The following is a 57,041-nucleotide window of genomic DNA, read 5'->3' as shown; positions in this document are numbered from 1 at the left end:
GTGCATCTTTCCTAGCACGCGCAACGACAGATCGCTGCGCGGATAGACCCGGCACGCGAGGACTCGGCCGCTCTCCTGATCATCCGCGCTGACGTGATCGCGGCTCATCGCCCGCGTCTCGAACTCGCCGGCGATGATCTCCACCTTACATACGCCGCAACCGCCACCGCAACAGCCCGCGGGAATGCCGCGCCTGCCCAGGCGTACCATGCCCGCGAGCACAGATTCGTCCGGCGCGCAGTCGTAGCGCTCCGACGTATCCTCTATCGTGACGATGAATTTCATCGTGGGTTTTCCGCAGTCCGTACAGCGTTTTGCGAGCGCAACGCCTGCTGCCCGATGGTCCGCCGATCCGCCGACTCTCCGCGATCCGGCGGCAGGAGGCCCGTGCGCACAGGCGCGCGCTCGAACCTCGAGTCGCCGAAGTCGCTCATTGGCGCCGTCTCAGGCCACCTGCTTCAGCAGCCCGCGTTCCTTCGCCATCGTCATTGCGGTGTCCTGGATCATGTCTTCCTGGCCGCCGATCATCTTCTTGCGGCCGAGCTCGACGAGGATGTCGCGCGCCGGCACGCCGAACCGCTCGGCAGCGCGCTTCGAGTGCAGCAGGAAGGTCGAATAGACGCCCGCGAAACCCAGCGTCAGCGATTCGCGATCGACGCGGACGATGTGGTCCATCATCGGCACGATGACGTCCTCGGCGACATCCATGATCTTGAAGAGGTCGACGCCGGTCTCGATGCCCATGCGCTCGCATACGGCAGCGAAGACCTCGAGCGGCGTGTTGCCCGCGCCTGCGCCCAGGCCCGCCACCGAGCCGTCGATACGTGAGGCGCCCGCCTCGATCGCGGCGATCGAATTCGCGACGCCCATGCCCAGGTTATGGTGGCCGTGGAAGCCGATCTCCGTCTCGGGCTTCAGCACTTCGCGCAGCGCGGCGACGCGTGCCTTCACGTCCTCGGGCAGCATATAGCCGGCCGAATCGGTGACGTAGATTGTGTGCGCGCCGTAGGACTCCATCAGCTTGCCCTGCTGCGCAATGCCGGCGGCGTCGTTGAGGTGCGACATCATCAGGAAGCCGGTCGTGTCCATGCCCAGCTTGCGTGCGAAGGCGATGTGCTGCGGTGAGGTGTCGGCTTCGGTGCAGTGGGTCGCGACGTGCACACTGCGTGCGCCGGCGTCGTACGCAGCCTGCAGTTCCTTCATCGTGCCCAGGCCCGGGATCAGCAGCACCGAAACCTTGGCCTGCTTCATCTTCGAGGCCACCGCCGAGATGTATTCCTCGTTCGGCGCCATCGCGAAGCCGTGCTGGAGCGAGTTGCCGCCGAGGCCTGCGCCGTGCGTAACCTGAATGTACGGGATGCCGGCATCGTCGAGCGCGGTGGCGACCTTGACCATCTGCTCGACGCTGATCTGCTCGCGCTTCGCATGCATACCGTCGCGCAGGCACATGTCGTGCAGGATGACCTTGCGGCCCTTGAGGCTGGAAGAAGTTTGGCTCATCACACGGTCTCCACGGCTTTCAACTGGATCTTTCCGGCGAGGATTTCCTCGGCGAACATCTCGGCGGTGCGCGTCGCGGCCGCGGTCATGATGTCGAGGTTGCCGGCGTACTTGGGCAGGTAGTCGCCGAGACCGGCGACTTCGAGGAAGACGGACACCTTGTTGCCGTCGTAGATCGGTCCGTTCACGAGGCGGTAGCCCGGAACGTATTTCTGCACTTCGCCAATCATCTGCAGGATCGATTCGGTGATGCGCACGTGATCCGGCTCGTCGTCCGTCAGGCAGTAGATCGTGTTGCGCATGATCATCGGCGGCTCCGCCGGGTTGATGATGCACAGCGCCTTGCCGCGGCGGGCGCCACCGACCTTGCAGATCGCGTTCGACGTCGTGTAGGTGAACTCGTCGAGGTTGGCGCGGGTGCCGGGGCCGACCGACTTCGACGCGAGGCTGGCGACGATTTCCGCGTATTCGACGCCCTGGATGCGCGACACGGCATGCACGACTGGGATCGTTGCCTGGCCGGCGCACGAGATCATGTTCACGTTCATCTCGAGCTTGTCGGCGTGCTGGCGCAGGTTCACCGGCGGCACGCACAGCGGGCCGATCGCGGCGGGCGTCAGGTCGATCATCATCACGCCGAGCTCGTTGAGCTTGCGGCTGTTCTCAGCATGCACGTAGGCGCTGGTCGCGTCGAAGGCGATCTGGATTTCATCCGCCTCGACGTGCGGCAGCAGGCCGTCGACACCGTCCGCGGTGGTCTTCAGCCCCATCTCCCGGGCACGGGCGAGGCCTTCGGATTCGGGGTCGATGCCGACCATCCACACGGGCTCCAGCACCGGGCTGCGCTTGATCTTGTAGATCAGGTCCGTGCCGATGTTGCCAGACCCGATCAGGGCGCATTTGATCTTCTTCATTGGCCTTGCTCCACGAGTGCGGCGACGCGCTGCCGTTCGGCCCGCTCCGCCAGGGTTTCGCCGGCAACGTAGAACTCTTCGTTGCCGTGTTCGGTGATCAGTACGCGCACGGCTTCACGCTTCACGCCGAGCGCCTGGATGACGGCGTCGGTGACGGCGTTCGCGACCCGGCGCTTCTGCTCCGGCGTGCGTCCCTCCGCGAGATGCATTTCGATGATGGGCATGGTTCTCTCTGTATTTGTTGGGGTCAGGGGTCAGACGAAGCGCAAGGACACGCTGCCCAGCTCCTGGAAGCGCGCGACGATGCTGTCGCCCGGCTTCACGGGAATCGCTTCTGTAATGCCGCCGCTCATGACGAAGCTGCCGGCGGGCAAGCCTTCGTCGAGGTCGGCGAGGATGTTCACAAGCATCGCGACGGCGTCTGCCGGGTGGCCGAGCACCGCCGCCGACGCGCCCATCGTCACGATCTCGCCGTTCTTCTCCATCACGACGCCGAGCGTGCGCAGGTCGAGGTCCTCGACGTAACGAGCGCGGCCACCGCCGACGAAGCGCGCGGACGAACCGTTGTCAGCAATCACGCTGGCGAGGTCGAACTTGAAGCCCGAAAAGCGCGAGTCGATGATCTCGACGGCCGGCAGCACGTAGTCGGTCGCGTCGAGCACATCCTGCCGCGTACAGCCGGGGCCGCGCAGGCCCTTCTTCATCACGAATGCGACTTCGCACTCGACGCGCGGATGGACGAGGTCGGCCGTCGCGATCGCGCTGTTTTCGGGGCGTGCCATGCGGTCGGTCAGGAAGCCGATCGAGGGCACGTCCACGCCCATCTGCTGCATCTTCGCCTTCGACGTGAGGCCAGCCTTCCAGCCGACCAACCGATGGCCCTGCGCGATGTAGCGACGGCGCAATTCGCTCTGGACCGCGTAGCCATCGGCGATCGTCATCGACGAGTATTCGTCGGTGAGCTTGGGGATCGCGTACGCGCCGCGCTGGGCGCCTTCGACGCGTTCGCACAGACGCACGACGTCCTCGCGCGACAGCGTCAGTTCATGCTTCTGGCTCATACCGCGCTCCTTCCGGCAAATTTCACGCGGCAGCTACCCAAGCCGCCGACCGTGCAGACGAGCTCGTCGCCATCGACGACGGGCACCAGGGGGGACTGCGATCCGGAGAGGATCACTTCGCCGGCCTTGAACGGGATGCCCAGTTCGCCGAGCGTGTTCGCGAGCCACGCGACCGCGTTGGCGGGCGAGCCCTGCACTGCGGCGCCGACGCCCGTCGAGTGCAGCTCGCCGTTCTTCTCCAGCACCATCCCGGCGAGCGTGATGTCGAGCTTCCGCGGGTCACCCTTGGTCTTGCCGAGGACATAGACGCCGCAGGACGCGTTGTCGGCGACGGTGTCCTGGATGCGGATCTTCCAGTCGGTGATGCGCGAATCGACGATCTCGAAGCACGGCACGACGTAGTCGGTCGCGCGGATCACGTCCATTGCGGTCACGCCCGGGCCTTGCAGGTCATGCTTGAGCACGAAGGCAAGTTCGGCTTCGGCCTTCGGCTGGATCAGCGTGCCGAGGTCGATGACGTCGCCTTCCTGGTACACCATGCCGGACGTAAGCTGGCCGAAATCCGGCTGGAACACGCCGAGGAAGTCCTGCACCGGCTTGCTGGTGACGCCGATCTTCTTGCCGACGATCTTTTCGCCGGCCTGCACGCGGCGCTCGATGTAGCGCAGCTGGATGCGGTAGGCGTCGTCGAGCGTGATGTCCGGCTCGCGTTCGACGAGCGGCTGCAGCGTGCGGCGCTCGTGCCAGGCGTCGAAGAGCTCGTCGCCGTATTGCCTGATCTTTTCTTCGTTCATATTTGCCTCAGAGCTTCACGCAGATGTTTCGCGTTTCCGTGTAGAACTCGAGCGAATGCACGCCGCCCTCGCGGCCGATGCCGGATTGCTTCGATCCGCCGAAGGCCGTGCGCAGGTCGCGCAGGAACCAGCTGTTCACCCAGGTAATACCAACCTCGACGCGCGCCGCGACGCGGTGCGCGCGGGCAAGGTCGGTAGTCCAGATCGTCGTCGAGAGGCCGTATTCGGTGTCGTTGGCCAGCGCGACGACTTCGTTCTCGCTATCGAACGGACGAATATGGCAGCAGGGCCCGAAGATCTCCTCGCGCACGACCGCCGCGTCGTCGGGCAGCCCCGTCCAGATCGTCGGCTCGACCCACGCGCCTTCGGCCAGCTCGCCCGGCATTTGAGGCACGCCACCACCGGTCACGACAGTCGCGCCCTCCTCCACCGCCTTGCGGTAGTACGAGAGCACCTTCTGGCGATGCTCCTGGCTGATCAGCGGGCCGTAGTTCGCGTCGTGGTCGTCCGGACGGCCGAACTTCACGCCTTCCGCCTTCTCCTTCAACGCCTGCACGAAGCGCTCGAAGATCGGGCGCTCCACATACACGCGCTCGGTGCCCAGGCAGACCTGACCGGAGTTCAGGAAGGCCGAGCGGAAGATGCCGTCGACCGCCGCATCGAAATCCGCGTCCGCGAAAACAATGCCTGCGTTCTTGCCACCGAGCTCGAAGGACACGTCGCGCATCCCTTCCGCGGCGACCTTCATGATTGCGGTACCGGTGCGCGTCTCGCCGGTGAAGGTGATCGCGTCGACGCCATGGTTCTGCGTCAGGAATTCGCCCGCCGAATTCGGCCCGAAGCCATGGACGACGTTGTACACACCCTTGGGCACGCCGACCGCATTCATCACTTCGCCCAACAGCGTCGCCGTGTGCGGCGATTCCTCGGACGGCTTGACCACGACCGTGTTGCCGCATGCCAGCGCCGGACCGACCTTCCAAGTCATCAGCATGAAGGGCGCGTTCCACGGGCAGATCACGCCGATCACGCCCTTGGGCACGCGGATGCCGTAGTTCAACGCGCCGCGTCCGTCCGGGGTCGCCATCTGGAAGGATTCGTTCGGCACGTTCTTCACCACGTCCGCGAACACCTTGAAGTTGGCTGCGCCGCGCGGAATGAAGACGTTCGACATCACATGGCGCGGCTGGCCGGTGTCGGCCATCTCGGCTTCGACGAAGTCCTCGAAACGCCGCGTGATCTCGTTGGCCACGCCGTACAGCAGCTCGACGCGCTGCTCGGTCGTCAGCCCGCCCCACTCGCCGTGCAAGGCCGCACGGGCGGCACTCACCGCGGCGTCGACCTCGGCACGCCCTGCTTCGGTGATCGACGCGATCACCCGGTTATCGAGGGGCGAGCGCTTGTCGAAGCGCTTCCCACTCGCGGCGGCCACGAACTCACCGCCGATGAAATTCTGAATCTGACGCATGGTCATCCTCGCTCCTTGTCCCTGTTATTCCGCTCGCGTCGTGCCCGCTGCATTCCGCGCTTGAGGATCAGTCTATGAACGGCGTGTTATACCGTCCAATACTTTTATTTCTGACGTTCAATACCTTTTAGGTATCTGTTTGGCCGCCCGTGAACCTGCCCGATAGGCATAAAGCACGCTATCCCCGCACAGACTGCCCGGCGTCCCTTACCGACCGCCCCACATTAGCGGCACGACGCAGCCCCCGGCGGGCGGTACTCCGTGCCGACGCCTCCGCCACGCGTTGAAGGAGGCGCGGAGTACCGCCCGCCGGGGGCGGTTCGCTCGCACGCCGCGGATCTTAAGCCGCTCCTATCAAATCGCCTTGAACAGCGGACTCCGCACCTGCTGCGCATCCGCCGCAGAAATGAACTTCTCGGTATAGATGTCGCGCTCGAAGAGCCGGCCTCGCATCAAGGTGCCGATGCACGCCTCGATCATCAGCGGCGGGCCGCACAAATAGGCCTTGTGTCCGCGGAAGTCGTTGTCGAAATGGTTCTTCGCCGCGTCGTGCACGAAGCCCCTGAAACCCTGCCAGTCCGATCCGTCCGGTTCGTGCGACAGCGCCGGTACGTAATGGAAGTTCTTGTGCCGCTCCGCCAGTGCGAGGAATTCGTCGTGGTAGTACAGCTCCTCTCGCGTCCGTTGGCCGTAGACCAGCGTCATCGAGCGCTCGAAGCCTTCCGCCAGCAGATCGAGGATCATCGAACGCGGGCTCGACAAGCCGGAACCGCCGGCCATGAAGATCACCGGAACATCGGCCGACTTCTTCACGAAGAAGCGTCCGTAGGGGCCCGAAATCTTCGTCCGATCCCCAACGCGCATCGTTTCGTGCACATAACGTGTGCCCTGCCCACCCGGCACGATGCGGATATTGAGCTCGATCTCGCCCGAGTCCGACGGCGCGCTGGCCACCGAGAAGGCGCGACTTCCGATGCCGTCCGGCAGTTCGAGGTTGATGTACTGCCCGGCCTGGAAGCGCATCCCTTCCGCGTCGTCGAGCTTGATCCAGATGCCCTTGATCGTGGGCGTCAGCGTCTCGATTCGGCTCACGGTGCCGACAAAGTCGCGCACAGGGAGGTTCTCGGCGTCCGGGTCCTCCTCGATCTCGGCCTCGATCACGATGTCGCCCTGCGCCGTCGCGCAACACGCCAGCGTCTTCTGTTCGTCGCGCTCGAAGTCCATCAGCGCGAAGCTCGATGCCTCGCCGTGATCGACCTCGCCGTCGACGATCTGTACCTTGCAGGTCGCGCACAAGCCATGACAGCACGCATGCGGCAGATACACCCCGGCCCGCAGCGCCGCATCGAGGATGGTCTGCCCCTCCTCGATGGGGATCGTCTGGCCGAGCGGCTCGATGGTCAGCTCGTAGCTCATCGCCCTGTCCTCACGCAGCGGCCAGCGAGGTCAGACCCGGCGTGCGGAAGCGGATCTGATCCTTGTGCCCCACGCCGTTGTCGGCGAGGCTGCGGTCGAAGTCGGGCGTCCAGGGCTGGTTCGACTTCAGCCACTCGACCTGCGCCCAGTCAATCGAGGCGCCATCCGGGTCCGGCTGCACGAGCGCCGTGAGCGGCCCCTCGACCAGCTCGCGGAAGCTCATTTGCGGCGCCGCATAGAGCAGGAAGGGCGCCGCAAACAGCAGGTGGTGATCCCAGCTCGCGTACACCAGCTGCTTGCCGTTGAAGTTCTCGACACGGTCGCGTGCGACGCCGACATATTCCTTGATTGCTGCTACGGTCATGATTGTCTCCTTGTGATCGGATTGCGGCGCACACGGGGCGCGCCGCGTCCTCTTTTGTGCAGGTTCAGCTGTTCGATGTGGCGAGCCCGCGCCACTGCTCGAAATTGCGCTGGTCGATCGAACCCACGTAGTCGCCGTTGTCCTGTCCGTCGCGCAGGCTCACCCAGTCCATCCACTTGCCGATGTCGCCGTCGAGTTCCGCGAACAGCGCGGGCATCGGCAGCCAAGCCTGGATGTACTTCTCGGGCTCGTTCTCGAACACGTGCTGGCAGCCGTCGGAGCAGAAGTGATACTTCTCGCCCTTGTAGGTCGTCTCGCGGTGGCAGGAGATCGTTGGATCATCCGGCTCGGTGAAGACGACCGGCAGCTGGCAGGTCTGGCACAGCTTCGCGAGGCCAAAGTTCTTGAACTGTTTTCCCTCGGCGGCGAGCTTGCGGATGTGATCCCAGCGCGGCCGGTAGTACTTGTCGAAAGTGGTGGGGTACTTGGCCGAGAGCCAGTCCATGTCCTCGTCGGACGGAATCCACGAATGGAGCGAGGTTCCGAAGCTCCACTGGTACAGGCCCAGCATGAACTGGTGCGACATGTGGTCGATCGACTTCTCGGCGTCGTCCCAACCCTTGGGCGGACGGATGCCGTAGCGCGCCAGATCCTTGAACAGCGCCCCGCCGTTCTCGACGCCGTAGATCTCCCAGGCCTCGCGCCACGACATCACGCGCTTGGGCAGCATGTAGTCCATCATCGTGCTGACCAGGCCCAGCACGCGGAAGCCGCGCCAGAACCACTTGTCGAGCCAGCCTTGAACGATGGGCAGGTTGTCCGGGTCCTGCTCGAGCATGAACTTGATGCACTCGAGGCCCAGCGTCATGTGGCGCGCCTCGTCGGACTGCGCCGAGAAGCCGAAGGTCACGGTCGCCATGTCGCCGTTGTAGGCTGCGCCCGACATGAAGGGCACGAACAGCAGGTTCGTCAGCACGTACTCGAACGAGAAGCCGATCGCGATCATGAACTCGAACGGGCCGGCCGACATCGCGTCGTCGAAGAACGAGCGGGCGACGGTGTTGTACCACATGCGGTCGCGCGCATCGGCGAAGGCGTGGAAGCCGTTGTAGTACTTGTTGTAGTTCGACAGCGCATGGATCTGCGTCTGCGCGTGGCGGATCTCGTCGATCGCCTGCATCTGGCACGCGACCTGGGTGCCGACGCCGGGGAATTCCCGACCGACACGCGAGAAACCCTTGTGCGCCGCGTATTCGCCCGGGCTGATCGCCTGCAGGAAGACCTTCAACGCGGACAGGTAGCGGCCGTCGGTGATGTTCAGGTGCCCGTTGTTCTGCGCGTGCGCATCGATGATCGCGTAGAACTTGCGCTCCTTCTCGGCCTGGTACTTCCAGTAGGCGTCCATCGTCAGGCGGAACGGATCTTCCCACTTGTCCCAGTCGTGCACCTTGATGCCTTCGTACTTCACATACGGGAACACCTCGTCCTTCGTGCGGTAGCTCGGCTCCCAGCCGAGGTCGCGGGTCATCAGCCGGTATTTCTCCTTCAGGCCGAGCTTCTTCTTTGCAACTTTCATATCCATGACGGTCTCCTGTTTCGCCTGATTACTCGGCCCAGCTCAGCGTGAGGCTGTCGTCGTCTTCCGAGACATTACCGCCCAGCGTGATGAGATTGATGTGCAGTTCCTGCAGGTCGAACGAACGTCCGATCTGCTCCTCGATCGTCTCCTTGCGGATCACGAGGCGATTCGGCGCGTCGATCTTCACCATCGCGGGCTGACGATTGACCGTGGCATTGGGGTTGTCGATCTCGATCGCCTCGATGATCGGGCGGGTGTCTTCGTTCGCCTGCAGGGCGATGAATACGGTGGACATGGGTGGACCTCTCAGAGCGTGATGCCGGTTTTCTGGATACGGGCACGGAAGGCGGCGAGTTCTTCGCCGAGGGCGTCGTCGGCTTGGGCGTCGAGCGCGATAGCCGCCACGGGCAGCAGCGCGGAGGCGGCGCGCGCGCTCCATGTGGCGATCCAGTCCTGCAGCACTTCGCGGTTGTGATCTGACTCGGCGGCAGCCACCTTCAGCACCGCGTCGACCCACTTTTTCGTCTCGTCGAACCAGTCGGTCATGAACTGCGTGAGCATCGCGACCGCCGAGGCGCCCTGCGCGGACAGGAAGTCATCGACGATGCGGCCATAGACCAGCGGATACAGCAGGCCATCGAGCGCAACGTTCTGCGCGACGAAGGCTTCGAAGGGATCGCGCAGCACCAGCGTGTCCTCGACATAGCGGCGCAGCGCTTGCCACACCGGGTCGTCGAGCCACGCGGCCTTGCCGGCGTCTAGCGCTTCGGTGTCACCGAGGAGCAGGCCGAGCCGCGACAGGTATTGCGCGATGCCGAGGTTGTCCATCGCGTGGTAGATGCACGGCTGCGTGAACACCGTCGCGTAGCCGTAGCCGCAGATCAGCGTGTTGTTCTGGTTCGCGCCCCACGTCGCATGGCGCAGCGGCACGAGCAACTTCAGCGCGGTGTCGCGCAGCGCCGGCGGCAGCATGTCTGCGAGGCCGCGCGATTCGACGAAGGCGAAGTTCGCCTCGGTCGTGTCCTGCTGACGTGCGCGGGCGAGCGTGTACGTGCTGTAGTAGAACTGGCGCGGGTCCTTCAGCGCGTACCAGTCCTTCATCACGATCTTCGTGATCTTCGTGTCGTACAGGTCCTGGTCCGGATCCCAGGTCGGCTTGTAGTGCAGGTTTTCGGCGGCCTGGATGTCGTAGCTGCCTTCCTGGTAGCGCGATGCGGGCTTGTCGCCGAAGCGGCGCGCGAGGTGGTCGAAAGTGTTGCGCAGCGGCTGGATGCTCACCGTGCGAAGGTCGATCTGCATGGATGTCTCCTGCGCTCCCGTTCGGGGAGCGCTGTTCTCGATTTATCGGAAGCGGGTGCGGGTCGCGTCGGCGAGGCGCCAGTCCCAGTCGGATTTTTCGGTCGAATCAAGCTCCCCCTGCGGCGCCAACATCTCGACCGCATTGCGCTCGCAGAACTCGGCGAAGGCCTCGCGCGTCAGGATCATCTCGACCGCGAGGTCCGGCTCGCCGACCGCGAAGTCGAACTCGACAAAACCGTTGGCACGCTCGCCCGTGACGCGCACGAATCGGCGACGCGTGTCGAAGGCGGCGGGTGTCGCAAGGCTGCTCATCGCCCTGCCCCCTCAGCTCACAACCGTCAGGAAGGTCTCGTGGAGCTTGCGCTGCGGGTAATCCAGGCCCTGGCCGAAGTTGTCGAAGGTCCAGGTCAGCGGCTCGGTGTTGTCCGGGTAGGGCTGGTAGCCGCCCATGAAGGTCTCGAAGCGGTTGCCGGACGGATCCCATGCGTAGATCGTGCAGCCGCGCGTCACGCCATGGCGGGTCGGGCCGATGTCGACGGCGACCTTGTTCATCGACATGATGTCGCCCGCGCGCAGCACCTGCTCCCAGCTTTCCATCATGAAGGAGCAGTGATGCAGCTTGCCCTTCTCCGGATACTCGGCGAAGGCGATGTCATGCACCTTGTGCGAACACGACAGCCAGATTGCGGCGTTGTTTTCGCCGTCCGGCGTCAGCACGCGCTCGACGAGGTAGAAGCCCAGCACTTCCGTGAAGATCTTGTGCACTTCCGCGACGTTCGGGCCATACAACAGCGCATGGTCGAGGCGCACGGGGCCGATGCCGTGCTCGCGCTGCCACGTCCAGGGCCCCGGATTCACGATCGGCAGGCCATTGCCGATCGCGGTCTTCTCGGCATACAGCTCCATCACGTGCCCCGACGGCAGCTCGAAACGCACGCGCTCGCCGGTCTCCAGCATCTCGCCGGCAGGGATGCGTTCCGTCTTCAGGCCGTAGGCCTGCAGGTCGGCATCCAGCTTGTCGAGCGTGGCCTTGTCCAACACCTTGAAAGCGAAGAAGTCGATACCGGCACGATCGGCTTCGCGGATCACGTAACTGTTGTGATCGCGTTCGTCCCAGCACTTGAAATACACCCGCCCCTGCGCGTCGCGGCCCGTTTCAACCAGCCCCAGCACGTCACGGTAGAACTGCACCGCTTCCTCGAGGTTCAGCACGCGCACCTGGGCGTGGCCCGGGCGAAGAACGCCAGTCATTGCCATGTCTCTTGTCTCCATTGTTCTAGTGGATGGAACGGTCTTCGTGACTCGTCCGCCATCCGGTTTTCGGGTCGTCTTCACGCCGCTGGAACCGGGGCTGACGAATTCGTCACTTGGGGCAATTGATCGAAATCATTTATCTCGCCCTCAGCGCTACTAATGCAGCCCCCATGCCAGATAAGACAACCTGCTGATAACAAGAGAGTTTTTCAAAACTGGAGCAAAGTGGGTGAAATTCCCCACTGACGTTTTTGTCGGAATCGGGATTTAGGCTTACAAAAGCGTCACGGTGCAGTGCACAAAATGACTGACGCGGAGCGACGAGGCAAACGGGTGACATCCGCAGCGGATCGACAGTCCGAGTCCCGCGTACATGAAGCCTTTTGCGCTCGGGGAATGTCAGCGCACGCCCATGGATCGAGGACGACTTCGGTCGGCCAGGCTGATCAGCGCGGCAGGACGTTGCAGTGCGGGCGCGCCGCCCTCACCCGGCGCGGTCCGCCTCTTTCAGCCGCTGCAAGGCCAAGGCCAGTTCCGGCAGGGATCGGAAATGCATCTTGCTCATGACGTTGTGCCGATGGACCTTGATGGTGCTTTCCGAGATTCCCAGTTCGAGCGCGATGACCTTGTTCGCCTTGCCCTGGATGGCCATGTCCAGCACTTCCTTCTCACGCGGGGTCAGCTGTTCGTAGCGTTCACGTAGTTCGGCGGCTTCCAGTTTCCGATGGAAGGCCCTGCTGACGCGGGAAAGCGCCGATGTGATCCCTTGCAACAAGGCGAGATCATCGAACGGCTTCTTCAGGAAATCGATCGCGCCTGCCTTCATCGCCCGCACGGCATCCGGCACGTCGCCATGACCCGTGATGAAAATGATGGGAACCTCCCAGCCGCGCCGCGCCAATTCGTCCTGGAGCGACAGTCCGTCAAGGCCGGGCATGCGGACATCCAGCACCGCGCAGGAAAAATCCTTGAGTCGTTCGAGGGCTAGGAATTCGATGGGTGACGCGAAGGTCTCAACCGCCATCCCCTCCGCCCGCAGCAGGCTGCTCAGCGATTCGCGAACGGACAGATCGTCATCAACGACATAGATCGTGGGAGTGGTGAGGATTCGGCGCTTCATGATCCTTGTGCAGGAATCGAGAAAATAAAGCATGCCCCTTCCGGACTCGACACGTCCAGCCACAGCTTTCCCCGGTGGCTCTCGACGATGGACTTGCTGATCGCCAATCCCATGCCGAGGCCGTCGCTCTTCGTGGAATGGAAGGGCTCGAAGATCGCAGCAGTCATGTCCGCCGGCACTCCCGGCCCCGAGTCGCGGACCGAAAAGAAGGTGGTGCCTACCGCATCCGCGTGAACCTCGATCCGGATTCGGCGATCACGCCCTGTTTGATTGCGCATCGCATCCAGCGCATTCATCACCAGGTTGAGGATGACCTGCTGCAACTGAACCTGGTCTCCCATCAGCGGGGGAAGTCCCGTTGAGATGTACACGTCGAGATTGACCGCTGCATGATTCAGTGTCGGCTGCAGCATCTGGACGAGGGCGTCGATCATCCTGGGAACGTCCACCTGCTCCCGTTTCAAGCCCTCCTTCTTCAGAAAACCGCGGATGCGAGTGATTACGTCGGCCGCATGAGTCGCGTCACGACGAACTCGCTGCAGCGCCTGGACAACTTCGTCGTAGTCCGGCTCCTCGCGCTCCAGCCAGCGCAGCGCGGCCTGGCTATTGGTGACGATGGCCGCCAGAGGCTGATTGACCTCGTGCGCAATCGAGGCCGCCAGCTCACCCATGGTTGTCAGACGCGCCACGCGGGTCAGGTCCGCCCGCGTTTTTGCGAGCGCATCCTCTGCCGATTTTTGTGCGCTCAGGTCTTCGACGATAACGGCAATCCGCGGCCCTTCGCGATCGACCAAGGGAATCACCGATGCGCAAACCTTGGCCCACAGGAAGCTTCCGTCCCGGCGCATGTAACGCTTCTGCAACTGATAGCTGCCCCGCCCTCCTTTAAGCAGGCTGTATACGTTTTGGCGGGTGGCCGCTCTTTCCGAGGCCTCGGTGAGGTCGAGCAGCGAGATTCCCAGGATCTCCTGTTGGCTGTAGCCGAGCATCTGCTGCAGTGCCGGATTGGCTTTCATGATCTTGCCGTCCGCATTGACGAGGGCAATGCCGACCGCGGTGTTTTCGTAAAACCCCAGCCAGCGGCGCTCCGAAATCTGCAGTGCGCGAATGCCATCGAGCAGGGATTTGCGGCTAGCGATGAGCCCGTTGGTCAATTCACCGATATCGGACGCCTGCGAATCCAGTTCCTTCTGGAGGATATCCACGGTACGTTTGACGGTGACCAGGTTCCGGACCCGGGCGCGCAGCTCCCGCGGTGAAAAGGGCTTGGTCAGATAATCCTGGACAAAGCCGTCGAGCAGGGTCTCGCGCAACACATCGTCTGCGCGGGCCGACAGCACGAGGACGGGAATATGCGCAGTCTGCCGCTGGCGCAGTTCATGAACAAAACGTTCGCCATCCATTTCTGGCATCATCAGATCGGTGATGATGAGGTCCGGGGCCTTTTCATGGACGATTTCGAGCGCCACACGGCCGTTTTCCGCCAGCGTCACCTGGTAATCATCCGTCAGCACGTCGTAAAGGAACTGCCGCAGGTCGGAATTATCCTCGACGATCAACAAGCGAGGACTGCCCGCTTTTTCTGGACGGTCCGTGAGCCCGGATTCGGGCGCCGATTGGATCGTCTCGATCGGAGGCACCCACTGTGAGTCACGCGCCCGCACGAACGCACCGGCCGGGGCGCGCAAGGGCAACTCGATCTGGAACAGAGCGCCTCGCTCCGGCGCATCCAGAAGCGTGATCGTGCCGTGATGCAGTTCGACGAATTCCTTCACGATATTGAGCCCGAGACCGCTCCCCTTGGCCGCCAGCTCATCCGCCCCCTGGGCATAACGATCGAAGACAGACTCCTTGCGTTCATCAGGAACGCCGGGACCGCTGTCCTGAATGCTCATCAGGACCCGATTGCCCGACAGGCGCTCGAACGAACATCGTATCCGGCCGCTGTCCGGCGTGAACTTGAAGGCATTCGCGAGCAGGTTGCTCACTACCCGTACGAATTTCGCCTGATCGACATCGACATGCAGTTCATCCTCGCCGGCGAATGACAGCCTTACCCCGCGTTCTTGCGCGGCGGACTCGAATCCCTCGGCCACCCCCCTCGCCAACGCGACGATATCGGCATAAACGTATACAAGTGGCATTTCTCCGGCGTCGATGCGTCCCAGATCGAGCAGATCGTTAACCTGCTGAAGGAGCGCCCCTGCGTTTCGCTTGATCGTGAGCAGCCGAAATCTCTCCCGCTCGGAAAATTCGTTCGACCCGAGCAATTGGCTCACCGGCCCGAGGATCAACGTCAGCGGCGTTCTCAGCTCGTGACTGACGTTGGCAAAGAATCTCGTCTTGAAGCCGTCGATCTCGCGCAATTTTTCCAGCGCCGCATGGACCTCCTTATTACGGCGCGTGAGCTCTGCCTCGATCGCGATCTTTTCGGAGACGTTTCGCCCCTCCGGAAGCAGGAACGCGACCTTCCCCGCGTCGTCGAAGATCGGTTTCAGGGAGAAGTCCACGACAATGGTCCGCTGCCCTTTGTGCTCACCGAAAATCTCGATGTCGCAGCGCACGAATCGGCCAGCCGCAGCTTCCGAGACCATGGAACGCACGCGCTCCCGTGTTTCTTCCGACTTCGTCCACCAGCGCGTCTCCCAGAAGGGCTTGCCCACCACCTCGTGCAAGTCCACTCCCGCTCCTTCGAGCGCCGCCTGATTCACTTCGATCACGTTCCCGGCAGCGTCGAGCAAGCCAAGGAACTGGTACATCGAATCAACGATGATGCGGGCCAGCTTCTGACGCCTGACGTCATGGGGGTCATCATCCGAAAGTTCCACCCCTTTGACGGCGGTATTCCGCGGAGCAAGCCCTGAACGGGAATTAGCAGTCATGACCCCATCGCACCTACTATCACAGTCAAAGGATCCGTCACCGCGCAAAAAAATGCGCGGCAACTGTTCCTTACACACGGCGAAAGCCCCGAAAGGGGCGATTCGATCAGAAGGCGAAGATGTAATTGAGCGTCGCGTTATTCTGCGAATGTTTGACCCGGATTGGCTCGGAGGTATTTGGCGTGCTGCTGTTGGACATTTTCTCCAGGAGCGCATGCGAGTACGCGAAATCAATGCGTCCTCGCGGCGACGTCGTATAGGAGAAACCGAAGGACAGGTGTTTGGTCGGCGTGGCGGGAACAACCGCAAATAGCGTGTCGTCGCGCAGGGCCTGAGTGGCAAGACGAAGCCCGGCGCGGACCGTCCATTCACGTGACAGCGTATAGGACGTACCCAAGGCCACGATGGTCTGGTCGCGGTAGTTCTGCGGCAAAACGACATCCAGGTTCCCGCCGGCATCCGCGTCGAAACCCACCTTGATGTCCTTCATGACGTCCTTCCAGAACACCCGCGAGATATCCATCGCAATAGTCCATTGTGGCGTCACGCGTTGGCTGAGACCGATGTCCAGTTTTGCCGGCATCCGGAAATCCTTGATCCGTATTTCTCCCGGCAGTCCTATCTGCCCGGCAACGCCGGACACGGCGGTGAGCGTCGCGTCGCCCTCCATGTCATCCATCTGGCTCTTGAAGGTATAGGAGGCACCCAAGCGGGTCGCGGGGCTCAATTGGTAGAGCATTCCAAGCCGACCGGCGTAGCCCCACGCGTCCACACCGCTGCCGATCGGCTGGTTTTTGGTCAGACTGAAATGTGCCCCCTGTAGTCCGGGAATGGCCCCTAGCGCGGGAACCAGCGTGCCTGTAGCCCGCCCGGTCGAGATCAGGCTGCCCGCCTGGTCCGCACCGAGCAGCAGGTCGAGATTGAGGCCTTGCCACATCACGTCCAGGCTCGCGCCTACCGTCAAGGCGTCCGTCATGCGGTAGCTGGCAGCGAGGGGGATGTCGAGGACAAGCAGGCGGCTGGAATTTTCAAGGCCGGTGTTCGCTCCCCCGGTGCCGCGCGACAGGAAACTGTGTCGCCCGTATTCCGTGCCCAGGCCACCCTGCGCAAAGGCGCCGATGCCCATGACCAGGTCTCCGAGGCGTTGCGTGAACGCCGCGGTCGGGGCAAGGTAGGGACCGCGATTGTTGTTGTGCACGTCGGAATCGGCGACTTCGCCCGTGCGTCGATTCTCAACCGAGATATCGGTCGACACCACATCGAAGCCAAGCAACACCTGCCGATCGCTTTGACTCAGTGACAGCGTGGATGGGTTGGTGAGCATGCCCCCGGGCCCGACATCGTAGGCGACGGCGGTACCGCCCATGCTCCTGGAGACGGCGCCGATGCCCTCCAGACGGAAGACATCGGTGGCCCTGGCGACAGGGCTCCATGACGGCAGTGCCGCGACCATAAAGAGTGCGGCAAGCTTCTTCAGCAACATTGTCATTCTCTCTCTGTTGGGGACCGCTGAAACGCGGGTGAACAGCCGCAGTCGAGGCACCCGAGCTGAGGGGCCTCGTGCGGCAACACCGGGTTTTCAAACGGTTTTAATTTTTCTGGCGCTTGCCGTTCGTTGCGGCGAGTCGCCGGCCGTTCAGAAGAAGCGATCGAAGTGGATCTGTCCGAACGGCACCTTGTGGCCGACCATCAGCAACTCCTGCAAGGCCTGAGTCATCGGCGGAGGACCGGCAAAATAGAACTCATAGCCGGCAAGCGGCCCCCCCAGTACCTGTTCGAGTTGGTCGTGGACGTAACCTGTCGCGCCGCACCACTCCCCATCTTCATCGGGCAGTGAAACGACGGGGATGTAACGTATCCGTTCTCCAAACCCGGGCAGCGGCCGAAGGAAATCCTCGCCACAGACATCCCGCGGCGAACGTGCCCCGTAGAAGAAGTGCAGTCTGCGCTCGTTCAGCAGCCCGCCCTCGGACGCTCCCCGCACGATCGACACCATCGGCGCCAACCCGGATCCCCCGGCGATGCAGACGATGTCGCGCGGGCTGTCGGTCCGCAGATAGGCGACACCATACGGCCCGTCGAGGCCGATCTCGTCACCCACTTCAAGGCGATCGAACAAGGTCTGCGTCCCTTGTCCCAGCGGAACATGGCGGATCTGGAAATGCCACTCGCGCCGGTCGTTCGGCGTATTGGCCATGGAGTAGGCGCGTGAACCGCTCACTCCAGGCAGATCGAGCATCGCATACTGACCGGGCCGGAAGTCCGCGCCCTCTTCCGCGACAAATCGGAATTCGCGGATGTCATGGGTGACGTCCCGCGCCGATGCCAGCCGGGCGGCTTGACGCCGCGGCAGCAAGGGCGGAACGTATTCCGCGGAGCTCGACGCCGAAATCCTGATGTCGCCTACCGCGCGACACTGGCAGGCCAAATGGCGGCCACGCTTCTTGTCCCGCTCGCTCAGTCCGGGAGCATCAGGCCAGAGCGTCTCGATTTCGCCTTCGATCAGTTCGAATTTGCAGCCGCCACAGCCGCCGGAATTGCATTCATAAGTCAGGCCGACCCCTGCTCGCAATGCGGCACGCAGGATGCTGTCGCCGGGCGCCTGCGCGAATGTGCCGCCATCCTTCTGATTGGTGATACTTGCCTGTTCGCTCATAGCCTCTCTTCCAGGACAGGTGCTTCGGGACCGGCTCCGGTCCCGAAGCGGAGAACATGACGAGGCTCTTACAGCCCGAGCGAAGCGCGGAACTCGCGCGTCGCGCACTTGGCGGAATCGGCCGCCTCCGCGACATCGGGCAGAAGCGAGCAGTACGCCTCGATCGCCTTGTCGGCGAGCGGCTCCCACTTCGCGATCCAGCCCCGCATGATCTCGAGGTTGCCCGGTGTCTCGAGGCCCATCCGGACGAAGGCGCTAACCCAGCGGCGATGGCGCGCGGAATCGATCAGTTGCGCATCGGTAATCAGGCCGAGCAGCGTGTCGCCGTTATGACGTGCCGACTCGCCCAGCTTGCGCAGCACGCTCTCCTCGATCGCCGGCTTGGCCACCAGGTTGAGGACGACGATCGCCTCGCCCCAATCCCAGACCGTCAGGGCCTTTTCCATCAGCTCCCGGAAACCCTGCCACGCCGGGTCCTGTTCCCAATACCGCCGTTCGTCGACACCGAAGCCCTTGTCGTCGAAAACCAGTGACAGCTCTTTCGTACGATAGGCCGTGTGGCTCAACCAGCGCAGGCTGTCCGCCATCTGGAAGTAATTGCAGTTGGTGATGGTGCTCGCCGGCGAGACTTGACCGACGTAGGCCGAGGCCATCTGGAGCGTGTGAAACAGGTAGCGGGCCGGAGTATAGAAACGGGCCAGCGAGCCCGCCCAGCGGGGATCGATGGCCTTGTCATGTTCGCGCTGACTGAACTGGTCGAACAGTCCGAATACATAGGTCTCCTGTCCGTCCTGCATCAGGTTGTAGGTGCGGTAGACCACCTCGTCGGGGTCGCGGAACGCATTCCAGTCGTCGTGCCGGAGCGGCGTCGCGAAGGTGTTCTTCTTGTACCACTCGTTCATGAACATGCCGGGGTCCAGCTCGTACGGAGCGTTCGGGTCCCGATCGTTGTAGTGAAGATTGGCCGTGACGATCTCGTACTCGCTCGGCTTGCGGCGGCGAGCGGCCAGATGACTCCAGGTCTTCAGCGGTTTCAACGGCTGAATTTCAGACATTTCCTTGTCTCCTCGATTTTCTTACGTGGCTATCGGGCGATTCCCGGACAGCACTTACAGCGTTCTGTTGAAGTAAAAGCGCACGGCCGTGTCCTGGCTCTCGATCTGACCCGCGAAGGAACTCAAATCCACCTGCAGGTCGTTCATCCTGAACGGACGGCCGAGCTCTTCCTCGATCGTTTCCTGGCGCAGAACCATCTCCTGTTCCGCATGAATGCGGATATACGCCCGCTTGTCTTCGACGAAAATTTCCTTGCCCGGGTTATCGACCCGAGCCGCTTCGATCACTGCCTGGGCCAGATCGCCGGCACGCATTACCGGTCCGACCAGGTTGTTGTGATAGGCCTGTCCTGCTTTCGACGCGCTCACTGATTTCTCCTTGTCCTGCTTATTCACTTTGGCTCAGCTGTGCGCGAACAGAGGCTCGACGCCCTCGGTCTGGACCAGGATGTCGTCGCCATTAACCTTCACCGGATATTCGGCAAGGGCGCAGTCATCGGGGTTGATCCCCTTGCCCGAACAGGCATCGAACTGCCACAGATGGGCGCGGCAGATGATCTTCTCGCCGTCGAACTTGCCCTCGGAAAGCGGGATGTCCTGGTGAGGACAGATGCCCTGGAAAGCCCTCACATTCCCGCCCTCGGCGCACACCACAAGGATGTCGTGGCCATTGACAGTAAAGGGCTCCATCTCCCCTTCCCAGAGGTCATCCATCGTGCAAACTTTCGTGAAACTCATGCTTCTCTCCCGGATCGTCGTGAGTGGGGCCGCAATCAGTGCTGCGGCGCTTCCCAGATGATTTCAATGGTTTCGGTCGGCTTGAGGCCCGATTCGGACACCTTCATCGTGCGGGGCAGGAAGGCGTCGCTGCCCTGCCGGCGGACCCGCATCGTGCATCCGGGACGCGCTTTCACGCGGCGGCCGACCGAATGCACGGCAGCCGCCGCGGCGACCTCATCCATGGTGTTCTCCGAATCGACGGCCACCAGTTGCAGAACGAAATCACCCTCGAAATTCGAGGTCAGCGGAAATAAAGCCATGTCTCTTGTCTCCTTTTCGGGCCGGCGCCTGGCACGCCAGCTCATTTGATCGTTATGCTCAGTTGGCCTTCCGGGCTGCCCGCAGCGCCCGGTACACTTCCGCCCAGGCATAGTTGTGCGCGTCGTCACCAATCTCGCCCGGTGCGAGGTTCATGTACTGGAGGGCGCCGCCCAGATCCATCGGCTGGATCATCCCAGCCAGGAAGCGGTCGACGATGGTCATGTGGCCCGCATAACGCTCGGGCTCCTGCTGGAATACCCAGCGATCGACCTCGGACCCGAAGTGATAAAGGCGGCCGTTGTGTTCGAGGGGATAGTCCTTGACGTTCCAGCCCTTGCCCGGCGTCCCGAGGATCGGCAACTGGCACATGTTGCAGATATAGGGCAGCGTCTCGGGATAGGTCAGCGCCATGTTCCCGTCGACGACGTTGTCGATGATCACGTCCCAGCACTGGCCCCAGGTGTCGTTCCAGCCGGGGTATTTCGCTTCCAGCCAGGCGCGCTCGTCCGGCGTGACGCCTGCGGCCGGGTTCCACCACAAGGTCGGGCGCCAGTAGTAGGCCCCCATGTGCATGCCGTGATGGGTCTGGCTGAGATCGTTCAGGAAGATGTCCCAGTACCACGGCAGATCGAGGCCCATGTCGGTCAGCGCGCGCTCGAATTGCGCGACGATCCATTCCTCCATGAACTCCTTGAACGACTGCTTGCGGTGCTCGAGCGGCGTGTAATAGTCCATGATCGGACCGGTCAGAATCGAGAACAGCTTCCAGGCGCCCCAGACGGCGATATCCACCCGCTTCTGCGCCTCGGCCTTGTGGCCGTTCTCGATCAGCACCTTGAGGGCGGGACCGCCGATCTGGGCATGACGCGATTCGTCGGTCTGGATGCTGGAGATCAGGTTCGCGAACGTGTGATCCCCCGCTTCAGCCGCATCCGCCGCCAAGCCGAGAAACTGCATGTTGGTGAAGCCGGTCTCGAAGCTGAACGTCAGCATGATGGAGACGCTGATCGCATCGCGCGTCATCATGATGTCGTCGAAGAAGTGGCGCGCCGCGATCATGGCCCATTCGTTGGTGTCGTAGGCCTTGAAAGCCCAGTCCATCTGGCGATCCTTGGCCACATGCTCATGCGGGAAGTAGAGCTGCATCTGGCCGTGGCGGACTTCATCCAGACAGCCGAGCGTGGCCATGTTGCGCATGCCCGGGGCCTTCGAGAAACGCATCATCCGCGCCTCGGCACTCGCCGCCGCATATTCGCCGCGGGCAATCGCGCCGTAATGCGCTTTCATCACCGACTTCCAGCCCGGGTCGGCATTTTCGAAGATCCGGCTACGCTCGAGGGCGGCCTTCACCGAGTAGGCGCCGGCATCCTTTTCGCGCTGAACCTTCACGTACTCGGGATACGTCTGCTTGTACGGCTCGTCGTATTTTTCCCATGCGTTCTGCGGCAGACCGAAGTCGCCCGCCAGCTTCGGGGGGAACAATTCGTCTTCGGTCACGTACGACGGAGTCCAGTTCGTGCTCCTGGCCAGGTCGTACCAATCCATTCTGTTGAGTACAGCCATTCGTGTCTCCTTCCTGAGTAATATCGGGAGTTCTGATGCCCCCGAAGTACGGCGAAACGTGTCGCCACTGCCCTGCGGTCGTTGAAACGACGTTGCATCGGGCGTGAGGACACGTTAAGCGGAAGCGACACGTGCCGAAATTAGACTTTGGTTTAGAGACCTACCGTGAGTGCGCACGCGGTCCGCCGCTGCGGGCCCAGGCGTGCTCGATTCACCGCGCGCGCAGGCCGATGTAAGCCTCGCGATGGTCAATGGAAGACCCTTCCGCCGAGGGGACACGGAATCGGATTCGGAGGTCGGCCTGCATAGGCCTTGATGGAGGAGCTAGAGCGGCGTTTAAGCGCAGGACGTCGAACCGCCCCCGGCAGGGCCGTGACCGTTCTGGCTTAATCGCCCGGAGGGGCCGACGGAACGTCCTGCTTTAGGCGGTAGGCCAATTGCCGCCGAGTGATTCCTAACAGCCGCGCAGCGTGTGTCAGGTTGCCTTTCGAACGCCGGACCGCCAGTTCCACCAGCCGTCGCTCGTGAGCTTCGAGGTCGAAGCCTTCCTCGAGCAGCGCATCATAGAGCCGCCCACGGCTTGCTTCGGCCGCATCACGCAGGAAGCCCTCGCGCCCGACGTCGGCGTCGTTCTGGACGCCCGGCACGGCGCCAGCGGCGAAGAGGTGCTCGAGTTCGATCAGACCGCCCGGCTCGGCAAGGAGCACGCCGCGCTCTATCAGGTTCTCCAGTTCGCGGACATTGCCAGGCCAGTCGTGAGCAACGAGCGCCTGCATCGCCCGGCCGGTAATGCCGTCGAGCTTCTTGTGATAGGTGGGCGCGATCTTGTCGACCAGCGCGTGCGCGAGCAGCGGGATATCCGCCTTGCGCTCGCGTAGCGGCGGGATCGTGACCGGATAGGTTGCAAGCCGGTAGTACAGATCGGCGCGGAAGCGCCCTTCCGTGATCGCCTGCTGCAGGTTCACATTGGTCGCCGCGACCAAGCGCACATTCACCTTTCGCGTCTGGTCGTCGCCGAGCCGTTCGACCTCGCCGGTCTGCAACACCCGCAGCAGCTTCACCTGGGCGGCCGGCGACAGATCACCGACTTCGTCGAGGAACAAGGTTCCGCCGTTCGCTCGCTCGAAGCGGCCCGGGCGCGAGTGCTGCGCACCCGTATAGGCGCCTTTCTGCACGCCGAAGAGCTCGGACTCGATGAGGTCATGCGGGATCGCGGCGCAGTTGATCGCGACAAAAGGCTGGTCGGCACGGTCACTGTGCTCATGGAGCCAACGTGCAAACATCTCCTTGCCGACCCCGGTTTCACCGAGCAGGAGCACGCTGATCGGGCTCTTCGCGGCCTTGTTGACCAGGTCGAAGGCGGCGCGGAAGGCCGGCGAGTTGCCGACCAGTTGCCCGGCCGGCGCCCGCTGCGCGTGGAGTGTCGCCTTCAGCTGACGGACGTCCTCCTGCAGCTGGCGAAGCTTGCATTCGACATTGTCGGGCTGGAAATAGTCGAGGTAATCGTCTTCGAACTTCCACTCCTCGGCCGGCTTGCCGACGATCAGGCAGCGCGAGTCGCCCTTTCCGACGCATTCGACTTCACGGAACACGATAAAGCGCTTCAGAAAATAGCTCGCGTAGCCGGAAGCGTAGCCAACGAGGCTCCAGCAGGCGACGTCGTCACCGATGCCGAAGTGCTGGATGTGCGATTCCGCCTCCCAGGAATTCTCCCACAGGACTTCGCCGAAGAAGGTGCCCTGTTCCCAGTCAATCTTCGCGTCGAGGATGGTCGGTTTGACGAGCCCTTCGAAGGCGTGCAGTTCGGGGCCGATCTGGAAGGCGTCGTAGGCGTTGAGCTGATTCGAGAGCTTGCACGCGAGTTCGGCGTCGTGGCGTCCCGAGGCAAAGCCCATGCGCAGCAACAGGCCCTTCGCCCGTTTCGCTCCGAGCGAATCGAAGAGCTCCTTGCGCAGCGCGCCGAAGGCCTGCGCGTGGAACATCAGCATCCGGTTCTCGCCGAGCCAGATGTGCCCGCTCTCGACGTTGAACCGCAGCCGCGAGCGCAGGTTGAACTGCTCGATCAGCTTCTCGTGCATCCGGTTTTCTCTCCTCGCGGGGGGCCGTTCGTGCGGCGCCCTCTCGTCAATTTCGTAAGCTACATGCAATTATCGCCCAGAGTGTTCGGCCTCCGCGAATTTCCTCAGATCGTCATCGTCTTCTTCGGACGCAGCAGGAAATGCCCGAGCGCCGGCAGCAGGATCAGCGCGCCGAGCATATTCCAGACGAACATGAACGCGAGGAGGATGCCCATATCGGCCTGGAACTTGATCGGCGAGAAGGTCCAGGTCGCGACCGCGATGCCGAGCGTGATGCCGGTCAGCACGACGACCTTGCCGGTGAAGAGCAGCGCCTTGTAATACGCCTCCGAGAGACTCATGCCGTTCTTGAGCTGCGCGAGCGTGACCGTCATCACGTAGAGCGCGTAGTCGACGCCGATGCCGACGCCGAGCGCGATCACGGGCAGCGTCGCAACCTTCACGCCAATGTTGAGCCCGACCATCAGCGCTTCGCACAGCACCGACGTGAGCATCAGCGGCAGCACCGCGCAGATCACCGCCTGCCAGGAGCGGAAGGTGATGAAGGCGAGGATGATCACTGCTCCGTAGACGAGGAAGAGCATCTCGACGTTGGCCTTCTTGACGACGATGTTTGTCGCGGCCTCGATGCCGGCGTTGCCCGCGGCGTTGAGGAAGCGGATCTCCTCACTGCCATGCTGGGCGGCGAAGGCCTCGACGGTTTGCACGACGCTCGTCAGTGTGTCGGCCTTGTGGTCCTTCAGATAGACGTAGAGCGTCGTCAGATCGCAGTTCTGGTTGAAGAGCTCGCGCGGCGCGCGGGTGATGATGGCGTTCAGCATGTCCTGCGAACGCGGCACCTCGAACCACTTCAGGCTGCCCTCGTTCATGCCGGCGTGCGACACCTTCGCGAGTCCCGCGAGCGAGCTCGTCGCTTCGACGCCCGGCAACTGCTGCAGCTCGCGTTCGAGCGCATCGACCGACATCAGCGTGTCGTAGTGCGCGCAGGCGTACTGCGGTGTTTTCACCATCACGATGTATACGTCGCTGCTCGCCGCGTAATTCGCGACCGTGAAGGCGTTGTCGCGGTTGTAGCGCGAATCGGCACGCAGCTCCGGCGCGCCCGGGTCGGTGTCGCCAATCTTGAGCTGAAAGCTGATCACAAGGCCGACGAGGCCCATCACGACGCCCGCTGCGACGGCAATGCCCGCCCACTTGCGCTGCGTGAAGAGGTCGAGGAAGGCCCAGAACGGGTGCTTCGCGTGCGCGGCGTCGTTCGCATCCGTCGCCTCCGCGCGCAGGCTGCGCGCCGCCGCTACCGGGCTGACGCCTGCGTAGGACAGCAGGATCGGCAGCAGCACGAGGTTGGTGAAGATCAGCACCGCGACACCGATACTCGCCGTGACGGCGAGGTCCTGGATGACCTGGATGTCGATCACCATCAGCACCGCGAAGCCCACGGCGTCGGCCAGCAACGCCGTGACCCCGGCGAGGAAGAGCCGGCGGAAGGTGTAGCGCGCGGCGACCAGCTTGTGCGTGCCGCGCCCGATGTCCTGCATGATGCCGTTCATCTTCTGCGCGCCGTGGCTCATGCCGATCGCGAAGACGAGGAAGGGCACGAGCACGGAGTATGGGTCGAGCTCATAGCCGAGCGTAGGCAGCAGGCCGAGCAGCCACACCACCGCGACTATCGAACACAGCACGACGAGCAGCGTGCTGCGCAGGCAGCGCGTGTACCAGTAGAGGACCGTGGTGCAGATGGCGATCGCAAGCGCGAAGAACACGATCACCTGCTGCAGCCCGGCGATCAGGTCGCCGACGACCTTCGCGAAGCCGGTGACGTGGATGGCGACGCGATCGTTTTCGTACTTCGCGCGCAGTTCCTCGATGCGCTCCGACAGCTTCGCATAGTCGATGCGCTCACCGCTCTCGGCGATCTTGTCCTGCAGCGGGACCAGCACGATGCTCGACTTGTAATTCGCGGCGACGAGCTGGCCGACCTCCCCCGAGCGCTCGACGTTGAGTCGCACCTGATCCAGGCTCGCGGGCGAGGCGTCGTAGTCGTCGGGGATCACCGGCCCGCCATCGAGCCCCTCCTCCGTGACGCCGGTCCAGCGCACGGCCGGCGTCCACAACGATTTCATGTACGGCCGGTCGACGCCCGGCAGCAGGAAGAGCTCGTCGTTGATCTTGCGCACCGTGTCGAGATAGTCGGCGTCGAAGATCGTGCCTTCCTTCGCCTCGACGGCGATGCGCAGCGTGTTGCCCATGCCGGCGAGCTGCTTGCGGTTTTCGAGGAAGTTCGCGATGTAGGGATGACCGGTGGGGATCATCTTCTCGAAGGCCGCGTTCAGCGACAGTTCGCGGGCCTGATAGCCGAGCACGAGGGTCGCGATCAGGCATAGCAGGACGATCACGAGGCGATTGTTGAACAGCAGGCGTTCGCCGAAGGAACCTTCGCCGGTGTCGAAGTCCGACAGGTCGGCGACGACCACGCCGGAGGGAAGTGCGTGAGCGTGACTCATTTTTTCGCTTCCGAAACAAGGAGATCGGGTTCAACGCGGATCAGGCCGCGCGGACCGGAAAGGATCAGGGCGCCATCGGCTGCCTGCGCGACGCCAGTTAGGCCGGCCGCCGGTGGAACCGAAACAGGCGCGACGCTGCGACCGTCGTCGAAGCTGCGCATCAGACGACCGCTCTCGTCCCCGAGCACCACCGACCCGTCGCCGAGCACGCTGCCTGCGGCAATCGTCACCGGCTGCCCGATCTCGACCTTTTCCCAGGTCGCACCACCGTCTGCACTGCGCCACGCGTTGCCGCGCAGGCCGAACGCCAGCAGTGTCGTGCCGCGCCCGTTCAGCACGCCGAAGTACGTGCCGGCGTAGGGGGTACGTAGTTCCTGGAAAGAGACGCCGCCATCCGTGGAACGGAAAAGCGCGCCCTGCTCGCCGGCGACCAGCAGATGGTCACCATCACCGCGCACCTGGTACAGATGCTTGCCCTTGGGATTCGGGACCGAAGCCGTCAGCGAGCGCCAGCTCTTGCCGCCGTCGGCCGTGCCGAGCGCGAGGCCGTAGGCACCGACGACCCAGCCCCTTTGAGGGTCCGCAAAATGCACACTGAGCAAGGGCTTGTCCGCACCGTCGGCGACGAGGGATTCGGCCTCGCGTACGCGGCGAGCCCCCTGCTCGCCCTCGGCTGCGTGCTGCTGGGCATCTTCAAGCACCCGCTGCGCCGCCTGCTTGCCGTCGAGCTGCCGCTCCCAGGTTTCGCCGCCGTCCGCGCTATGCAGCACGACGCCGCTGTGCCCAACTGCCCAGCCGAGCTGCGGTGTCGGGAAATGGACATCTGTGAGCGCGACGCTCACAGGAACCCGCTTCGCCTGGCGCCAGCTCCGGCCGTTGTCGTCGGAAAGCAGCACCGTGCCGCGCTCGCCGACCGCGACGAAGCGGTCGCCGGCGCGGGTCACGGCCAGTTGCAGCGCGCGTGTCGCGCGCGCATTCACGGTTGCGGGGAGGTCGAGCAGGTCGGATACCGGCGCAGCGACCGCGCCTTGGGTTCCCGAAAGTAGCAACATGGAGAAGAGCGCCGTCGCGAGCATCGCACGAGGACAGGATCTATGGATTGAGTGCATCTTCGTTACTCGGATCGAGACACGGAAGAGCGGAACCCGGCCCCGGGGAGGAAATGGGGGAAGAAACCGAGGTCGGGTCCGCAACCGGGAAAGGCGTCAGCGCACGCCTTCGGCAGCGACGGCGTCGCCGGTAAAGTAGGTTTCCTGCTTGCGCGGCACGACCTTGAAGTCCTCGCCGTTGAGCGCCTGGATCACGCTCATCGTGCCGGCCTGCAGGTTGAACACCGTCGCGGTCTTCATCAGGGTCGCCGGGATCGAGGGCACGACGAAGGGCGTGACCTGCGTCGTGCGCCACAGCTTGCCTTCGGCGTCATAGCCATCGACCAGCGCGATCAGCCAGGTGTCCTCGTCGAGGTAGTAGCGGCGCTTGGGCACGGCGTGGCGCTTGCCGGCGGCGACGGTCGCCTCGACAACCCATACGCGGTGACGTTCCCAGCGCACCTGGTCCGGGTTCAGGTGGTACTTCGCCAGCGCGTCGTCGAGCTTCGCACCGACGAATCCGTTGTTGTTGTACGGGATCAGCATCTCCTGCTTGCCGACCAGTTTCCATTGGAAGCGGTCGAGCGAACCAAAGAAGCCCTGCACCTCATCGAAGTAGTTCGCGCCCGAGGCGACGAAGTCCGGCGTGTCGTACGAGACGGTCGGCGCGCGGCGAACGCGTCGCTGGCCAACGAGATACTGCCAGGCCTGGCGCCCGACCTTCTGATCGATGCTGTCACGGATCACGAGCGACTCGCCGGCCTTGAACGGGGGCTCCAGCGTGTTGAAGCGCAGGATCGCGTACTCCCCTGACCAGGTCTCGGGCGTCGCGTCTTCGTAGTACTGCGGATACTGGAACGCGATCTCGTTACGGGTGGCAAGCGTGTGGCTGCCGTCCGCGTTCCCGACGATGTTCTTGAAGCGGTATTCGATCGACGGCGCTTCGACGCGCATCAGGTAGTTCCACATGACCTCGACGCCTTCCTTCGGAATCGGGAAAGGCGTGCCGCCGACGCAGCCTTCGAGCGAATAGCCGCCCTCCTTCAGCTTGCAGCGCGTCGCGTTCTTCGCGACGTTGTCGTAGACCTTCTGCGAGGCAGCCGCGGTGCGGTGCGTCGGGTAGACGTCGAGCCGGAAGCTCTCCGGGTACTTCCGCAGCAGCGCCTTCGTGCCCTCGGACAGCATCGCGTCGTATTGCGCCATGTTCTTCGCGTTCACCTGGAAGACGGGCTTCTCGCCGGTGAAGATTTCGAGCGGGATGTCGCCCATCTTCTTGCCCGCGAGCGGCTTGGTCTGACCGCCGTCCCAGGCCGGAATGCTGCCGTCCTTGTTGGCGGCCTTTTCTGCACCAAGCGGGGTCAGCGTGGTCTTGAGCTTCGCGGCTTCGTCGGCACCGACCGCAGCTTGCGCTCCCTGAGCGCCGAGCAGTACAGCGGCGATGGCCGCCGAAAGAATAAGTGGCTTGTTCATGGTCGTCTCCTCGTTTTCTGGATATGCGGAATCAGAACGTGCGCTGGATCGACAGCGAGACGAAGTCGCGGTCGCCATGGAAGTTGTCGTACGAGAGCTCGGGCACCGCGGTGTTGTAGCGGATCACCGAACCGGGCGAGCCGATGTAGTGCGTGTAGTTGAGGCTCGCCTGCCAGGTCTTCTGGTACTCGCCCTTCAGCCCGATGCTGAGGTTGCCGCCATGCTCGGCGGGGAAGAGCGCGCCATTCACAGACGAGCGGCCGCTCAATCCGTAGGCGACGCCGATCGGCACCTGCACGTCGAGGCCGGGCAGGACCTGGAAGTACTCGGGCTGGAAGATGAACTGGACGGCGGTGGCATCGCGGGTTGCGCGCGGGTCGAGCTGGTTGGCGTTGTCGGTGATCTTCAGGCGACGGTTGAACGCGAACTCGCCGATGAAGGACGCCCCTTCCCACAGCGAATTGCCCGCCAGCACGCTGATCGCCGAGAGGTTGAGGTGCATCGTGCGGCCGACCGGGTAGGCCGCGTTGTTATCGCCGTCGGCGGTCGTGTTGCCGGGCAGGATCACGGTATTGCCGCTCGCGACGAGCGGCATGTTGTCGCGGAACGAGAGTTCGCCGGCGACGTTGGTTTCACCGACCAACGTACTGAAGCTGCCGCCGACCGTGCGGATGTTTTCGCCGAACACCTGTACGTAGTCGCCGACGCTGCCCGCCCGCACATGCACGCCGGGCCGCAGGTAGAACTGCGGCAGCTTGTCGTGGTACTGCGCGGCGTAGATCCCGTATTCGGTGTCGCCTGACTTCAGCTTCAGCTGCAGGCCACCCTGCCCCGAATCCTTCGCCTCGATGTCCTTGCCGCGGAACACCGCAGCGCCCGGCCCGAGGATCACGGTTTCGCCACCGTCGTCGACGAAGTCTGCGAAGCTGAAGTAGCTTCCCGCCGCTGGCAGCCGCGTCTTGCGCCACTCGACTTGGTAATACGCGCCCACCGATACCTTGTCGTTGATCTGCAATTGCGCAGAAAGCTGGCCCACCGGCCGCAGTATCTCCTTGAACTGAGAGTTCGGCACCGACAGGGCCTTGATGAGGTCCAGCGAAGTCTGCGCCGCCGCGATACCGTTGCTGCCGAAGAACAGGCTCTCGCCGTAGAGCTGCGTGAAGCGGCCAGCCTTCACGTTCAGGTTCATCTGGCCAGGATGGAGGTTGGTCCAGACGAAGGCATCGAGGAATTCCGCCTTGCGCCCGTGCAGGTCGCGCGTGTCGTCGGTGAATTCGTCGTAGCGCGCGGAGCGGGAGTTCACCAGCGCCCCGCCGAGGGCGCCCGGATTGTCGTTGTGGCGGTTATAGACGTCGTCGTACCAGGCGGCGCCGCTGACGCGGAAACCGAAGTCGCGCTTGTAACGCAGGTCGAATTCGGACAGTAGATCGACGCGATTGGAAATCAGGCCGCGACCGAAATTCAGATCGCCGTCGTTAGTGTTCGCCTGCACGCCCAGCGAATTGTCGGCGACCCGCGAATCGGCGCTACGAGTGCGCCACGCGGCGCTGTACTTGATCGTGTTGTCCCACGTCATGCGAACGTCGGAATCACCGCCGTCGATCTGGAACGCAGACGCGCCTGACGCGGCGGACAGCGCGGCCAGCGCACCGAGCACCGCGGCGACAGCCGGTCGGCGACGAAAAACCTGCGCGCGGCGCGGCGCCAATTGCCTGGACCCCATGTCTTCCTCCTTATGCAATATGCTTTTCCGTCGGCGCGCTCCGCGGGGAAATGCCCTGCATGTCGTCCGATCTGGAAGAGGAAGTTATCGATGTCGAGGATTACCGTCCAATACCATTAGTTGGCGCTCTTGATACCTTCAAGGTATGGTGTCGCACGCACGCCCACAAGGACCCGGAGAACCATGGACCTGAGACATCTGCGCTACTTCATTGCCGTCGCGGAAGAGGAAAACATCGGCCGCGCGGCGGCGCGCCTGCACATCTCGCAGCCGCCACTGACCCGGCAGATCCAGCAACTGGAAGAAGAACTGGGCGTGAAACTCTTCAATCGCACGCCCAAAGGCATGGAGCTCACGCAAGCCGGCGAACTCTTCCTGGAGGAGGCGCGCAACATCCGCTCAGTGGTCGAACAGGCGACCGAGCGCACGCAACGCGCGGGCCAAGGCAAGCTCGGCCGCCTCGACATCGCGATCTTCGGCTCGGGCATCCTCGGCACGATCCCGAGGCTGCTGCTCGCCTTCCGCAACGATTACCCTGAAGTGAAGATCGTGCTGCACACGATGACGAAGGCCGAACAGATCGAGGCGCTCCGCCAGCGCCGCATCACGGTCGGCTTCAATCGCATGCTCGCGCCCTTGCCGGACCTTGCGACCGAACTCGTCGCGACCGAACCGCTACTGCTCGCCGTCAACGAGAACCATCCCTTGGCACAGGAAGAATCCGTGCCCTTCCGCGCCCTCGCGGATCACCCGATGGTGCTATTCCCGACCGGTGCACGGCCGAACTTCGTCGACAAGGTCATGCGTCTGTGCGAGGAGGCCGGCTTCGTGCCGAACGTGTCGCAGGAAGTCGGCGACGCGGTGACGGGCGTCGCCCTCGTCGCCGGCGGTTTCGGCATCTGCCTCGTGCCGGAATCGGTCACCGCGCTGACGCTCCCCGGTGTGGTCTTCCGGCCCTTGCACGACAGCCCGGCCAACAGCCGCATCGACCTGAGCTGCCTGTACCGGTCGGACGATCAGTCGCCGATACTCGCCGCTTTCCTGGACTGCGTACGCAGCTTCCGCAAGGCAGGGACTTTCGACGAGTCAGTCGACATCACGAACGGGACGGTCTGGGACGCAGGCATCTGATCGCCTGCCATTGAAACTTACGTCGGGTTAGTGTCCCGGCACATCGAACAGCCGCAACATGTCTTCAAAAGCGCGCGCACTGCCCTTGAGGTCGTAGCGCGCAAAGAGCTTTTCCTGCTTGACGCGCAACGCGGGCGCGAGCCCCTGCAGGATCAGCTCGCGCTCCTGCTCGATTTCTCCTCGCATCCGCTCGGTGACGAGGAAGAAGGAGATCGGCATGAACAACCCGTCCGGCCGATGCAGATGGAAACGCGGATTGGCGGGAAGGATGTGCTCGGAGAGGTGGCTCTTCATGGCCGCTGAGATCCTGGAAAGTTCACTGACTTTATAACGCTTTTCGACAACCGCTGCGGTGATTTAGGTCAACCGCGCGCGCACTCACTTCTTGAGCGGAGGCCGGATAGTACGACGTTCCCGATTCAATTGCTCGCCTGCGAATCACGAAAATCCTCTGCGCGCAGACCATAGCGGGCGAGTTTGTCGTACAAGGTCTTGCGCGGAAGCTTCAGCAATTCGGAGGCCCGGGCGACGTTGCCCTGGCTAACCTTCAGGGCGCTGCGGATGAAGCCCCGTTCGGCCTGCTCCAGCTGGCTGACCAAGCCGGGTGGCCCGCCGTCCTCGCCTTCCTTCGCGGACAGCCCGTCCGACAGGCCGAGGCAGATCCGCTCGGCGGTGTTCTTCAGTTCGCGCACATTGCCCGGCCAGTCGTGCGCCTGCCAGCGCAGGACGTCCACGGCACCCCAAGTCGGGGCCGGCAGCTTGAAGCGCTGCGCCGCCTCACTCAGGAAGTGCGCCATCAGCAGCGGGATGTCTTCCTTGCGCTCGCGCAGGGGCGGCAGCTGCAGCACGGCGACGTTCAGCCGGTAAAACAGGTCCGCTCGAAAACGCCCCTGCTCCGCCAACACCTTCAGGTCGTCCTTCGTCGCGGCGATGACGCGGCAATCGACCTCGATCGACGCGTTACCACCGAGGCGCTCCACGCGGTGGTCCTGCAGCACGCGCAGGAGCTTCGCCTGCAGCGCGAGCGGCATGCTTTCGATCTCGTCGAGGAAGAGCGTGCCGCCGTGCGCATGCTCGATCTTGCCGATACGCCGCTTGGTCGCACCGGTAAAAGCGCCCGCCTCGTAGCCGAACATTTCCGATTCGAACACGCTTTCCGGCAGGCCGCCGCAGTTGATCGGGACGAAGGGCCCGGTGCGTCCGCTCGCCGCATGCAGGGCGTGCGCGACCACTTCCTTGCCGGCGCCCGTCTCGCCATGCAGCAGCACGTCGACCGAGGTCGGTCCGAGCGCGCCGACGAGACGGCGCAGATTCTGAATCGCCGCGCATTCGCCGATGATCGCCGCGCCGGCATGACGTGCGAGCTCCTCGGTGAGACGGCTCACTTCGCGCGTCAGGCGACGCTTTTCGAGCGCGCGCCGGACAACTTCGACAAGGCGTTCGGGCGGGAAAGGCTTCTCGATGAAGTCGTAGGCGCCGGCACGCATCGCCTGCACGGCCATCGTGATGTCGCCATGACCGGTGATCAGGATCACGGGAATGCCGGGATCGGTGCGCAGCAGCCGCGCCATGAAGGCAAGGCCGTCCATCTCCGGCAGGCGCACGTCGCACACGACCGTATCCGGCAGCTGATCGCCAAGCGCCGCCAGCGCAGACTCTGCGTCGTTGAAGGCGCGCGCCGTGAAACCCGCAAGCCGCAGCGACTGGCTGCTCGCGTGGCGCACGGCGGGGTCGTCTTCGATGAGCCAGAGCGTCTGGTCGGCAGTCATGGAGTCGCATCTTTGAGCAGGATTTCGAAACGTGCGCCAGGCTCGGCGTTCTCGGCACGCAGCGTGCCCCCGAGTCGTTCGATGATCGCACGCGAGATCGTGAGCCCCAAGCCCAGTCCTTCGCCGGTCGGCTTGGTCGTATAGAAGGGTTCGAAGAGATGCGCGAGCGTATCGGCGGAAAAGCCGGGGCCGTAATCGCGGATCACGAGGCGCACGATGCCCGCGTCCGAGGTTGCGGTGATTTCGATCCGCAGGTCTCCGCCGCCGCCCTCCTCCATCATCGCCTGCACGCCGTTACGGATCAGATTGACGAGGACCTGTTCGAGGCGGACGGAATCCGCGAGCACATGGAGATCGGGCGGCTCGATCGACACCTCGATCTTGACGGGCGTCCTGGCCGTCACGGCGGATAGCAGCATCAGCGCATTGTCGATAGCCGCGCCGAGGCGTACCGGCACAAGCTCCAGCGGAGATTTGCGGGCAAACGATTTCAGCGGTCCGACGATGTGCCCGAGGCGTCCGACGAGCTCGCCGATCGCCTGGAGGTTGCCGCGGACCTCGTCGGTCTCGCCCATCTCGAGCAGCGTCACGCCGTTGCCGGCGAGCATCTGCAGCGCGGACAGCGGCTGGTTAAGCTCGTGCGACACGCCGGCCGCAAGCTGGCCGAGCACGGCAAGCTTGCCAGCCTGGACGGCGTCGTCCGTCGTCTTGCGCAGGATCGCCTCGGTCTTTTCCAGGTCGTTGACCTTCTCATGGAGTTGCTGATTGGCATTCGACAGCTGCGCCGTGCGCTCCTCGATGCGCCGTTCGAGGTCTTCCGAGACGCGCTTCAGCGCCTCCGCAGCCTCGCGCCGGTCGCGCCGCGATTTCTTCCGCAAGCGGCCGTAGACGAAGAGCGACGCCAGGAAAGCCGCCGCGAAGCCCGCGCCGACTCCGCCGAGCACGGCCGTCTCGCGGACTTCCCGCAGGTCCGAGAACAGCATCAGCCCCCAGCCGGGTCCGCCGATCAGATAGGACTGCGCGAGCCACTTGCCCCGCCCTTCAGGAAACTTCGCGCCGTCGACGACGACTCCCTCGGGCAGCACATCGAGCGCCTCGGCAGCGAGCGGACGGATCTGGACCTCCGGATATTGCCGGGCTGCGACGACGCGCTTGCGTACCTCCTCCGACAGCGGCTTCAGCGCGCGGTACTTCCATGATTCGGTCGTGCTGAGCACGACGACCCCGTTCTCGTCGACGAGCGCCACGCGCTCTCCGCTCTCGGCCCACCCGCGTTCCACGCCGTTCAGGCTGAAGGTGATCGCGGCAACGCCGATGATGCGATCGCCATCGCGCACCGGCCGCGAGCGGAAGCAGCCCGGCACCAGTGTCGTCGTGCCAACGCTGTAGAAGAGCCCCGCTCCGCCGGCCATCGCTTGTCGAAAATACGGACGATATTCGTAGTTGTTACCGATCAGCCTTTGCTGGCTGCTCGCGACCGCAGTGCCGGCCGTGTCGAGCAGGTAGAACTGCGTGACCTCGGTCCCCGCCTGCGCCTGCTTGAGCAGTTCGTTGACCGCCGGGACCAGCGCCGGATCCTTGTCGCGCAGCAGGCGAATCGCGTCCTTATGCAGGCCGATCATGAAGGGCAGGTGCTCGTACTTGTCGAGCACGCTCTCGAGGCTGCGGGCAAAGAGCACGAGGCGCTGTCGGCCGGCATCGTGCAGGCGCGCGAGCTGCCACTCCCACGCCGCGCGGTAGCCCAGCCAAGCGGCCAGCGTGCAAGCGGCGACGAGGAGCAGCAGGTTCAGCGCACGCCTGACGCGCCTGGTCCTCACCCCCTCATCCTCACCGCCTCGCCCGCCGCTTCATCTGGATGTCCTCAATCTTGATCGATGCGCGACGTGGCCTTCGTGTCCTTCATCGTCAGCGAAACGATCAGCGACAGCGCCGCGCACGCGCTGACATAGTAATAGAACCAGGGTTCGTGGCCGATGCTCTTGAGCCACAGCGCGAGGTACTCCGCCGTGCCACCGAAGACCGACACCGTGACCGCGAACGGGAAGCCGACCCCGAGCGCGCGGATGTGCACCGGGAAGAGCTCCGCCTTGAAGATCGCGTTGATCGACGTATAACCGGTCGTGATCAGCAGCGCGACGATGTACCAGCCGAGCGCGCTGCCCATGCTCTGCGGCACCGACAGCGCGGTGAGCAGCGGCACGGTGAAGAGCGTCGCGCAGACCCCGAAGGCGATCAGCATCGCGCGGCGGCCGATGAAGTCCGACAGCAAGCCGACCAGCGGCTGCAGCAGCATGAAAACGAAGAGCGCGATCGACGAGATCATCGTCGCATCGTCCTTCGAGAAGCCGGTCGTGTTCACGAGGTACTTCTGCATGTAGGTCGTGAAGGTGTAGAAGGACACGGTACCGCCCGCTGTGAGCGCAACGACCGTGAACACCTCGCGCGGATGCTTGGCGAGCTCGCGCACGTTGCTCTTGCGCTTCGCCGTCGCGCCCTGCTCGTTGAACGCTTCGGTCTCTGCCATGTTGCGGCGCAGCCAGATCGCCGCAGCGGCAATGCCCGAGCCGAGCAGGAAGGGAATGCGCCAGCCCCACTCGTGGAGCTCCTGCTGCGTCAGCAAGAACTTCTGCAGCACCAGCAGCAGGCCAAGCGCCAGGAGCTGCCCCATGATGATCGTCACGTACTGGAAGCTCGAATAGAACCCGCGCCGGCTCGGCGTCGCGATCTCGCTGAGATAGGTCGCGGAGCTCCCATACTCCCCGCCGAGGCTGATGCCCTGCAGCAGGCGCGCGACGAGCAGCAGTGCGGGCGCCCCGTAGCCGATCACGTCGTAGCCGGGGATGAAGGCGATCATCAGCGATCCTGCGCACATCAGCATCACCGACAGCATCAGTGCCTCGCGTCGTCCCTTGCGGTCGGCATACGTGCCGAGGAGCCAGCCGCCGAGCGGGCGGACGAGAAAGCCGATTGCGAAGACCGCGGCCGTGTTCATCAGCTGCGCGGTCTGGTCGCCGGACGGGAAGAACTTCGGGGCAAAGTACAGCGCAAAAGCCGCATAGACGTACCAGTCGAAGTATTCGACGAGGTTGCCGACCGAGCCGCTGAAGATCGAGCGCAGGCGCGCCGCGGGCGACAGATGCGCCGTCCGCCGGCGGGTTTCCCCGGGAAGGTCGGCCGCAGCACCGGCCGGAAGGGTCAGTTCGTTCACACTCATCGTCGTCTCCTGGTTGTTGTTACGCCCTTTGCGCGTGAGATCGACAACGCAACCCGCATGCCAAACCTATCCCTTTGATTTAATTAGACTGACCGCGATCGTGTGTGCGGCTTGTCAGAATCCGCCAAGAACCCCGTCCGAAAAATCAGAATCGTCCTAAAAATACCGTTTGCATTCCTCAGAAACCGTTTCGTTAATGCTGGTAACATGACATGAAACAGGGTGATCCCGTCTATGACGAATTCCGCATGCGGCGTTCCTGAATAAGCAGTATCGGCACGGATCCGCACGGACTGTGCCATTTGCCGCATACAGCTCCCGGACGGCATGCTACATAGACAGCCGCTGCCATTGTGCGGCGCGAGAACCTACGAAAGAGAGCTGTGATCCATGGGCGACAACAATACCGACGTCATCGACGTATCCCGTCTGCGAATCGGCCATTTCGTCTATATCGATCTGAGCTGGATTTCGCACCCGTTCCCGCTGAACAGTTTCAAGATCACTTCGCAGGAGCAGATCGACACGCTCCGAGCCCTCGGCATCGACCGCATCCGCTACTCGCCGGAACGCAGCGACCCCGAACCGGTCGTCCCGACCTCAAAAGAATCCGCGCCGCCGGAAGCGACCGATGCGACGGCTCCGCAAGCGTCCGCCAAGCCCGCGACGCAGTCGGACGCCGAGCAGGCGCGTCGTGCCATCCTGGCGGACCAGCACGCGAGCCTGAAGGCCTGCGAGCGCGAATTCACCAGCGCCTCCCGCGAATACCGGGCGGTCGTCGAATCGCTTCGCACGAAGCCGGCGGCAGCGTTGGCGACGGCGACCAGTCTCGTGGCCAACATGTCCGCGCACCTTGTGGGCGCGGGAGAAGTCTGCATCCGCCTGCTGTCGGAAAAGGTCGGTGAGCGTGCGTCACATGAGATCAACGTCACCGTGATCTCGCTGCTTCTGGGCAATAGCTGCGGACTCGACAAGCGCGCACTGCATGAACTCGGCCTTGGTGCGCTGCTGCATGACATCGGTCAGATCGAGCTGCCCGACCGCCTGCGTTACGCGAACGAAAATCGCTCTGCCGCCGAAGAGAAGATCTACCAGCAGCACGTCGCATACGGCGTCGCGCTCGCCCGTAACATGCCCCTGCCGGCCGGCGCCTTGGCCGTGATCGCGCAGCATCACGAACATGTCGACGGCAGCGGCTATCCCAAGCAGCTCAAGAACGCCGCACTGTCGCCGGCCGCGCGCATCGTCGCACTGGTCAATTACTACGACACGCTCTGCAACCCATCCAATCCCGCGCTCGCGATGACGCCGCACGAAGCCTTGTCGCACATCTTCACGCTGCGCAACGCCCGCTTCGACGAATCGACCGTGAATACCTTCATCCGGATGATGGGCGTGTATCCGCCCGGCTCGGTCGTGCAGCTCAACGACGAGCGTTACGCGCTCGTAATGTCGGTCAATGCCCAACGGCCGCTGAAGCCGCGCGTGGTCATCCACGAACCGCAGGTGCCGCGCGAGGAGGCGCTGGTCGTTGATCTCGCCGACCGCCCGGACATCGGCATCCGCCGCAGCCTGCGTCCGCTGCAGCTCCCGCGCGCCACTTACGACTACCTGTCGCCGCGTACGCGCATCTGTTACTTCTTCGAGCGCGGCCGCGGAATGCTCGAAGAGGGAGGCGCGCCATGATCAGCCTCGACGCCTTGGCCCCCATGCTCGACGGATTGCTCGAATCCGTGCTGGTCGTCGACGGGGACGACTTGCGCATCGTTTGCGCCAACCGCAGCGCGTGCGCGCTCCTCGGCGTTCCGCACAGCGGCCTGATCGGCCGTCCCATTGCGGAGATCGCGGCGACCCCGGAAGACATCTTCTTCTGGGAAGAGGTCGGACACGGGCTCAGCGACGAAATCCATTCCGAGACGATCCTGCGGCGCGACGACGGAACGGTCCTCAACATCGACCGCCGCGTGACCCGGGTCGCGGTCGAAGAGGCGCGCGCGGTGTATCTCGTCGGCATCAACGACCGCAGCGAACAGCGCCGCGCGGAAGACGAACTCGAAAAGATCGTCGCCGAACTGCGCGCGACCATCGAATCGACGGCCGACGGGATTCTCGTCGTCGATCTCGCGCGCGGCATCCGCAGCTACAACCACCGCTTCGCTGAGCTGTGGGATATCCCGCAGGACTTGATGACGAAACGCGACGACGAGGCGACCTACGCCTGGCTCGAACAAGCCGTCGTCGATGCCGAGCAGTATCGACGCAGGCTCGAAGAACTGAGCGATCGACCCCTGCTCGAAGGCACAGACCTGATCGTGCTGCGTTCGGGCAAGATCCTCGAACGCGCTTCGCTGCCGCAGTACGCCCGCGGGCGCCCCGTCGGGCGCGTCTTCTCGTTCCGCGACATCACGCAGAGCCTCGCCGACAAGTCGCGGCTCCAGCTCGCCGCCAAGGTTTTCTCGGCGAGCCTCGACGCGATCCTGATCATCGACAGCGAACACCGTGTGGTCGCGGCCAACGCGAAGTCACTGGAATCGAGCGGCTGCGAAGAAGGCGAATTGCTCGGGCAGCGCACGGACTCGCTGCTGTTCCTGCCCGAGGACGACAAGTTCGTGCCCGAGATCCTGCGCAGTATCGAGGGCGACGGATTCTGGGAGGGCGAACTCTCCTACCGTCGCAAGGACGGAACGAGCATTCCCGGCCTCGCCTCCTTCGTCCGTGCGCTCAACGACGACGGCAACCCCCCGCAGTACGTGCTTTTCTTCAAGGACCTGACCGACAAGCTCGCCGCGAAGAAGCGCATCGAGGAGCTCGCCTATTCGGACACCCTCACCGGCCTGCCGAACCGAGTGCTGCTGAACGAGCGGATCGAGTTCGCGCTGAGCTGGTCGGCGCGCGAACAGCGCCACTTCGCGGTGCTCTTCATCGACCTCGACCGCTTCAAGCAGATCAACGACTCGCTCGGCCACATCTTCGGCGACCGCGTGCTGGTCGAGGTCGCCAAGCGGATCAAGGAATGCATCCGCCAGTGCGATACCGCGGCGCGGCTCGGTGGCGATGAATTCCTGCTGTTGCTGCAGGACGTCGACCAACGGGGCGCCGAAGCGACGGCGCGCCGCATCCTCGCGGCGCTGTCGCGCTCCTTCGTGCTCGGCGACATGACGCTGACCGTGACCTGCAGCATCGGCATCGCCCTCTATCCCGGCGACGGACTGAGCGCAGACGACCTGATCAAGAACGCCGACACGGCGATGTATAACGCCAAGGAACGCGGCCGCGCCGGCTTCCGCTTCTACCAGCGCCAGATGAACCTCAACCTGCTCGCGCGGATGAAGCTCGACCAGGCCTTGCGGGAAGCGCTCGAACACCAGCGCTTCCGGCTCAAATACCAACCGCAGATCAATCTCGCCACGGGCAACGTCATTGGCGTCGAAGCCTTGTTGCGCTGGACGGACCCCGAGATGGGCGAGGTCTCGCCGGCCCTCTTCATCCCGCAGGCGGAGGAAAACGGCCTCATCATCCGTCTCGGCGAGTGGGTGCTGAACCAGGCCGTGAACCAGGCCGTCGCATGGCAGAAAAAGGACATCGACCTGATCGTCGCCGTGAACGTCTCGGCGCTGCAGTTCCAGAACCCGGACTTCATCCGCTCGGTTTCCACCGTGCTCCGCCGCAGCGGACTGCCGCCCCGCCAGCTCGAACTCGAGCTGACCGAATCGATCCTGATCCAGGACGCCGACGAGGCGCTGCTCCGCCTGCAGGCGCTCGCCGAACTCGGCGTCAGGCTTTCGATCGACGATTTCGGCACCGGCTACTCCAGCCTGACCTATCTCAAGCGCTTTCCGATCCACAAGCTCAAGATCGACCGCTCCTTCGTCGAAGGCGTGCCGAACGACGAAAGCGACACGGCGATCACCACAGCCATCATCAGCATCGGCCGCACGCTCAAGCTCGGCGTGATCGCGGAGGGCGTAGAGACCGAATCGCAGCGCGAGTTCCTGGAGGTTTCAGGATGCGACCAATTCCAGGGCTTCCTGTGCTCGCCGGCGGTGACGCCGGAGGAGATCGAAGTCCTCGCGCGGGAACTCGGCACGCAGCACCGGCCGGGCCAGCCAGCGCGGATGGCCGCCGTGCACGCGGAACAGGCGATCGATTAGAATCCGCGCCTTCCCTGCCCTGGCCGTACACCATGCCGCTCGTCACCTGTTCCATCGACCACAAAGTCGCGACACTCACGCTCGACCACGCGGCCAAGCGTAACTGCCTCTCCGAGGCCTTGGTCGATGAATTGATCGCCGGACTCGAAGCCTGCCGCGCAGCGCAGATCCGTTGCGTCGTCCTGCGCGCACAGCCGGGGACGAGCGTGTGGTCCGCGGGGCACGACGTGTCCGAGCTGCCGGAAGGCGGTCGCGACCCCTTGGGCTGGAAGGACCCGCTGCGTAAGCTCGTGCGCGAGATCGAGGCGTTTCCCGCGCCGGTCATTGCGATGATCGAGGGCAGCGTCTGGGGCGGCGCGTGCGAGACCGTGTTCGCCTGCGACCTGATTGTCGCCACGCCCGAATCGACCTTCGCTGCGACGCCCGCCCGCCACGGCGTGCCCTACAACGTTACCGGCCTGCTGACCTTCTTCAACGCGGCGCACGCCCGCATCGCCAACGAGATGTTGTTCACAGCCCAGCCGATTCCGGCGATGCGGCTCGAACGGATGGGCATCATCAACCACGTCGTGGCCGCCGACGATCTCGAGGAATTCACCTACGCTACGGCGCGGACGATCGCCAAGAACGCGCCGCTCTCGATCTCCGTGATGAAGGAACAGTTGCGCATCCTCGCCGGCGCACATTCGATGTCGCCGCACGACTTCGAGCGCATCCAGGGCCTGCGCCGCGTCGTTTACGACAGCAGCGACTACGCCGAGGGAATCCGCGCGTTCAAGGAAAAGCGCAAGCCGGAATTCACCGGCGAGTAAGGGCGCGCAGAGGACGCTTACTCGCGGACTCAGCGCGCCACAACATCGTGCGGGTGCAGCAGATCCGCCGGGCGCGCGACGTCGCCCTGGCGGTAGTCGCAGACGCCCTGCGGAAAGATCTGCTCCAGCCGCGCGCGGTAGGGGCTCATGTCGATCGGCGCATACACCCCCGCCTCGATCGCTTCGGCGACCGGCTGCAACGCGCACTTGAAACGGTCGCCGGCAATCGATTCGCCCGCGACGATGCGCGAATTGGCGAACATCGGATAGGCGCGTGTACAGGCACCCGCCAGACGCCGATTCCAGTCGCCGTCCCAGACGTGCTCGCCGCTTGCCATCACCTTGCCCTCGCGGTCGAAGCAACGGTCGCTCGCCGACGACGGCCGCAGTTCGGCCCAGCTGCGCTCCGGTTCCGCCTGCTTCGCGCGCCACCACTGGTCGATCGCCGCGAAGGCTTCCGGCGTGGGATCGTAGTGGCTGTCGCTGACCCAGATCGACTGGTTTCCGATGCTTCCCCCTGCGGCCCGGATGCGCTCGCGCGTTGAGAACGATGCCGCCTCGTGGTGCATGTCCAAATCCGGTTCGAGGTAATGGCGGACGTCGATCACCGGGATGTCGAGGTGCCCGAGGAACACCTGCCCGGACCGGTAGGCCGCTTCCATCGCGAGCCGGTCGCCTTCGAAACGGGGCGCCGCGACCGTGCCGGCGAGGTTCATGTTGTGCGCGCTCCACGGCGAGAAATCGCGCAGGTCGCTGCCGCCGCCGTCGACCAGCCAGAAGCGTTCGGGCTGCATTTCGGACGGCGGTTTCCAGCTGCCGACGCGCGCGTTGAGGCGGAGGAACTGTTCCGGCCCGATCCGTCCCGTCTGCAGCGCATGCAAGCCGTACTGCACCCCGACGTTGTCCCACGGCACGCGGGCGTAGCCCTGCTTGTCCGTGCCGAAGAACTGCTTCAGGTCTTCGTAGTAGCTCCACAGGCCTTGCTTGAACACCGACTCCGAAAGGCGGTTCTCGAAGTTCGTGAAGAGCGGATTCAGCACCAGTGGAGTCAGGCCGCGCCACGCCACGGCACATTCGGTCTGCCCCTCGAGTGAAGGCCGCCACTCGCCCCGCGCCAGGTACGAAAGCCGCGTCGTCGCCTGGATTTTGAAGACACCGGCCGAGGCCGAGTAGCCGTTGTTTGCGTTGAGGCCCTCGATGATGCTGCGGTTCTCGGCCCGCGCCCATTTCGCGTTCCCCCCGTCGGTGACGTCGAAGTAGTACTCGAGCAACTCGCAGTCGAAGATCGGGATCGTCTGCGTGATCATGTCCGGATAGGCGTACTGCGCGACGCCGGCGTCGAGCAGGCCGGGATGATTCTGCGCGAGCAGATATTGCTGGATCGCGCCGCCCGAACCGCCGACGCCGACCGTGTATTCCGGTTCGCCATAGAGCGCGGAGAACTGTCGCTTCACGCGCAGCGCGGTGTCCTCGATCAGCCACAGGTTGTAATGGTTGGCCGTGGTCGTGCCGGTCGACGCAACGACGGCGTAGCCTTGCGCGAGCTCCTTTTCGCGGTCCGCGATGACGCGCTTCAGATTGGCATGGCCCTGCCGGTGCCCGATCCCCACGCCGCCGTAGAACTGGTAGATCAGGCGTCGATTCCAGCGATCCGCACCGGGCGCGGCCAGCGATTCGTGCGCCCCGCGCAGTGCGACGAGCACATAGATGAAGCGGTTGATCGTTCCCATCTCGACGCGGACCACGAAGGGGATCCGCACGCCATTGACGGTGATCCGCTCGGCGTCGCGCACCTTCTCGTTCCACCGTGAAAAACGGTCCTTTCCGCGCGGCTTGTAGTAGTACCAGGCTTTCGTCGGCGCGAGGCAGTCCTTGCTGAACCCGTGTGCCTCCGGCAATTCCTTCTCGCGGTCCGCCTCCTGGTCGACCCGCGTGCCGATGCCCGCCAGGTTGTCGACCAGCGGCTGCCCGAGCCCCGAACCCTCGGTGTCGCAGACGAAGGGATACTGCTTTGGGCCCGCAAACAGCGCCTCGTCGGGCCCGACTTCGCCCACCTTGATCGGAAAACGGAAAGTTTCGGCCGGTCGTTTCAGTTCCGACGGATGCGGACCGCGATAGGGGTCGGCGTGCGCGCGGGCGTCGAAACCCGGCGGCAATCCCGTTACGCGCCCGTCTTCTCCCTCCCAGAAACCGGCTGCCTCGCAGCAGAACAGCCCAAGCACCAACTGGCCCACCAGGACACCGGACCAGAGCCTTCGCGTTCTCGCCATGTTCGACATATGGACGCAGCTCCAGACGGGCGGGGGCGCCAATAATTGATGTATAGCTCACGGCCGATGGGCCGGCGGGCGAAGTGAGGATTCCTCTGATGTCGGACCGTGAATTTGTCACGAGCACACGCTCGTCGAACTCCCGGGCTCCGCGCCGGTTCTAATAAGGACGGAAATGGTGCGGTTTTTTTAGCACGTTCCGGTCTGGAGGATCGTCGATGGCAGCGCTGCGTCTGCCGGCCCGGCTGCGCGACCGAATTCTGGCCTTGGCGCAGGCGGGCTATCCGGAAGAGGTGTGTGGACTGCTGCTCGGCGGGCAGGAGGCCGGCGTGGTCGCCGTGCGCGACTTGCATGAAACACGCAACGTCCATCCGGACCGGACTGGCGACCGTTTCCTGATCGAGCCGCAGGACTATCTTGGGGCCGAAAGGGCCGCCGTGGAGCGCGGATTGCTAGTGGTGGGCGTGTGGCACTCCCACCCGGACCACCCGGCGTGCCCTTCCGCAACCGATCTCGAATTCGCATGGCCAGGATGGTCGTATCCGATCGTCTCGGTGAATTCCGGCGTCGCCACGGAGTTGCGTTCCTGGCGGCTCGACGGAGAGATTTTCAGCGAAGAGGAGGTGCTCCCATGAGCCGTGTCATCATCCGCATCCCCACTCCCTTGCGCACCTACACACAAGGCGCCGACGAGGTCGAGGTGAATGCCACGACGGTCGGCGAGGCGCTCGACGCGCTGGGCCGGCGGCACGAAGGGATCCTCTCGCGGGTCTGTTCGGCGGACGGCAGCATGCGGCCCTTCGTGAATGTCTATCTCGGCACCGAAAACGTGCGCGACCTGGGCGGACTCGCGGCCTCGCTACCCAACGAAGGCGCGGTGCTGGCGATCGTGCCGGCGGTCGCCGGCGGGGCGGGTAGCGGTCGCGAACGGCGTCTGGCCGAACTGAAGGCGAGCATCCCGGAAATCGCCCCGCGACACGCGTTCACGCGCCAGTCCGAAGGCGCGGCATTGATCGACGTCCGCGAAGCCGACGAAATCGCGCAGGGCAGCCCGCGCGACGCGTATCGTCTCGGCCGTGGCTTTCTCGAGCTGCGTGTCGAAGAGGCGATCCCCGACCCCGAGCGGCCGCTGCTCGTGATGTGCGCCGGCGGCACACGCTCGCTCTTCGCCGCGGAAGACTTGCAGCGGATGGGCTACCGCAACGTGGCCTCGGTCGCGGGCGGCTTCTCGCGCTGGAAGGCCGAAGGGCTGCCGTTCGAGACCCCCCGCGGGCTCGACGTCCATGCGCGTGAGCGCTACGCGCGCCACCTGACGATGCCGGAAGTCGGAGAAGCCGGCCAACGCCGCCTGCTCGACAGCCGCGTGCTGCTGATCGGCGCGGGCGGGCTCGGCTCGCCGGCCGCGCTCTACCTCGCCGCGGCGGGCGTCGGCACGCTCGGTGTCATCGACCACGACGTCGTCGACCGCTCGAATCTCCAGCGCCAGGTGCTGCATAACGACGAGCGCATCGGGCAGCGCAAGGTCGACTCGGCGCGCCGCACGCTGCAGGACCTGAACCCCTCGGTGACCGTCACGCCCTATTTCGAAAACCTCACGTCCGTCAACGTCGAGCGCATCCTCGACGGCTACGACGTCGTCGTCGACGGATCGGACAACTTCCCGACGCGCTACCTCGTGAACGACGCCTGTGTGCACCTGCGCATTCCCTGCGTCCACGGCTCGATATATCGATTCGAGGGCCAGGTCTCGGTGTTCTGGCCCCACTATCCCGAGCGCCGCGGCCCGTGCTACCGCTGCCTGTACCCGGAGCCACCCCCGCCCGAGTTCGCGCCGTCCTGCGCAGAGGCCGGCGTTCTCGGCGTGTTGCCCGGCGTGATCGGCACCTTGCAAGCGGTCGAAACGATCAAGCTGCTGCTCGACCTCGGCAATCCGCTGGTCGGACGTCTGCTGCACTACGACGCGCTGCACGCACGCTTCGATGAATTCCGCCTCGCCCCCAACCCCGACTGCCCGCTGTGCGCGGAAGGCCGCCCCTTCCCCGGCTACGTCGACTACGAAATGTTCTGTGCGACGGCAGCGTGAGGCCTCATGGAGACCGACATGCCCGCGATGCCGCGCGAATCCCCGCTTCTCTCCGCCGTCGGACGCGTGCCGCTGGTGGAGATCAGCGCGATCTGCGACATCGCCCCCGGATGCCGACTCTTTGCAACCGTGGAAGGCGTCAATCCGGGGGGATCAATCAAGGACCGGCCGGTCGCACGCATGCTCCTCAAAGGCATCCAGGCGGGGCACCTCGACGGCGGCCGCCGGCTCCTGGATTCCTCGTCGGGCAACGCGGGAATCTCGTACGCGCTCTTCGGCGCCGCCTTGGGCATACCGGTGACGCTGGTCGTGCCCGCCAATGCCAGCCGCGAGCGCCTCGACCGCATCCGCGCAAGCGGCGCCGAACTGATCCTCACCGATCCGATCGAAGGCTACGACTTCGCCGTTTCAGAAGCGCGCCGCCTTGCGCGCGAGCGCCCCGATTGCTATTGGTACTGTGATCAGTATTCGAATCCGGAGAACTGGCGCGCGCACTACGAAACGACGGGCGTCCAGTTGTTGCGCGGCATCGCCGCGGTGGCTGGCCGGGCGCCGGACGCTTTCGTCGCCGGCATCGGCACCGGCGGCACGCTGACCGGCGTCGCTCGCCGGATGAAGGAGGCCAACCCGCGAACACGCGTCGTCGCGGCGATCCCCGACGAATTCCCCGGGATCGAGGGGCTCAAGCCGCTCGGACATCCGGGCGACATGGTGCCGGCGATCCTCGACGAAACGCTGATCGACCGCCGCGTGCCCGTGCGGATGGAAGATGCGATTCCGATGTGTCGCCTGCTCGCGCGGGCTGGCCTCTTCGTGGGTCCGTCTGCCGGCGCGCTCGTACACGCAGCCTGCCGCGTCGCGATAGAAGACGGCTTGCACAATATCGCGACCATATTGCCGGATACCGGCGAACGCTATGTCTCGACCGGCCTGTGGTCCGGCCGAGACGGATGAAGACGGGAGACCGCAGAACGGGACGACGACAGGGAGCTTCAACAGCACGGAGGTGTGACATGGCACTGAGACTAGGCGACGAGGCACCGGACTTCACGGCAGCCACGACGCAGGGCAGCATCGATTTCCATGACTGGATAGGTGACGGCTGGGCGATATTGTTCTCGCACCCGAAGGATTTCACCCCGGTATGCACGACCGAACTGGGCTACATGGCGGGGTTGCAGGCCGAATTTGCCAAGCGCAACACCAAGATCATCGGCCTGAGCGTCGACAGCGTCGCGGACCACGAACGTTGGGCCAAGGACATCGAGGAAACGCAGGGCCATCGCGTCGACTACCCGATGATCGGCGACCCGGATCTGAAGGTCGCGAAGCTCTACGACATGATTCATCCGAACGCGATGGGCACCGCCCAGGAACGCACGGCGCAGGACAATCTCACCGTACGCTCTGTATTCGTCATCGGTCCGGACAAGAAGATCAAGATGATGCTCACCTACCCGATGAGCTCCGGGCGCAATTTCGACGAAGTGCTGCGCGTGCTCGATTCGATCCAGCTCACGGCGAAGCACAAGGTCGCGACGCCGGCAAACTGGAAGCCCGGACAGGACGTGATCATCGTCCCGTCGGTATCGGACGAAGAAGCGAGAACGCGCTTCCCCGACGGATGGAAGGCACCCAAGCCCTACCTTCGCATCGTGCCGCAGCCCAAGTGACGCGTGTGCCCCGGTCGGGACAAATCCGGAAAGGGGCATTATCATGACATCGGCGAACTTTGAAGGATGCCAGACGATGCCCCAGTTCCAGCAATCCCTATCCCGACCGTCGCTGTTCGGTCGCCTTTCCGTCATTCTTGCACTCCTTGCCGCACTGAGCCTTGGCGGTTGCGGCTACAACGACTTCCAGCGTCTCGACGAACAGAGCAGAGCCGCCTGGTCCGAGGTGCTCAACCAATACCAGCGTCGTGCCGACCTGATCCCCAACCTCGTCGCGACCGTCAAGGGCGAGGCGAGCTTCGAGCAGGAAACCCTGACCCGCGTGATCGAGGCACGCGCCAAGGCGACCTCGATCCAGGTCACGCCCGAGATGCTCAACGATCCGCAGGCGATGGAGCGCTTCCAGCAGGCCCAGGGCCAGCTCGGTAGTGCGCTGTCACGCCTCCTGGCGGTCGCCGAGAACTACCCCAACCTCAAGGCCAACCAGGCCTATCAGGACCTTCGCGTGCAGCTCGAAGGCACCGAAAATCGCATCACGGTCGCCCGCAACAGCTACATCAAGGCCATTCAGGAGTACAACGTCCTCGCGCGGAGCTTCCCGACCAATCTGACGGCGAAGATATTCAGCTATCAGCCGAAGGCGGGCTTCACGGTCACCAACGAGCAGGAAATCTCCCGCCCGCCGACCGTCGATTTCGGCACCTCGCAGAAACGGTGATCGCCGCCAGCGCCCGCGGCGTAAACGAATGACGCCCCTGCCCCACCCGGCCAAGACGCACGCGGCCGCCTTCATCCAGGTGATGCTGCGCTTCATCGCCGTCATGGCGATGCTGGCGGTAACGGGGATCTGCGCCGCGCAATCGGTGCAGCCCATTCCACCGCTGAGCGCCCGCGTCATCGACCAGACCGATACGCTGTCCAAGGGCGACCTCGCCGTGCTCGAATCCAAGCTGGCGGCTTTCGAAAAGGAACGCGGCACTCAGATCGTCGTGCTGATCGTGCCCACGACGGCGCCCGAGGACATCGCGGCCTACGCTTATCGCGTCGCCTCCGAGTGGAAGATCGGCCGGCGCGACGTCGGGGACGGCCTGCTGCTCGTCGTCGCCCGCAACGATCGGCGCGTGCGCATCGAAGTCGCCCGCGCGCTCGAAGGTGCGATCCCGGATCTGGCCGCCTTCCACATCATCGACCGGGCCATCACCCCGGCCTTCCGCAAGGGCGATTTCGCCGGCGGCCTCAATGCGGGCGTCGATGCGCTGATGGCCAGAGTGCGCGGCGAAAACCTGCGACTGCCCGAACCCGATGCAGGGCCGGCGAAGGGCGGCGCTTCGCTGCAGGACCTCGCGATCTTCCTCTTCGGCGGCGTGCCGATCGCAGGTGCCGTGCTCGTTGGCATGTTCGGACGCAAGCTCGGCGCCCTCGCCACCGGCGGACTGGCGGGCGTGCTCGTCAATCTGCTGATCGGAAGCCTGCTGCTGTCGATCATCGCCGCAGTGCTAGCCTTCATCTTCGTGCTGGTGCTCGGCGTGGGCGGCGGCGGGCGCGGCGGACGCGGCGGAGGCTTCGGCGGCCCGATCATCTTCGGCGGCGGTCGCGGACCCTTCGGCGGCGGTGGCGGCGGCGGTGGCTTTGGTTCGGGGGGCGGCGGCAGTTTCGGCGGCGGCGGCGCTTCCGGAAGGTGGTGAGCGATGAACCCGCTACTTCGAATCGTCCGCCACCTCTGGCTCGATGCCGACGACGCGCACCGCGCACTCGGCCCGGGCACCCTCAAGCGCCTCGAAGAGCAGGTTCGGGAGAGCGAAGCGCGGCACACCGGCGAAATCTGCTTGTGCATCGAAGCGAGCCTGCCCGTGAGCTACCTGTGGCGCCACTTACGGCTCGGCCTGCCGATCGACGATGTCGTGCATGAGCGCGCGCTTTCCGTCTTCGGGAAGCTGCGCGTGTGGGACACCGAACTCAACAACGGCGTGCTGATCTACCTGCAGTTGGCGGAACGACAGGTCGAAATCGTCGCCGATCGCGGCCTCGCCCGCCGGATCTCCTCCGACGAGTGGGCCGCGATGCTGCACGGGCTGGAGGAGGACTTCCGGGCCGGCCACCACGAAGCGGGCTTGCATCGGGCGATCGAAGCCGTCGGCCGCTGCCTCGCGACGCATTTCCCCGGCGATGCAGAGAGTCGCGACAAGACCCGGCGGGACAATCAACTCCCCGACGAGCCCGTGATCCGCTGAGCGGCCGTTCGGCAATCCTAACGGCCTCCCGTCTGTTGCGACGATAGCAACAATGTAATCACAATTAGCCGCTTTTTCGCCTCGTTGTATCTCCCTAAGATGCACTCACGACGCAAGCTTCCCGAGTCATCGAACGGAGAACGACCATGAGCCAGAAACTGATCCAACGCATCCTTTCCACCGACGCCGGGCTCGCTGCGCTCGCGCTGCGCATCCCCGTCGGCATCATCTTCATCGCCCACGGCGCCCAGAAGCTCTTCGGCTGGTTCGGCGGCTATGGCCTGACGGGCACCGGCCAGTGGATGGAATCCATCGGACTGACCCCTGGTTACCTGATGGCCCTGATGTCGGGCAGCGCCGAGTTCTTCGGCGGCCTCGCACTGCTGCTCGGCCTGCTGGTGCGTCCCGCCAGCGCGGTGCTGTCCTTCACGATGCTGGTGGCGATCTTCAGCGTCCACATCGGCAACGGGCTATTCAACGCGAACAAGGGTTACGAGTTCGGCCTCGCGCTGCTGGCGGTCTCGGTTGCGCTCCTGGTCAGCGGCGGCGGCAGCTTTTCCTTCGACCGCGCGGTAGCGGGCGGTCGCGACGCATCCCGCAACTGACCATTCCTTGCCTTTCCGCGCGATTCCGCCATATTTCATAGGGATAGCGCGGACCGCAAACCCGGCCGCGGACGTGGAGGCCACCGTGTTCAGGGATCGTGAAGATGCAGGTCGGCAATTGGCCGAACTTTTCCGGGGGCAGGCACTGACCCGTCCCCTCGTCCTGGCAATCCCGCGGGGCGGCGTCGTAACCGGCGCTGCCCTCGCGCGGGAGTTGAACGCCGAACTCGACGTCGTCCTGGCCCGCAAGCTGCGCGCGCCGTGGCAACCCGAGCTCGCGATCGGGGCGATCGGCGAGGACGGCGCCGAATATCTCGCCGACTTCGCGCGTGAAGTCAGGGGATTCTGCGACGCCTACCTCGCCGAGGAGCGCGCCCAACAGCTCGCCGAGATCGAGCGGCGGCGCCAGATGTTCCGGGCCGTGAAACCGGCGGCGGAAGTCGCCGGGCGCACCGTAATCGTCACGGACGACGGCATCGCGACCGGTGCGACGATGCTCGCCGCGCTGCACGTCATCCGGGCTCGCAAGCCCCTCGAACTGATCGCCGCCATCCCGGTGTCGCCACCGGAAACCGCCCAAATCCTCGGCCGCCACTGCGACCGCGTCGAATGCGTGATTACGCCGACGTGTCTCGGCGCGGTCGGCAGCTATTACTGGAATTTCACGCAGATCGAGGATGAAGAAGCGCTGGAGACGCTGCGCCGCTACGAATTCGAGCGGCGCTAGTCGTTTCCAGTATAACGATTACCGTCCTTATGGCGTTTTTACCAGCCGGAAGCAATTTTCAAGCGCCTCGCGGCCTCGCTCACTTGCCGTATTGCGCGGCAGCCTTCGCCTGACAGGCATCCTTCGCGTCGCCCGACAACGCGTCGCATTTTTCCTTGGCGACCTTGTACTCCGCATCACGCTTGTCGTCGGCCGCGTCCTTGCGCGCCTCGCCGGATTTCTCTTGCACCTTCGCATCGGCCTTCGCGGACGTTAGAGCCGCCTTCGCCTCTTTCACGCAAACGTCCTTGGCGTTGCCCGTCATGTCGTCGCACCGTTCCTTCGCGACGTCGTAATCGGCCTCAGCCTTGGCGACACGAGCGTCGTAGCGATGCTTCTGGCTCGGCTTGTAGTTCGCCTCGAGTTCGGCCTTGGCAACTTTTTCCTTGCCCTTGGCCTCAGCGACGCAAATATCCTTCTTGTTCCCGGACATGGAGTCGCACGCCGCCTTGTCGGCTTTGTAGTCCTTCTCGATCCGGTCCTTGTCTGCCCCATACTCGGTTCTCGTCATTGCCGCTGCGGTCGAAGCGCTGCTGAATACGAGTCCGAGTGCGATCGCAATCGCGTTGATCGTGCGTGTTTTCATTTCCTTCCTCCGTGTAACGGCTCGGGATGGCGAAGGAGCGTCACGGTGACAGCCGGACGTCCCTGCCCGTCCGCTACGGGAGCAATGCGTGTTCCCGGAGAGCGTCGTTCCGGTCCTCCGACAAACGGGAGCGGAAGTGAGCATTCCGCCGCGCTATTCCTTTAGCCGTACGTAATTTCACTTAGGTCGTCATCGAATCAGTTAATATTTCTCACAAAATTACCGGTCGGACGGGTAGGCTGCTAGTCGCGGCACGACTTTCGCCGCTGGTCGCTCACGGGAATACGAACAAGAACCGCCAACGTCAGCCATTCCACCGACAAAATCCATCGCATGCGCGAGCTCCCGCAATCCGTCGCAGTCGCCATCGAATCGGCAAGCGTTCCTGCGCTGCCGCAAGTATTGGTCCGGCTGATCCAGCAGGTCGACGACGAAGGCTCGACGATGGACCAGCTCGCGTCGATCATCGCCCAGGACCCGGGCCTGTGCGCCCGCATCCTCGCCGCGGCCAACTCCGCCGCCTTCCAGCGCAGCACGTCACTGCACGACATCAAATCCTGCGTACAGGTGCTCGGAACGCGGCTGGTGCGCGCGATGGCCACCTGCCTCGCCGTGAAGCGGCTGTTCGAAAAGGAACCCGGCTCGCTCAACGCCGAACTCACGGGCTTCTGGCAGCACTCCCTGCTCGTCGCCGAAACGGCCCAGGCGCTCGCAACCGCCACCGGCTATGCACGCCCCGACGAGGCCTATCTTGCCGGGCTGTTGCACGACGTCGGTCAACTCCTGCTGCTGTCCAGCCACGGCGAGCAGTACGCCTGGCTGCTGTCGCAAAGCACGGACGAGCCGACCCTTCTCTCGCTCGAACAGGCGCGGCTCGGCGTGCAGCACACCGAAGCCGGCGCCTGGCTGGCGGACCAGTGGAAGCTGGAAAGCGGCCTCGCGGACGCGATCCTGTTCCACCACGTCGCCGCCGAGCAGATCGTGACCGCGACGCAACTGCCGCGCCTGCTGTGGCTCGCCGACGCCATCTGTCGCAATCCGGGCGGCGCCGCGTCGCTCAACACGCTGTGCCACACGCTCTTCGGGCCCGACACCCGGCTCGATCTTGAAGGCATCGCCTCGCAAGCCCTCGACCACGTCGAAGTGATCGCGCGCGCGCTGGGCATCGACCCACCCACCACAGGATTGAACGCCGCGCCGGCGACACTCCCCCAGGTCAGCATCGTTCCGCCGGCAGCAGTGCCCTCGGCCGCAGACCGGGCGCTGGAAGAGCGGATCCGCGACATCGCCGTGCTCCACCCGCTGCAGCAGGACCTCGCCGGACTCGACAGCGACGCCGAGCTGCTGAATTCGCTGCGCGAATCAGCCCGCATCCTGTTCGATCTCACGCATCTCGGCTTCCTGCTGATCGACCCGGAATCCGGGGCCCTCAGCGGCGCCGTGTCCGCGCCTCAGCCGACGATCTTCCGCGAAACCTCGCTCGCGCTCGGCGCCGACGCAGGTCTCGGCACCCGTGCCATCGCGAATCGGGAAGTGCGCAGCAGCTTCGACGAGCCCCTGTCGTCGCAGACCTCGCTCCTCGATCACCAGCTGGCGCGCGCATTCGGTTCGGAGGGGATCCTCGCGGTCCCGATGATGGGGCGCCGCCGCACGGTCGGGGTGATGCTCTTCGGACTCGGGCGCGAGCAGCACGGCCGGCTGAAGCGGCGCTACCCGTGGCTGCTCAACTTCGGCCGCATCGCGGGGATCAGCCTCGAAGCCTGGCAGGACACCGGCGCCGCCCGCAGGCAGGCCGAGGACGGTGCATCAATCGCCTTCCAGCGCCAGGCGAGACGGATCGTTCATGAAGCCGGCAACCCGCTCGGGATCATCAAGAGCTACCTGAAGATCCTCGACATGAAGCTCCCGGCCGAAAGCGGCGTGCGACAGGAACTCGACATCCTGCGCGAGGAGATCGACCGCGTCGGATCGATCATGCGGCGACTGAGCGAAGTGCCGGCGCAGGCGGACGCACCGTCCGTGGGCGTGCGCCCGGTCGAGGTCATTCGCGAACTCCTCGCGCTGTATCGTGAGCCGCTCTTCGAGAGCCGCGGCATCTCCGTCCTCACCGATCTGGGCCACGCAACCGGCGAGACCGTCGCGTGCGACGCCGACAGCCTGAAGCAGATCCTGCTCAACCTGTGGAAGAACGCGGCCGAGGCGATGAGCACGGGCGACCGCTTCGATGTCGCGATCGCCGAAGGCGTGATGCAGGGGGGACGGCGGCATGTCGAGATCCGGCTGCAGGATACGGGCCCCGGCATTCCCGAGGCGGCGATCCGCAATCTGTCCTTCCCCGAGCAGGTGGCCGGCGACGGTGATCGGGGACTGGGCCTGTCGATCGTCGGGCGGATCGCCGCGCGCGTCGGCTGCACGATCACCTGCCGCAGCGGCTCCGGGCACGGAACGGCGCTTTCGCTGCTGCTGCCCTGCGAAGCCAGAACGTGAGCGACATAGCCTTACGACGCGGATTTCCGCAATCGGGAGACGGGATGATGGAGTTGAGTCACAGCATGTTTGTCGGCGAGGAGAGCTCGGAGGCTCCCGAGACCTCGCGCGTGCTGATCGTCGATGACGAACCCCGCATCCGGAATGCCTACGGCGCCTTGCTCGCGCAACCGGGGCGCGAAATCCGCTCCTGCGGCACGGGGCGCGAGGCCATCGAACAGCTCGACCGGCTGGACATCGACGTCCTTGTGCTCGACTTGAACCTGCCGGACATGCACGGCACCGAGATCATGGCGTGGATGGAGCAGAAGCACCTGGCGACTGCCGTCGTGGTCTTCAGCGCCGACGAAGCCATCGAATCGGCGATCCTCGCGCTGCGCCGCGGCGCCTGCGAATTCATCCGCAAGCACGCCAACCCCGAGGACCTGATCCGCACGGTGGACAAGGCGCTGAGCCGCCGCCAGCTCGAACGCGAGAACGCGCTGATGACGGCGCGCCTGGAGCAGTCGGAACGGTTGCATCGATTCCTCGTCGAGAACTCGCCCGACATCATTTACACGCTGGATCCGCAGGGGAAGTTCATCTTCCTCAACGGCCGCATCGAATCGCTGCTCGGCTACCACCGCGACGAGCTGATCGGCATGCATTACTCGGTGATCGTGCATCCGGCGGACCTCGAACAGGCCCGCTATGCGTTCGCCGAGCGGCGCGTCGGCGAACGCGCAACCAACAACCACGAGATCCGGCTGCGCTGCCGCACCCACGAGGTCCGACACTTCGAGAACCAGGCGATCGTCGCGATCCTCAGCGCCCAAGGCGTCTATCGCTACGACGAGGAAGCCGACAGCAAGCGATTCATGGGCACTGCCGGAGTGCTGCGCGACATCACCGAGCGCAAGCGCGCGGAGGAGACGATCAGCTTCCAGGCTTTCCACGACCTGCTGACGGGCCTGCCGAACCGGGTGCTCTTCCGCGACCGGCTGGAGCTCGCGATCAGCCAGGCGCGCCGGCGCGGCGACTACGTCGGATTGATGTACCTCGATCTCGATCGCTTCAAACTCGTGAATGACACCTACGGCCATCTCGAAGGCGACGAGCTGCTGAAGGGCTTCTCGCGCCGCGTGCGTGAGTGCCTGCGGGCCGGCGACACGATGTCGCGCCAAGGCGGCGACGAGTTCACGATCCTGCTGCCCGACCTCTCCGACGCCAACGCCGTCACCGCGATCGCCGAGAAGATCGTTGCCGCATTGAAGCCCTCCTTCGTCGTCGGCGGACGCGACTTCCGCGCGACTGCCAGCATCGGCATCGCGGTCTTCCCGGACGACGGCGATACGCCGGACCTGCTGCTGCGCAGCGCGGACATCGCCATGTACCGCATCAAGGCGAGCGGCAAGAACGGCTACGCGCGCTATACGCCGGAGATGAGCCGCAACCACGTCGAGCGGGTCGATCTCGACAACGAGCTGCGGGTCGCGCTCGACCAAAAGCAGTTCGTCCTGCACTTCCAGCCGCAGCTCGACGTCACCCGCGCCCGCGTCACCGGGGTCGAGGCGCTGATCCGCTGGGAACATCCACGGCGCGGCCTGCTAGGCCCCAATAACTTCATCCCTGTCGCCGAAGAATGCGGCCTGATCTTCGGGATCAGCGACTGGGTGCTCGACGAAGGCTGCCGCCAGCTCGCCGAGTGGGCGCGTCAGGGCATCGACGATCTGCGCCTGGCGATCAATCTCTCGCCGCTCGAATTCCGCCGCGCCGATTTCGTCGAGCGCATCCTCGGACCGATCCGCCGCCATCAGGTGCCGGCGCACAACATCGAGGTCGAGATCACCGAGAACCTGCTGATGGACGACGCGGAATGCGTCATCGCGAAGGTGCACGAACTGCGCAAGCAAGGCATCCACATCTCGATCGACGACTTCGGCACGCGCTACTCGTCGCTCAACTACCTGCGCCGCTTCCCGGTGAATACCGTGAAGATCGACCAGTCCTTCGTACGCGACCTCGACAGCTCGGGGCGCGCCTCGCCGGTGATCGGTGCGATCGTCAGCATCGCCCAAGGCTTCGGGCTCAACGTGCTCGCCGAGGGGGTGGAGACGCAATACCAGGTCGACGCGCTGCTCGCGCAAGGCTGCGAAGTCATGCAGGGATTCCGCTTCAGCCCGCCTGTGCCGGTCGACGAGCTGATCCCCTTCCTCCGGACCTATCGCACGCCGGTGCTCGGCGCGCTGGCGACCTGAATCACCCCCTCGTGCACCCGCACGGGAAATACCGCAACCGGTTCATACGCGGGAGGTGACAAGGCTTCGCCGGTCACCAGCGAAAACCGCGCACCATGGCGCGGACAGGTCACCTCGCAGCCATGGACCAGCCCCCAGGAGAGATTCTCGTCTTCATGGCTGCAGCGGTCCTCGAGCGCGTGGTATTCATTGCGGAC

50 protein-coding genes (1 of these 50 running past the window's edge) are annotated in these 57,041 nt (G+C 64.3%); 15 read left to right on the top strand and 35 right to left on the bottom strand.

What is annotated here, in order from left to right; all coding sequences use genetic code 11:
- The 28 genes from VJ673_RS02655 to VJ673_RS02520 all read right to left on the bottom strand — a co-directional run.
- Positions 1 to 285, bottom strand: the 5' portion of a protein-coding gene (locus tag VJ673_RS02655; RefSeq protein WP_324124472.1) for a 2Fe-2S iron-sulfur cluster-binding protein. Its footprint begins 36 nt before the window's first position; only the first 285 of its 321 coding nucleotides appear in the window; it begins with the start codon at positions 283 to 285; its stop codon lies beyond the left edge, outside the window.
- A 159-nt stretch (positions 286 to 444) separates the two neighbouring features.
- Entirely contained in the window at positions 445 to 1,500 is a 1,056-nt protein-coding gene (gene dmpG, locus VJ673_RS02650) for a 4-hydroxy-2-oxovalerate aldolase (RefSeq protein WP_324124471.1), read from the bottom strand.
- Positions 1,500 to 2,414, bottom strand: coding sequence for an acetaldehyde dehydrogenase (acetylating) (locus VJ673_RS02645; RefSeq protein WP_324124470.1), 915 nt, complete (start codon positions 2,412 to 2,414; stop codon positions 1,500 to 1,502). Before VJ673_RS02645 ends, dmpG begins: the two co-directional genes overlap by 1 nt.
- Complete coding sequence (locus VJ673_RS02640; protein WP_169255731.1) at positions 2,411 to 2,638, bottom strand: tautomerase family protein; 228 nt, start codon at positions 2,636 to 2,638, stop codon at positions 2,411 to 2,413. The genes VJ673_RS02645 and VJ673_RS02640 overlap by 4 nt, the downstream gene beginning before the upstream one ends.
- A 30-nt stretch (positions 2,639 to 2,668) precedes the next feature.
- Positions 2,669 to 3,475, bottom strand: coding sequence for a 2-oxo-3-hexenedioate decarboxylase (gene dmpH / locus VJ673_RS02635; RefSeq protein WP_324124469.1), 807 nt, complete (start codon positions 3,473 to 3,475; stop codon positions 2,669 to 2,671).
- Positions 3,472 to 4,269: a 2-oxopent-4-enoate hydratase gene (dmpE, locus tag VJ673_RS02630; protein WP_324124468.1), complete on the bottom strand. Its 798-nt coding sequence runs from the start codon at positions 4,267 to 4,269 to the stop codon at positions 3,472 to 3,474. Before dmpE ends, dmpH begins: the two co-directional genes overlap by 4 nt.
- 7 nt (positions 4,270 to 4,276) lie before the next feature.
- Entirely contained in the window at positions 4,277 to 5,737 is a 1,461-nt protein-coding gene (locus tag VJ673_RS02625; RefSeq protein WP_324124467.1) for a 2-hydroxymuconic semialdehyde dehydrogenase, read from the bottom strand.
- 354 nt (positions 5,738 to 6,091) lie between these two features.
- The gene (locus VJ673_RS02620; RefSeq protein WP_324124466.1) at positions 6,092 to 7,153 is read right to left on the bottom strand and encodes an NADH:ubiquinone reductase (Na(+)-transporting) subunit F; all 1,062 of its coding nucleotides are present in this window, start codon (positions 7,151 to 7,153) and stop codon (positions 6,092 to 6,094) included.
- 10 nt (positions 7,154 to 7,163) lie between these two features.
- Positions 7,164 to 7,517: a phenol hydroxylase subunit P4 gene (locus VJ673_RS02615; RefSeq protein ID WP_324124465.1), complete on the bottom strand. Its 354-nt coding sequence runs from the start codon at positions 7,515 to 7,517 to the stop codon at positions 7,164 to 7,166.
- Between the two features lie 64 nt (positions 7,518 to 7,581).
- Complete coding sequence (locus tag VJ673_RS02610) at positions 7,582 to 9,099, bottom strand: aromatic/alkene/methane monooxygenase hydroxylase/oxygenase subunit alpha (RefSeq protein ID WP_324124464.1); 1,518 nt, start codon at positions 9,097 to 9,099, stop codon at positions 7,582 to 7,584.
- 22 nt (positions 9,100 to 9,121) lie between these two features.
- Positions 9,122 to 9,391 carry an MmoB/DmpM family protein gene (locus VJ673_RS02605; protein WP_324124463.1) on the bottom strand — a complete coding sequence of 90 codons (270 nt, stop codon included), beginning with the start codon at positions 9,389 to 9,391 and terminating at the stop codon, positions 9,122 to 9,124.
- A gap of 11 nt (positions 9,392 to 9,402) precedes the next feature.
- The gene (locus VJ673_RS02600; protein ID WP_324124462.1) at positions 9,403 to 10,395 is read right to left on the bottom strand and encodes an aromatic/alkene monooxygenase hydroxylase subunit beta; all 993 of its coding nucleotides are present in this window, start codon (positions 10,393 to 10,395) and stop codon (positions 9,403 to 9,405) included.
- A gap of 42 nt (positions 10,396 to 10,437) precedes the next feature.
- Complete coding sequence (locus VJ673_RS02595; protein ID WP_324124461.1) at positions 10,438 to 10,707, bottom strand: phenol hydroxylase subunit; 270 nt, start codon at positions 10,705 to 10,707, stop codon at positions 10,438 to 10,440.
- A gap of 12 nt (positions 10,708 to 10,719) precedes the next feature.
- Positions 10,720 to 11,652 (bottom strand): catechol 2,3-dioxygenase, encoded by a 933-nt coding sequence (locus VJ673_RS02590; RefSeq protein ID WP_324124460.1) that lies wholly within the window; start codon positions 11,650 to 11,652, stop codon positions 10,720 to 10,722.
- 481 nt (positions 11,653 to 12,133) lie between these two features.
- The gene (locus VJ673_RS02585; RefSeq protein ID WP_324124459.1) at positions 12,134 to 12,802 is read right to left on the bottom strand and encodes a response regulator transcription factor; all 669 of its coding nucleotides are present in this window, start codon (positions 12,800 to 12,802) and stop codon (positions 12,134 to 12,136) included.
- Complete coding sequence (locus tag VJ673_RS02580) at positions 12,766 to 15,651, bottom strand: ATP-binding protein (protein ID WP_324124458.1); 2,886 nt, start codon at positions 15,649 to 15,651, stop codon at positions 12,766 to 12,768. The genes VJ673_RS02585 and VJ673_RS02580 overlap by 37 nt, the downstream gene beginning before the upstream one ends.
- A 106-nt stretch (positions 15,652 to 15,757) precedes the next feature.
- Complete coding sequence (locus tag VJ673_RS02575) at positions 15,758 to 17,134, bottom strand: OmpP1/FadL family transporter (RefSeq protein WP_324124457.1); 1,377 nt, start codon at positions 17,132 to 17,134, stop codon at positions 15,758 to 15,760.
- Positions 17,135 to 17,287: 153 nt separating this feature from the next.
- Complete coding sequence (locus VJ673_RS02570) at positions 17,288 to 18,307, bottom strand: 2Fe-2S iron-sulfur cluster-binding protein (RefSeq protein ID WP_324124456.1); 1,020 nt, start codon at positions 18,305 to 18,307, stop codon at positions 17,288 to 17,290.
- A 68-nt stretch (positions 18,308 to 18,375) separates the two neighbouring features.
- Complete coding sequence (locus VJ673_RS02565; RefSeq protein ID WP_324124455.1) at positions 18,376 to 19,362, bottom strand: aromatic/alkene monooxygenase hydroxylase subunit beta; 987 nt, start codon at positions 19,360 to 19,362, stop codon at positions 18,376 to 18,378.
- Between the two features lie 54 nt (positions 19,363 to 19,416).
- Positions 19,417 to 19,758, bottom strand: coding sequence for an MmoB/DmpM family protein (locus VJ673_RS02560; RefSeq protein ID WP_324124454.1), 342 nt, complete (start codon positions 19,756 to 19,758; stop codon positions 19,417 to 19,419).
- A 6-nt stretch (positions 19,759 to 19,764) separates the two neighbouring features.
- Complete coding sequence (locus VJ673_RS02555) at positions 19,765 to 20,100, bottom strand: monooxygenase system ferredoxin subunit (RefSeq protein ID WP_324124453.1); 336 nt, start codon at positions 20,098 to 20,100, stop codon at positions 19,765 to 19,767.
- Positions 20,101 to 20,135: 35 nt separating this feature from the next.
- Positions 20,136 to 20,447, bottom strand: a complete 312-nt coding sequence (locus VJ673_RS02550; protein WP_324124452.1) for a toluene-4-monooxygenase system B family protein — start codon at positions 20,445 to 20,447, stop codon at positions 20,136 to 20,138.
- A 13-nt stretch (positions 20,448 to 20,460) separates the two neighbouring features.
- The gene (locus VJ673_RS02545) at positions 20,461 to 21,966 is read right to left on the bottom strand and encodes an aromatic/alkene/methane monooxygenase hydroxylase/oxygenase subunit alpha (RefSeq protein ID WP_324124451.1); all 1,506 of its coding nucleotides are present in this window, start codon (positions 21,964 to 21,966) and stop codon (positions 20,461 to 20,463) included.
- Positions 21,967 to 22,352: 386 nt separating this feature from the next.
- Complete coding sequence (locus tag VJ673_RS02540; RefSeq protein ID WP_324124450.1) at positions 22,353 to 24,044, bottom strand: sigma 54-interacting transcriptional regulator; 1,692 nt, start codon at positions 24,042 to 24,044, stop codon at positions 22,353 to 22,355.
- Positions 24,045 to 24,148: 104 nt separating this feature from the next.
- Positions 24,149 to 26,548 carry an efflux RND transporter permease subunit gene (locus VJ673_RS02535; protein WP_324124449.1) on the bottom strand — a complete coding sequence of 800 codons (2,400 nt, stop codon included), beginning with the start codon at positions 26,546 to 26,548 and terminating at the stop codon, positions 24,149 to 24,151.
- Positions 26,545 to 27,600: a WD40/YVTN/BNR-like repeat-containing protein gene (locus VJ673_RS02530; protein ID WP_324124448.1), complete on the bottom strand. Its 1,056-nt coding sequence runs from the start codon at positions 27,598 to 27,600 to the stop codon at positions 26,545 to 26,547. Before VJ673_RS02530 ends, VJ673_RS02535 begins: the two co-directional genes overlap by 4 nt.
- A gap of 153 nt (positions 27,601 to 27,753) precedes the next feature.
- On the bottom strand, positions 27,754 to 29,106 hold the full coding sequence (locus tag VJ673_RS02525) for a DUF1329 domain-containing protein (RefSeq protein WP_324124447.1): 1,353 nt from the start codon (positions 29,104 to 29,106) through the stop codon (positions 27,754 to 27,756).
- Positions 29,107 to 29,137: 31 nt separating this feature from the next.
- The gene (locus VJ673_RS02520) at positions 29,138 to 30,829 is read right to left on the bottom strand and encodes a DUF1302 domain-containing protein (RefSeq protein ID WP_324124446.1); all 1,692 of its coding nucleotides are present in this window, start codon (positions 30,827 to 30,829) and stop codon (positions 29,138 to 29,140) included.
- Positions 30,830 to 31,012: 183 nt separating this feature from the next.
- Between VJ673_RS02520 and VJ673_RS02515 the strand changes: the two genes are divergently transcribed.
- On the top strand, positions 31,013 to 31,960 hold the full coding sequence (locus VJ673_RS02515; protein WP_324124445.1) for a LysR family transcriptional regulator: 948 nt from the start codon (positions 31,013 to 31,015) through the stop codon (positions 31,958 to 31,960).
- Between the two features lie 27 nt (positions 31,961 to 31,987).
- On the opposite strand, the gene VJ673_RS02510 is transcribed toward VJ673_RS02515, so the two are convergent.
- The 4 genes from VJ673_RS02510 to VJ673_RS02495 form a co-directional block, all read right to left on the bottom strand.
- A complete protein-coding gene (locus VJ673_RS02510; protein WP_324124444.1) occupies positions 31,988 to 32,254 on the bottom strand; it encodes a hypothetical protein in 267 nt (88 codons plus the stop codon).
- Positions 32,255 to 32,379: 125 nt separating this feature from the next.
- Complete coding sequence (locus VJ673_RS02505) at positions 32,380 to 33,729, bottom strand: sigma-54-dependent transcriptional regulator (protein ID WP_324124443.1); 1,350 nt, start codon at positions 33,727 to 33,729, stop codon at positions 32,380 to 32,382.
- The gene (locus VJ673_RS02500) at positions 33,726 to 35,546 is read right to left on the bottom strand and encodes an ATP-binding protein (RefSeq protein WP_324124442.1); all 1,821 of its coding nucleotides are present in this window, start codon (positions 35,544 to 35,546) and stop codon (positions 33,726 to 33,728) included. Before VJ673_RS02500 ends, VJ673_RS02505 begins: the two co-directional genes overlap by 4 nt.
- Before the next feature lie 44 nt (positions 35,547 to 35,590).
- Positions 35,591 to 36,943 carry an MFS transporter gene (locus VJ673_RS02495; protein ID WP_324124441.1) on the bottom strand — a complete coding sequence of 451 codons (1,353 nt, stop codon included), beginning with the start codon at positions 36,941 to 36,943 and terminating at the stop codon, positions 35,591 to 35,593.
- 390 nt (positions 36,944 to 37,333) lie between these two features.
- On the opposite strand from VJ673_RS02495, the gene VJ673_RS02490 reads away from it, so the two are divergent.
- From VJ673_RS02490 to scpB, 3 genes are read left to right on the top strand one after another with little or no spacing between them, the layout of a single operon-like run.
- Positions 37,334 to 38,629, top strand: a complete 1,296-nt coding sequence (locus VJ673_RS02490; RefSeq protein WP_324124440.1) for a cyclic di-GMP phosphodiesterase — start codon at positions 37,334 to 37,336, stop codon at positions 38,627 to 38,629.
- A complete protein-coding gene (locus VJ673_RS02485) occupies positions 38,626 to 41,094 on the top strand; it encodes a sensor domain-containing protein (protein ID WP_324124439.1) in 2,469 nt (822 codons plus the stop codon). Before VJ673_RS02490 ends, VJ673_RS02485 begins: the two co-directional genes overlap by 4 nt.
- A 32-nt stretch (positions 41,095 to 41,126) precedes the next feature.
- On the top strand, positions 41,127 to 41,906 hold the full coding sequence (scpB, locus tag VJ673_RS02480; RefSeq protein ID WP_324124438.1) for a methylmalonyl-CoA decarboxylase: 780 nt from the start codon (positions 41,127 to 41,129) through the stop codon (positions 41,904 to 41,906).
- 29 nt (positions 41,907 to 41,935) lie between these two features.
- On the opposite strand, the gene VJ673_RS02475 is transcribed toward scpB, so the two are convergent.
- Complete coding sequence (locus tag VJ673_RS02475) at positions 41,936 to 44,140, bottom strand: DUF6351 family protein (protein ID WP_324124436.1); 2,205 nt, start codon at positions 44,138 to 44,140, stop codon at positions 41,936 to 41,938.
- A 254-nt stretch (positions 44,141 to 44,394) separates the two neighbouring features.
- On the opposite strand from VJ673_RS02475, the gene VJ673_RS02470 reads away from it, so the two are divergent.
- From VJ673_RS02470 to VJ673_RS02430, 9 genes are all read left to right on the top strand, one after another.
- Positions 44,395 to 44,811: a M67 family metallopeptidase gene (locus VJ673_RS02470; RefSeq protein ID WP_324124435.1), complete on the top strand. Its 417-nt coding sequence runs from the start codon at positions 44,395 to 44,397 to the stop codon at positions 44,809 to 44,811.
- Positions 44,808 to 46,259: a molybdopterin-synthase adenylyltransferase MoeB gene (gene moeB / locus VJ673_RS02465; RefSeq protein WP_324124434.1), complete on the top strand. Its 1,452-nt coding sequence runs from the start codon at positions 44,808 to 44,810 to the stop codon at positions 46,257 to 46,259. Before VJ673_RS02470 ends, moeB begins: the two co-directional genes overlap by 4 nt.
- Before the next feature lie 18 nt (positions 46,260 to 46,277).
- Positions 46,278 to 47,213, top strand: coding sequence for a PLP-dependent cysteine synthase family protein (locus VJ673_RS02460; RefSeq protein ID WP_324124433.1), 936 nt, complete (start codon positions 46,278 to 46,280; stop codon positions 47,211 to 47,213).
- A 59-nt stretch (positions 47,214 to 47,272) separates the two neighbouring features.
- Entirely contained in the window at positions 47,273 to 47,932 is a 660-nt protein-coding gene (locus tag VJ673_RS02455) for a peroxiredoxin (protein ID WP_324124432.1), read from the top strand.
- Between the two features lie 76 nt (positions 47,933 to 48,008).
- Positions 48,009 to 48,650, top strand: a complete 642-nt coding sequence (locus VJ673_RS02450; protein ID WP_324124431.1) for a LemA family protein — start codon at positions 48,009 to 48,011, stop codon at positions 48,648 to 48,650.
- A gap of 82 nt (positions 48,651 to 48,732) precedes the next feature.
- On the top strand, positions 48,733 to 49,617 hold the full coding sequence (locus tag VJ673_RS02445) for a TPM domain-containing protein (protein WP_324124677.1): 885 nt from the start codon (positions 48,733 to 48,735) through the stop codon (positions 49,615 to 49,617).
- 3 nt (positions 49,618 to 49,620) lie between these two features.
- Complete coding sequence (locus VJ673_RS02440; protein ID WP_324124430.1) at positions 49,621 to 50,163, top strand: TPM domain-containing protein; 543 nt, start codon at positions 49,621 to 49,623, stop codon at positions 50,161 to 50,163.
- A gap of 146 nt (positions 50,164 to 50,309) precedes the next feature.
- Entirely contained in the window at positions 50,310 to 50,768 is a 459-nt protein-coding gene (locus VJ673_RS02435) for a DoxX family protein (RefSeq protein WP_324124429.1), read from the top strand.
- 118 nt (positions 50,769 to 50,886) lie between these two features.
- Positions 50,887 to 51,495, top strand: coding sequence for a phosphoribosyltransferase (locus VJ673_RS02430; RefSeq protein WP_324124428.1), 609 nt, complete (start codon positions 50,887 to 50,889; stop codon positions 51,493 to 51,495).
- 79 nt (positions 51,496 to 51,574) lie between these two features.
- Here the strand turns inward: VJ673_RS02430 and VJ673_RS02425 are convergent, their stop codons facing one another.
- Positions 51,575 to 52,120: a hypothetical protein gene (locus tag VJ673_RS02425; RefSeq protein ID WP_324124427.1), complete on the bottom strand. Its 546-nt coding sequence runs from the start codon at positions 52,118 to 52,120 to the stop codon at positions 51,575 to 51,577.
- Positions 52,121 to 52,453: 333 nt separating this feature from the next.
- Between VJ673_RS02425 and VJ673_RS02420 the strand changes: the two genes are divergently transcribed.
- The gene (locus VJ673_RS02420; protein ID WP_324124426.1) at positions 52,454 to 54,607 is read left to right on the top strand and encodes an HDOD domain-containing protein; all 2,154 of its coding nucleotides are present in this window, start codon (positions 52,454 to 52,456) and stop codon (positions 54,605 to 54,607) included.
- 44 nt (positions 54,608 to 54,651) lie between these two features.
- A complete protein-coding gene (locus VJ673_RS02415; protein ID WP_324124425.1) occupies positions 54,652 to 56,844 on the top strand; it encodes an EAL domain-containing response regulator in 2,193 nt (730 codons plus the stop codon).
- Here the strand turns inward: VJ673_RS02415 and VJ673_RS02410 are convergent.
- On the bottom strand, positions 56,808 to 57,041 hold a 234-nt coding region (locus tag VJ673_RS02410; protein ID WP_324124424.1), incomplete at its 5' end, for a Rieske 2Fe-2S domain-containing protein. The two genes, VJ673_RS02415 and VJ673_RS02410, sit on opposite strands and share 37 nt — an antisense overlap.

The sequence above is a fragment of the Aromatoleum sp. genome, assembly GCF_035254505.1.
Lineage (GTDB): Bacteria > Pseudomonadota > Gammaproteobacteria > Burkholderiales > Rhodocyclaceae > Aromatoleum.
The sequence above is the reverse complement of the archived record's forward strand: the minus strand, read 5'-3'. Positions and strand labels throughout refer to the sequence as shown.

Excerpts from the sequence above, each read along its gene's own strand:
- dmpG (WP_324124471.1), bottom strand. The coding sequence starts at position 1,500 with ATGAGCCAAACTTCTTCCAGCCTCAAGGGCCGCAAGGTCATCCTGCAC.
- VJ673_RS02645 (WP_324124470.1), bottom strand. The coding sequence starts at position 2,414 with ATGAAGAAGATCAAATGCGCCCTGATCGGGTCTGGCAACATCGGCACG.
- VJ673_RS02640 (WP_169255731.1), bottom strand. The coding sequence starts at position 2,638 with ATGCCCATCATCGAAATGCATCTCGCGGAGGGACGCACGCCGGAGCAG.
- dmpH (WP_324124469.1), bottom strand. The coding sequence starts at position 3,475 with ATGAGCCAGAAGCATGAACTGACGCTGTCGCGCGAGGACGTCGTGCGT.
- dmpE (WP_324124468.1), bottom strand. The coding sequence starts at position 4,269 with ATGAACGAAGAAAAGATCAGGCAATACGGCGACGAGCTCTTCGACGCC.
- VJ673_RS02625 (WP_324124467.1), bottom strand. The coding sequence starts at position 5,737 with ATGCGTCAGATTCAGAATTTCATCGGCGGTGAGTTCGTGGCCGCCGCG.
- VJ673_RS02620 (WP_324124466.1), bottom strand. The coding sequence starts at position 7,153 with ATGAGCTACGAGCTGACCATCGAGCCGCTCGGCCAGACGATCCCCATC.
- VJ673_RS02615 (WP_324124465.1), bottom strand. The coding sequence starts at position 7,517 with ATGACCGTAGCAGCAATCAAGGAATATGTCGGCGTCGCACGCGACCGT.
- VJ673_RS02610 (WP_324124464.1), bottom strand. The coding sequence starts at position 9,099 with ATGGATATGAAAGTTGCAAAGAAGAAGCTCGGCCTGAAGGAGAAATAC.
- VJ673_RS02605 (WP_324124463.1), bottom strand. The coding sequence starts at position 9,391 with ATGTCCACCGTATTCATCGCCCTGCAGGCGAACGAAGACACCCGCCCG.
- VJ673_RS02600 (WP_324124462.1), bottom strand. The coding sequence starts at position 10,395 with ATGCAGATCGACCTTCGCACGGTGAGCATCCAGCCGCTGCGCAACACT.
- VJ673_RS02595 (WP_324124461.1), bottom strand. The coding sequence starts at position 10,707 with ATGAGCAGCCTTGCGACACCCGCCGCCTTCGACACGCGTCGCCGATTC.
- VJ673_RS02590 (WP_324124460.1), bottom strand. The coding sequence starts at position 11,652 with ATGGCAATGACTGGCGTTCTTCGCCCGGGCCACGCCCAGGTGCGCGTG.
- VJ673_RS02585 (WP_324124459.1), bottom strand. The coding sequence starts at position 12,802 with ATGCTTTATTTTCTCGATTCCTGCACAAGGATCATGAAGCGCCGAATC.
- VJ673_RS02580 (WP_324124458.1), bottom strand. The coding sequence starts at position 15,651 with ATGACTGCTAATTCCCGTTCAGGGCTTGCTCCGCGGAATACCGCCGTC.
- VJ673_RS02575 (WP_324124457.1), bottom strand. The coding sequence starts at position 17,134 with ATGTTGCTGAAGAAGCTTGCCGCACTCTTTATGGTCGCGGCACTGCCG.
- VJ673_RS02570 (WP_324124456.1), bottom strand. The coding sequence starts at position 18,307 with ATGAGCGAACAGGCAAGTATCACCAATCAGAAGGATGGCGGCACATTC.
- VJ673_RS02565 (WP_324124455.1), bottom strand. The coding sequence starts at position 19,362 with ATGTCTGAAATTCAGCCGTTGAAACCGCTGAAGACCTGGAGTCATCTG.
- VJ673_RS02555 (WP_324124453.1), bottom strand. The coding sequence starts at position 20,100 with ATGAGTTTCACGAAAGTTTGCACGATGGATGACCTCTGGGAAGGGGAG.
- VJ673_RS02550 (WP_324124452.1), bottom strand. The coding sequence starts at position 20,447 with ATGAGCTGGCGTGCCAGGCGCCGGCCCGAAAAGGAGACAAGAGACATG.
- VJ673_RS02545 (WP_324124451.1), bottom strand. The coding sequence starts at position 21,966 with ATGGCTGTACTCAACAGAATGGATTGGTACGACCTGGCCAGGAGCACG.
- VJ673_RS02540 (WP_324124450.1), bottom strand. The coding sequence starts at position 24,044 with ATGCACGAGAAGCTGATCGAGCAGTTCAACCTGCGCTCGCGGCTGCGG.
- VJ673_RS02535 (WP_324124449.1), bottom strand. The coding sequence starts at position 26,548 with ATGAGTCACGCTCACGCACTTCCCTCCGGCGTGGTCGTCGCCGACCTG.
- VJ673_RS02530 (WP_324124448.1), bottom strand. The coding sequence starts at position 27,600 with ATGTTGCTACTTTCGGGAACCCAAGGCGCGGTCGCTGCGCCGGTATCC.
- VJ673_RS02525 (WP_324124447.1), bottom strand. The coding sequence starts at position 29,106 with ATGAACAAGCCACTTATTCTTTCGGCGGCCATCGCCGCTGTACTGCTC.
- VJ673_RS02520 (WP_324124446.1), bottom strand. The coding sequence starts at position 30,829 with ATGGGGTCCAGGCAATTGGCGCCGCGCCGCGCGCAGGTTTTTCGTCGC.
- VJ673_RS02515 (WP_324124445.1), top strand. The coding sequence starts at position 31,013 with ATGGACCTGAGACATCTGCGCTACTTCATTGCCGTCGCGGAAGAGGAA.
- VJ673_RS02510 (WP_324124444.1), bottom strand. The coding sequence starts at position 32,254 with ATGAAGAGCCACCTCTCCGAGCACATCCTTCCCGCCAATCCGCGTTTC.
- VJ673_RS02505 (WP_324124443.1), bottom strand. The coding sequence starts at position 33,729 with ATGACTGCCGACCAGACGCTCTGGCTCATCGAAGACGACCCCGCCGTG.
- VJ673_RS02495 (WP_324124441.1), bottom strand. The coding sequence starts at position 36,943 with ATGAGTGTGAACGAACTGACCCTTCCGGCCGGTGCTGCGGCCGACCTT.
- VJ673_RS02490 (WP_324124440.1), top strand. The coding sequence starts at position 37,334 with ATGGGCGACAACAATACCGACGTCATCGACGTATCCCGTCTGCGAATC.
- VJ673_RS02485 (WP_324124439.1), top strand. The coding sequence starts at position 38,626 with ATGATCAGCCTCGACGCCTTGGCCCCCATGCTCGACGGATTGCTCGAA.
- scpB (WP_324124438.1), top strand. The coding sequence starts at position 41,127 with ATGCCGCTCGTCACCTGTTCCATCGACCACAAAGTCGCGACACTCACG.
- VJ673_RS02470 (WP_324124435.1), top strand. The coding sequence starts at position 44,395 with ATGGCAGCGCTGCGTCTGCCGGCCCGGCTGCGCGACCGAATTCTGGCC.
- moeB (WP_324124434.1), top strand. The coding sequence starts at position 44,808 with ATGAGCCGTGTCATCATCCGCATCCCCACTCCCTTGCGCACCTACACA.
- VJ673_RS02460 (WP_324124433.1), top strand. The coding sequence starts at position 46,278 with ATGCCCGCGATGCCGCGCGAATCCCCGCTTCTCTCCGCCGTCGGACGC.
- VJ673_RS02455 (WP_324124432.1), top strand. The coding sequence starts at position 47,273 with ATGGCACTGAGACTAGGCGACGAGGCACCGGACTTCACGGCAGCCACG.
- VJ673_RS02450 (WP_324124431.1), top strand. The coding sequence starts at position 48,009 with ATGCCCCAGTTCCAGCAATCCCTATCCCGACCGTCGCTGTTCGGTCGC.
- VJ673_RS02445 (WP_324124677.1), top strand. The coding sequence starts at position 48,733 with ATGCTGCGCTTCATCGCCGTCATGGCGATGCTGGCGGTAACGGGGATC.
- VJ673_RS02440 (WP_324124430.1), top strand. The coding sequence starts at position 49,621 with ATGAACCCGCTACTTCGAATCGTCCGCCACCTCTGGCTCGATGCCGAC.
- VJ673_RS02435 (WP_324124429.1), top strand. The coding sequence starts at position 50,310 with ATGAGCCAGAAACTGATCCAACGCATCCTTTCCACCGACGCCGGGCTC.
- VJ673_RS02425 (WP_324124427.1), bottom strand. The coding sequence starts at position 52,120 with ATGAAAACACGCACGATCAACGCGATTGCGATCGCACTCGGACTCGTA.
- VJ673_RS02420 (WP_324124426.1), top strand. The coding sequence starts at position 52,454 with ATGCGCGAGCTCCCGCAATCCGTCGCAGTCGCCATCGAATCGGCAAGC.
- VJ673_RS02415 (WP_324124425.1), top strand. The coding sequence starts at position 54,652 with ATGATGGAGTTGAGTCACAGCATGTTTGTCGGCGAGGAGAGCTCGGAG.